Origin of the sequence: Streptomyces sp. NPDC058289, assembly GCF_042880975.1 — a bacterium.
Classification (GTDB): Bacteria; Actinomycetota; Actinomycetes; order Streptomycetales; family Streptomycetaceae; genus Streptomyces; species Streptomyces stoeckheimensis.
Genome location: NZ_JBHVYI010000048.1, coordinates 1 through 57,318 on the forward strand (window position 1 = coordinate 1; position 57,318 = coordinate 57,318).

The following is a 57,318-nucleotide window of genomic DNA, read 5'->3' on the forward strand; positions in this document are numbered from 1 at the left end:
GCCCCGCGCTACGAAGCTTCGTAGCGCGGGGCCGCTGTCATGACGGGTTGCGGGGCTCAGGCCTTGGGCGCCGCGCGCCGCCAGTGGTTGCGCTGGGTGCGCCACAGGAGTTTCTGGGCGAGCAGGGTCAGGACGCCGGCCAGCATGATCCCGAGGAGGTTCAGCAGCAGCTGATTGATGGAGCCCGACATCTGGCCGAACTCGCCGTAGCCGAGCGCCACGGCCGCGTTGGCGGCTGCCGGGACCGTGGTCACCGAGATCGCGACGCCGACCAGTGCGCCGGACTTCGCCGAGGTCAGGGAGAGCACCCCGGCCACGCCGGCGAGCAGCGCCACGACGAAGGAGAACAGGTCCGGCTGCCAGATGAAACTGGTATTGGGGCGGGGCTTGTCCAGCATTGCGTGGTGGAACAGGCCGACCGCGTCCATGACCAGGGTGAAGACGGTGGTCGCGACCATCGCGGCGGCGAAGCCCACCAGCAGGGCGATCAGCGAGCGGGCGGCCGGCTTGGGTGCGCGCTGCACCAGCGCGGTGCAGACGCCGGCGAGCGGGCCGAACTCCGGGCCGACCGCCATCGCGCCCACGATGAGGATGGCGTTGTCGAGGACCACACCGCAGGCCGCGATCATCGTGGCGACGATCATGAAGACGCTGTAGGTGACGGTGAGGGTGGACTCCTCGTGGGTCGCCTCGCTCAGCTGCTCCCACAGGACGGCGTCGGCCGCCTCGCCCGGAGCCTCCTCCTCGGCCCGGTCGGCGCGGTCCGAGAGGGAGAGGTCGATGTTCTCGACCGCGATCGACCCGTCCTTGTCGATGCCGAGCTCCCGGAGCTCGTTCAGGAGCTCGTCGCCCGCCTCGCGCGCGACGTCGCACAGCACGATGTCGCCCGCCGGGATGCGGGCGGCTCCGGGCAGCACGGCCAGATGGGTGGTGCCGACCGTCCCCTCGACGATCCGGACCACGGCGTCGGTCCGGTCCGACGGAATGATCATCCGTAGATGCAACATGGCCGCACCCTAGCTCCCGGCGGCGCTCAGAGCTTGCGCAGACTCAGCTTCTGCACCTTGTGGTCCGGGCCCTTGCGGACGACGAGGGTGGCGCGGCCGCGGGTCGGGGCCACGTTCTCCAGCAGGTTGGGCTTGTTGATGGTCCGCCACATCGTCTGCGCGTACTCCAGCGCCTCCTCCTCCGAGACCTGCGTGTACTTCCGGAAGTAGGAGAAGGGGTTCTGGAACGCCGTCTCGCGCAGCTTGCGGAACCGGTTGAGGTACCAACGCTCGATGTCCTCGGGGCGGGCGTCCACGTACACGCTGAAGTCGAAGTAGTCGGCGAGGCCGACCCGGGTGCGGCCGTCCTTGCCCGGCATGGCGGGCTGCAGGACGTTGAGCCCCTCGACGATCAGGATGTCGGGCCGGCGGACGACGAGCCGCTCGTCGGGGACGATGTCGTAGATCAGGTGGGAGTAGACCGGGGCCGTGACCTCGTCCTTGCCCGCCTTGATGTCGGCGACGAAGCGGGTCAGCGCGCGGCGGTCGTAGGACTCGGGGAAGCCCTTGCGGGCGGTCAGGCCGCGGCGCTCCAGCTCCTTCATCGGGTAGAGGAAGCCGTCGGTGGTGACCAGCTCCACGCGCGGGTGCTCCGGCCAGCGGGCGAGGAGGGCCTGGAGGAGACGGGCCACGGTGGACTTGCCCACGGCCACGGAGCCGGCGACCCCTATGACGAAGGGCGTGCCCTGCTGGGCGCCGTGGCCGTTGCCCGCGTCGCCGAGGAAGGTGTTGAGGGTGCCGCGCAGGTTGCTGGTGGCGCCGACGTACAGGTTCAGCAGGCGGGAGAGCGGCAGGTAGACGTCGCGGACCTCGTCGAGGTCGATGACGTCGCCCAGTCCGCGCAGCCGCTCGACCTCGTCGGCCGTCAGCGGGAGCGGGGTGCGCTCGCGCAGGGCGCTCCACTCGGCACGGGTGAGGTCCACGTAGGGAGAGGCCTCGTGGCCCCGGCGGCGCGTGGGGTGCGCGGCGTGCTCGGGGTGCTGGGTCTGCGTCGGTTGCTCCGATGCGTCGGGGCGCTCCGTTGCGCGGTCCGGCGTGCTTCGTGGCGGCGAAGAGATCACACGGCCATTGTCACGGGTCACGGGCCGCCGTGGGTGGTGTGGTCGGTCACGTGGAGCGGGGTCTTATGGCCCGGGGTGGGTGGGTTGTGCCGGGGCCGGTATCGATTGGGAGCCCCTGGGGTACCAGCAGGGTCACGATGCGTGCCGCGCGCAGGCAACTCCGGAGCGGTGTCGGAGGGGCCCAGTACCGTGTGGATCACCGCAGCTCCTGACGCCGCCCGTCCCGGGTCGGTCGGGCGTGCTGCCTTTCCGTAGACCTTTCCTGTGGGGGGAACACCACCATGCGCACCGCATTCGTCCGCCGTACCGTCCTGTCCGCCTCGGCCGTGTCCCTGGCGCTGCTCGCCACGGCGTGTGGCGGCTCGTCCGACACGGCCGACGGGAAGTCCGACACCAAGCCGGCCGCTTCCGCCCCGGCGGCTGCGGGCGCCAAGGCCAAGACGGCCGACGAGCTCGTCCCGCTGCTCGTGGCCCAGGCCGACCTGCCCGACCACGTCCTCAAGCCGGCGACCGAGGAGGAGGTCAAGGCGGGTGCGGACCTCGCCAGCGACAAGCCCGCGTGCCTCCCGCTGGTCCAGGCGCAGTCGATGGCCCCGGTCGGCACCGCCGCGGGAACCGCACGGATCAAGGGCGTGGCCAAGCCGAAGGCTGCGAGCCCGGACGCGAGCGAGGCGGAGAAGGCGAAGGCGGGGTTGGAGGCCCTGGGGTCGACCGTCACGGCCGTCGCCCTGTCCTCGTACGAGGGCAAGGGCGCGGAAGAGGCCTTCGCCTCCCTCAAGAGCGCCGGCACGGCCTGCGCGACCGGGTTCGGGGTCCGGATGGGCGGCGAGCCGGGCAAGATCAGCAAGGTCGCCCCCGCCGCCCCCGTGGCCGGGGGGGACGAGGCGCTCGCGTACACCATCGAGCTGGACGACGCAGAGCTGGGGGAGAAGGCCACGACGGAGCTCGTGGTCGTGCGCAAGGGCAACTCCCTCGTCACCTTCTCGGCCCTCAGCCTGGCCGGTAACGCCGAGCAGCCGACGGCCATCGTCGCGGCCCAGGTCAAGAAGCTCGGCTGACGACCCGCTCGAACACGCGTCACCCCCGCCCCGGCACATTCGCCGGGGCGGTTTTTTCGTCCGGTTCAGGTACCGGGCGCCGAGCCAACTACGGCGTACCCTGCGGCTTATGTGCGGAATCGTGGGTTACGTGGGAGCGCAGTCGGCGCTCGATGTGGTCATTGCCGGACTCAAGCGGCTCGAATACCGCGGCTACGACTCGGCGGGTGTCGCCGTGCTCGCCGACGGGGAACTCGCCGCCGTCAAGAAGGCCGGCAAGCTGGTCAATCTGGAGAAGGAGCTGGTCGGGCACCCGCTGCCGGCCGGTTCCACGGGGCTCGGACACACCCGGTGGGCCACCCATGGGGGGCCCACCGACGTCAACGCCCACCCGCACCTCGACAATTCGGGGCGCGTGGCCGTCGTACACAACGGGATCATCGAGAACTTCGCCGCGCTGCGGGCCGAGCTCGCCGAGCGCGGGCACCGGCTGGAGTCCGAGACGGACACCGAGGTCGTGGCGCACCTGCTGGCCGAGCGGTTCGAGGGCGCGGGCGGGGACCTGACGGAGGCGATGCGGCAGGTGTGCCGTCAACTCGACGGGGCCTTCACGCTGGTCGCCGTGCACGCCGACCAGCCGGACGTGGTGGTCGGCGCGCGCCGCAACTCGCCGCTGGTGGTGGGTGTCGGGGAGGGCGAGAACTTCCTCGCCTCCGACGTGGCCGCCTTCATCGCCCACACCCGCTCCGCGATCGAGCTGGGGCAGGACCAGGTCGTCGAGCTCCGCCGCGACGGGGTCACGGTGACCAACTTCGACGGTTCGGCCGCGAGCGTGCGGGCGTACCACGTGGACTGGGACGCGTCGGCGGCCGAGAAGGGGGGCTACGACTACTTCATGCTCAAGGAGATCGCCGAGCAGCCCAAGGCCGTCGCCGACACCCTCCTCGGCAGGATCGACGCGAACGGCCTGCTGACCCTCGACGAGGTGCGCATCCCCGACTCGGTGCTGCGCGAGGTCGACAAGGTCGTGATCGTGGCGTGCGGTACGGCGTACCACGCGGCCATGATCGCGAAGCTGGCCATCGAGCACTGGACGCGCATCCCCTGCGAGACGGAGCTGGCCAGCGAGTTCCGCTACCGCGACCCGATCCTGGACACGCGGACGCTGGTGATCGCGATCTCGCAGTCCGGCGAGACGATGGACACCCTGATGGCGCTGCGCCACGCCCGCGAGCAGGGCGCCAAGGTGCTGGCCGTCTGCAATACGAACGGCTCGACGATCCCGCGCGAGTCGGACGCCGTGCTGTACACGCACGCCGGACCCGAGGTGGCCGTCGCCTCGACGAAGGCCTTCCTGACGCAGCTCGTCGCCTGCTACCTGGTCGCCCTCTACCTCGGGCAGGTCCGGGGCACGAAGTGGGGCGACGAGATCCGGTCCGTGATCCGGGAGCTGTCGGACATCGCCGCGGCGGTGGACACCGTACTGGAGACCATGGAACCGGTACGGGAGCTGGCGCGGTCGCTCGCCGACAAGAACACCGTGCTGTTCCTGGGGCGGCACGTCGGCTACCCGGTGGCGCTGGAGGGCGCGCTCAAGCTCAAGGAGCTGGCGTACATGCACGCCGAGGGCTTCGCGGCGGGCGAGCTCAAGCACGGGCCGATCGCGCTCATCGAGAAGGACCTGCCGGTCGTGGTCGTCGTACCGTCGCCGCGCGGGCGTTCGGTGCTGCACGACAAGATCGTGTCGAACATCCAGGAGATCCGGGCGCGCGGGGCGCGGACCATCGTGATCGCCGAGGAGGGGGACGAGGCGGTGGTCCCGTACGCCGACCACCTCATCCGCATCCCGGCCACCCCGACGCTGCTCCAGCCGCTCGTGGCCACCGTGCCGCTGCAGGTGTTCGCGTGCGAGCTGGCGACGGCGCGCGGCAACGAGGTGGACCAGCCGCGTAACCTCGCCAAGTCGGTGACTGTGGAGTGAGCGCAGCGAACGGAGCAGGTCGCCGACAATTGAGCACAGTGGTGACCGTGCAGTAGTAGTGGCGTAGCTGGAGCTGTTGTTGTGATTATCGGCGTCGGAATCGATGTGGCGGAGATCGAGCGGTTCGGTGCCGCGCTGGAGCGCACGCCGGGCCTGGCCGGGCGGTTGTTCCTCGACGCGGAGGTGACCCTGCCGGGCGGCGAGCGGCGCGGAACCGCCTCGCTCGCCGCCCGGTTCGCCGCCAAAGAGGCGCTCGCCAAGGCGCTCGGCGCGCCCGCCGGGCTGCTGTGGACCGACGCCGAGGTGTACGTGGAGGAGACCGGACAGCCGCGGCTGCGGGTGTCGGGAACGGTGGAGGCGCGGGCACGGGCGCTGGGCGTGAAGTCCTGGCACATCTCGCTCAGCCACGACGCGGGCATCGCCTCCGCCGTGGTGATCGCCGAGGGGTAGGCAGTCTCCTCCGGATCTTGCCGGGACCGGCCGCCTTCTTCGGGCAGGCTGGTGCCATGCGTACTGCTTACAGCGTGGAGACCGTACGGGCCGCCGAGCGCGAGCTGATGGCCCGGCTGCCCGAAGGCACCCTGATGCAGCGGGCGGCGGCCGGACTGGCCGCCGTCTGCGTGCGGTTGCTGCCCCGCGTGTACGGGTCCCGCGTGGTGCTGCTGGTCGGCCCGGGGGACAACGGCGGAGACACCCTCTACGCGGGCGCGAAGCTGGCCCGGCGCGGGGCCGGGGTGACGGCCGTCGCGATGGATCCGGAGCGGGTGCACGCGGGCGGACTGGCCGCGCTGCGGGCTGCCGGCGGGCGCCTCGACGGGGCCGTGCCCGAGCGGGCCGACCTGGTGCTCGACGGGCTGGTCGGCATCGGCGGCCGGGGCGCACTGCGGCCGGCCGCGGCCGCGCTGGTGGAGCGGATCCCGGCGGGCGCGGTGGTGGTCGCGGTGGACCTGCCGAGCGGGGTGGACGCGGACACCGGGGAGGTGGCCGGAGCGGCCGTGACGGCGGCCGTGACGGTGACCTTCGGGGCGTACAAGCCGGGGCTGCTGATCGACCCGGGGGCCTCGCGGGCGGGTGCGCTGCACCTGGTGGACATCGGGCTGGACGAGGTGCTGCCGGCCCCCGAGGTGGAGGCCCTGCAGCACGCCGGCGTGGCGGGGCTGCTGCCGGAGCCGACGGCGTCGAGCGACAAGTACCGGCGCGGCGTGCTCGGGGTCGTCGCCGGGTCCGCGCGCTACCCGGGCGCGGCGGTGCTCGCAGTGGCGGGGGCGCTGCGGGGCGGCGCGGGCGCGGTGCGCTACGTGGGCCCGCGGGCGGTGGCGGAAGCCGTACTGGCCCGCTACCCGGAGACGCTGATCGGGACCGGCCGGGTCCAGGCCTGGGTGGTCGGGCCGGGGCTGGGCGACGAGGGCGGCCCGGAGGTGCGGGAGGCGCTGGCGCAGCCGGTACCGGTGCTGGTGGACGCGGACGGGCTGCGCGGGCTGGACCCCGGTCAGCTGCGGGCCCGGGCGGCCCCGACCCTGCTGACCCCGCACGCGGGGGAGGCGGCGGCGCTGCTGGGGGTCGCCCGGGAGACGGTCGAGGCGGGGCGGCTGGAGGCCGCGCGGGGGCTCGCGGAGCGGTACGGGGCGGTGACGCTGCTGAAGGGGTCGACGACCCTGATCGCCCCGGCCGGGCCCGGCCCCGTCCGGGTGAACCCGACCGGGACCCCGTGGCTGGCCACCGCCGGGAGCGGGGACGTGCTGTCCGGGCTGGCCGGGTCCCTGCTGGCGGCCGGCCTGCCGGCCGTGGACGCCGGGTCGGTGGCGGCGTACCTGCACGGCCTGGCGGCCCGCCTCACCGGCGGCCCCCTCCTGGCCCACCAGGTGGCCGAAGCCCTGCCCCGGGCATGGCGCGAGGTCGCTCGCCGCTAGGGGGTGTGCCCAGGGTGCGGCGCCGCCTGCCGCGGGCGCCGCCCCCGGACCCCCGCGCCTCAAACGGCGGCGGGGCTGGATGTGGCCTGCGGTCGGCCCGCGCGGGCGGGTGGCGTGCGTCGGGCCCCGCCTGTTCGGCCCGCCGGGTAGGGCTCTGAGAGACTGGGGGGGATGAACGAGACAGCCGCGCGCGTGTACGCCGAGATCGATCTTGACGCCGTCCGGGCGAACGTACGGGCCCTGCGCGAGCGGGCGCCCCGTTCCGCACTCATGGCCGTCGTCAAGGCGAACGCCTACGGGCACGGGGCCGTGGCCTGCGCCAAGGCCGCCCAGGAGGCCGGCGCGAGCTGGCTCGGGACCGCCACGCCCGAGGAGGCCCTCGCGCTGCGTGCCGCCGGGCTCGAAGGGCCCGTCCTGTGCTGGCTGTGGACCCCCGGCGGGCCCTGGCGGGAGGCCGTCGAGGCCGGTATCGACGTGTCCGTCAGTGCCCTGTGGGCCCTCGAGGAGGTACGGGAGGCCGCCCGCGCCGCCGGAATGACGGCCAGGATCCAGCTCAAGGCCGACACGGGCCTGGGCCGCAACGGCTGCCAGCCCGCCGACTGGGAGGCCCTGGTGACCGCGGCCGTCGCCGCGCAGTCCGAGGGGACCGTCCGGGTCACCGGCGTCTGGTCGCACTTCGCCTGCGCCGACGAGCCGGGACACCCGTCCATCCAGCTCCAGCTGACCGCCTTCCGCGACATGCTCGCGTACGCGGAGAAGGAGGGCGTCGAGCCCGAGGTCCGGCACATCGCGAACTCGCCGGCCACGCTCACCCTCCCCGAGTCCCACTTCGACCTGGTCCGCTGCGGCATCGCCGTCTACGGGGTCTCGCCCGCGCCCGAGCTCGGCACCCCCGCCCAGCTCGGACTGCGGCCCGCCATGGCGCTCAAGGCCTCCGTCGCGCTGGTCAAGAGCGTTCCGGCCGGGCACGGGGTCAGCTACGGGCACCACTACGTCACCGAGCGGGAGACCAGCCTCGCGCTGATCCCGGCGGGCTACGCCGACGGCCTCCCGCGACAGGCGTCCGGGCACGGCCCGGTGCTCGTCGGCGGCCGCATCCGTACCGTCGCCGGGCGCGTCGCCATGGACCAGTTCGTGGTCGACCTGGACGGGGACGAGGTCCGCGTCGGCGACGAGGCCGTCCTCTTCGGGGACGCCGAGCGCGGTGAACCCACCGCCGAGGACTGGGCTCGAGCGGCGCATACGATCGCCTATGAGATCGTCACCCGTATAGGGGGCCGGGTCCCCCGCGTGTACCTCAATGGCTGAGTGAGTGAGGGGTGGCGGCGTGAGTGAGAACTGGCGCAAGGCGGGCTGGGCCGGCGCCGCCATCGGCGTGATAGCCGCCGGAGCGGCGGCCGGGGTCGCGGTCGAACGGATCACCGTCGGCCGGGGCATGCGCATGAAGGCGCGCCTCGCGCTCGACGCGACCGCGGACTACGGATCCCTGCGCGGCGCCCCCGGCACCGCGCGGGCCGAGGACGGCACCGCGTTGTACTACGAGGTCGACGAGCTGCCCGAGGAGGGCAAGCGGCGCCGGCTGCGCCGCAGGACTCCGGCCCGCCCGACCGTGGTGTTCTGCCACGGCTACTGCCTTTCGCAGGACTCCTGGCACTTCCAGCGCGCCGCCCTGCGCGGCCTGGTCCGGGCCGTCTACTGGGACCAGCGCAGCCACGGCCGCAGCGCGCGCGGCCTGTCGCAGGCCGACGGCGAGCCCGTCACCTTCGAACAGCTCGGCCGCGACCTGAAGGCCGTCATCGACGCCGCCGCCCCCGAGGGCCCGCTGATCCTGGTCGGTCACTCCATGGGCGGGATGACCATCATGGGGCTGGCCCAGGAGTTCCCCGACCTGATCCGGGACCGGGTGGCCGGGGTGGCGCTGGTCGGCACCTCCAGCGGCCGGCTGGACGAGGTCACGTACGGGCTGCCCTCCCTGGGCTTCTCGACGGTACGGCGGCTGCTGCCCGGGGTGCTCAAGGCGCTCGGCTCCCAGGTGGAGCTGGTGGAGAAGGGGCGACGGGCCACCGCCGACCTGTTCGCCGGCATGGTGAGGATGTACTCCTTCGCCTCGCGCGACGTCGATTCGGCCGTCGCCCGCTTCGCAGAGCGGCTCATCGAGGCCACGCCCATCGACGTGGTCGCCGAGTTCTACCCGGCCTTCCAGGCGCACGACAAGACGGCCGCGCTCGAGCGGTTCGCGGACATCCCCGTCACCGTCATCGCCGGGGACGGCGACATGGTCACCCCGCCCGATCACAGCCAGGCGATCAAGGACGCGCTGCCCTCCGCGGAGCTGGTGGTCCTGGAGTCCGCCGGGCACCTGATGATGATGGAGCGCCCGGACACCGTGACCCGGCTGCTCACCGAGCTGCTCGCACGCACCGGGACGGTGTCCGCAGCGGCTAACGTTGGCGGGCATGGAAGAAGTACCTGACACGGAAACGCACGTCACCGTCGGCTCGCCCGACGCCATGCAGGACCTCGGGCGCCGGATCGCCGGGCTGCTGCGCCCCGGCGACCTCGTCCTGCTGACCGGGGAGCTCGGCGCCGGGAAGACCACCCTGACCCGCGGCCTCGGCGAGGGCCTGGGCGTGCGCGGGGCCGTGACCTCGCCGACCTTCGTGATCGCCCGGGTCCACCCCTCGCTGACCGGCGGTCCGGCGCTGGTGCACGTGGACGCGTACCGGCTGGGCGGCGGGCTGGACGAGATGGAGGACCTGGACCTCGACGTCTCGCTGCCCGAGTCCGTCGTCGTCGTGGAGTGGGGCGACGGCAAGGTCGAGGAGCTGTCCGACGACCGGCTGCACGTGGTGATCCGTCGGGCCGTGGGCCACGAGGAGGTCCTGGACGACGTGCGCGAGGTCATGGTCCGCGGGATCGGTACCCGCTGGTCGGCCGGGGCGGGTCTGGAGAGCCTCGCGGGCGTGCTGTCGCCGGAGTAGGCGTGGCGCGACGCGGCGAGAAACGTTCCGACAAGTCGTCGGGAAGATATTGCGCGGGCGGCGGGGCGCGTGGTCACATGGTACGGAGGGCTGGTTAGGCGTACCTAAGTACGGGCTGGCCCCGGCCAGGAGGCAGCCATGTCGGCAACAGGAGCAGCGGGCGCACCCCGCCCGTCCGCCGTGTCCATGGGGGCGCTGCTCGCCGCGGGCGTCGCCGCCAGCGCCGTGTCCACCCCGCCAGCGCGCGAGCACGCCGCGGAGCCCGATCCCGTGCGCGACGGGGCACAGGCGGTGGAGGACGGCGAAGAGGCCGCCCCGGAGTCCGAGGCGGCCTGAAACGGCCTGAAGCGCGGGTCCGTCCTGACGCCGGAGTCCCCGTACGGGTGAATTCGGCGTGTCACGGCCGGGCCGGCCAGGGTTGGGCCGGCCAGGGTTGGGCCGGCCGGCCGGTCGGGTCAGGGAACGACGACGACCTTCGAGCCGATCGTCGCGAAGGCCCACATCGCGTCCCCGTCCGCGCGCAGCATGCGGACACCGCCGGTCTTCTTGGCCGGGTCGGGCGCCGGCAGGGTGTTGTCCACGCGGGCGCTGAAGCCGACCGTGACCCCCTGCGGACTCGCGAACCGGACGACGTGCTCGATCGGCACCCCGTCCGAGCCGGTCACCGAGCCCGTGCGGCCGCCCACCGTGTAACTGCCGGGCGCCGGGTGCACCGTGCTCGGCACGACCGCGAAGGACTTCGGCTCCCCGGAGGGTCCCACCAGCCACACGCGCTTCGCGCTGAGCGAGTACACGACACGCACCCCGGTACCGGATCCGGCCGGGAGGGCCACCGGCTTCGCCGGGTCCGTCTTGGCGGGCCCGGAGTCGCTCGGAGCGGGCGCCGGGGTCTGCGCGGCGGCCTTCGGCGGGAGCGCGGGAGCGGAGGCGGAGGCCTGGTAGCCGAGGAAACCGACGACGGCGAGCGCCGCGACGGTGAGCCCGGCCACGATTCCCGAGCTGCTGCGTGCCACCTTGCTCCACCTCTCCGCATGGTCAGTCGATGCCAGTCGGATGTCGGGCGGACGATCACCACCTGACACCTGGTCCGAAGGTAGCAGCAGGGGTGCCCGCAGACCGGCCGCAAGGGCCGGGGGCCCCGGAGTCGTAGGCTGTTCGCGTGCTCTTGCTCGCTGTAGATACCGCCACGCCCGCCGTCACCGTCGCCCTGCACGACGGCGAGTCCGTCCTCGCCGAGTCGAACCAGGTCGACGCCCGCCGCCACGGGGAGCTCCTGCTGCCCTCCGTGGACAAGGTCCTCACCGAGGCGGGGGTGAAGCTCGAAGCCGTCACCGGCATCGTCGTCGGGGTCGGCCCCGGCCCCTACACCGGACTGCGCGTCGGGCTCGTGACCGCTTCCACCTTCGCCTCCGTCCTCGGCGTGCCCGTCCACGGGCTGTGCACCCTCGACGGCCTGGCCTACGCGGCCGGCGCGGCCGGGATCGAGGGCCCGTTCGTCGTGGCCACCGACGCCCGGCGCAAGGAGGTCTACTGGGCGCGCTACGAGGACCCCCGCACCCGGGCCGGCGAGCCCGCGGTGGACCGGCCGGCCGACATCGCCGAGCGCGTCGCCGGACTGCCCGCCGTCGGACAGGGAGCGCAGCTGTACCCGGAGGTGTTCACCGACGCCCGGGCCCCCGAGCACCAGAGCGCCGCCGCGCTGGCCGCCCTGGCCGCGCACCGGCTGGCCGCCGGGGAGGCGTTCGAGAACGCCGACGGCATGCCGCCGACCCCGCTCTACCTGCGCCGGCCCGACGCCGAGGTGCCGAAGAACTACAAGGTGGTCACCCCGAAGTGACGGCCACCTCAGCAGTCGTCCTGCGCGAGATGCGCTGGTGGGACATCGAGCCGGTGCTGGAGCTGGAGCACGAGCTGTTCCCCGAGGACGCCTGGTCCGCCGGGATGTTCTGGTCCGAGCTCGCCCACGCCCGCGGCCCCGGCGCCACGCGCCGGTACCTCGTGGCGGAGGAGGCGGGCCGGCTGGTCGGCTACGCCGGGCTGGCCGCCGCCGGGGACCTGGCCGACGTACAGACCATCGCCGCGGCCCGCGACCAGTGGGGCACCGGGCTCGGTGCCCGGCTGCTGACCGAGCTGCTGCGCGCAGCCACCGCCTTCGAGTGCGCCGAGGTGCTGCTGGAGGTGCGGGTCGACAACGTCCGGGCCCAGAAGCTCTACGCGCGCTTCGGCTTCGAGCCGATCGGCTTCAGACGCGGCTACTACCAGCCCGGCAACGTGGACGCCCTCGTGATGCGCCGCACCTCCGATCCGGCGGCCCCCACGGATCCCGCAGACCGCGCAGACACCGCGGACCCCGATCCCGCACTCCCCGACTCCGCACTCCCCGACTCCGCACGCTCCGTACCCCTGCAAGGTGAGACGACCCATGGCTGACGAACCGCTCGTCCTCGGCATCGAGACCTCCTGCGACGAGACCGGCGTCGGCGTCGTCCGCGGCACCACGCTGCTCGCGGACGCCATCGCGTCGAGCGTCGACGAGCACGCCCGCTTCGGCGGGGTCGTGCCCGAGGTGGCCTCCCGCGCGCACCTGGAGGCGATGGTCCCCACCATCGAGCGCGCACTGAAGGAGGCCGGGGTCAGCGCCCGCGACCTCGACGGCATCGCCGTGACCGCCGGCCCCGGCCTCGCGGGGGCCCTGCTGGTGGGCGTCTCCGCCGCGAAGGCCTACGCGTACGCGCTGGGCAAGCCGCTGTACGGCGTGAACCACCTGGCCTCGCACATCTGCGTCGACCAGCTGGAGCACGGGCCGCTGCCCGAGCCGACGATGGCACTGCTGGTCTCCGGCGGGCACTCCTCGCTGCTGCTGGCCCCCGACATCACCTCGGACGTACGGCCGCTCGGCGCGACCATCGACGACGCGGCGGGCGAGGCCTTCGACAAGATCGCGCGCGTCCTGCAGCTGGGCTTCCCCGGCGGTCCGGTCATCGACCGGCTCGCACGCGAGGGGGACCCGAAGGCGATCGCCTTCCCGCGCGGGCTGACGGGTCCGCGCGACGCCCCGTACGACTTCTCCTTCTCCGGGCTCAAGACCTCGGTCGCCCGCTGGATCGAGGCGAAGCGCAAGGCGGGCGAGGAGGTGCCGGTGCGCGACGTGGCGGCCTCCTTCCAGGAGGCCGTGGTGGACGTGCTGACGCGCAAGGCGATCCGCGCGTGCAAGGACGAGGGCGTCGATCACCTGATGATCGGCGGCGGGGTCGCGGCCAACTCCCGACTGCGCTCGCTCGCCCAGGAGCGGTGCGACGACGCGGGGATCATCCTGCGGGTGCCGCGGCCGGGGCTGTGCACGGACAACGGCGCGATGGTGGCGGCGCTGGGCGCGGAGATGGTCAAGCGGAACAGGGCCCCTTCGGACTGGGACCTGTCGGCGGACTCCTCGCTGCCGGTGACCGACCCGCATGTTCCCGGCCATTCCCACGGCCATTCTCACGGGGACGGCGACGGCGGTGGCGACGGGCACGGCCACGGCCACGGTCATGCGCACGACCACGACCACGTGCACGAGCTGAGCAAGGACAACCTGTACTCGTGAGCACCATCGCGCTGATGTGGGAGGCCCGGGCCGTGCCCGGGCGGGCCAACGAGCTGCTGGAGTGGGCCCTTTCGCGGATCCTGGCCCAAGACCCGGTGCGGCGCGAGGTGTTCAGCGCCCCGCAGGACCGGGTGCTCGTCATCACCTGGTGGGAGACCTCCGAGGGGATCGGCGCCGAACTGCCCGAACTGCCGGAGCCGGAAGCCGATTTGATCACGCGGGCGGTCCATCGCTGGCGCTTCGAATCGGTGGAGGTCGGGGAGCCGGGCGGAATCTGAGCCTCCGCCCGGCGGCTCTCGGGGTGTGGTGGCGTGCGGATATGGTCATGAGCATGCCCCGCCGTGACCTGCCGCCGCCGCCCCCGCCCGCGCACCTGCGCGCCTGGCTCGACGCGAATGCCGTACGGGCCGACCGCGCCCGTTTCCTGGGGGAGCTCGGGCGGCGCAGTCTGGGCTTCGGCCGGCTCCTGCTCCTCTGGGCGGTCTCGGCGGTCTTCGCCCTGGGCTGGTCCTTCGTCGGTATGGCCCTGATGGCCATCGAGACGCACGACCCGTTCGCGTACCTCTTCGGCCTGATCTTCGCCGTGCTCGGCGTGGGCGTGTTGATACCGGCCGGTTTCTGGTTCGCCTGGGGCGCCAAGCGGGACCGGCAGGTCCGCCGGCTGCTGTGTGCCTGGGCGGAGCTGGACCGGGACCCGCCCGTGGACGCCGCCGTACGCGCGCCCGGGCGCAGCCTCATCTGGCTGCTGGCCTCCTTCGCCCTGGGCGGTCTCGGACTCTGGGTGACCTTCGGATCGGCGGCTTCCGCCCGGCCCGGAGCCGACACCTACGGCGAGGTCGCCTACACCATGGGCCTCGGCATGATCCTGTGGATCACCGCCCTGCTGGGCCTCGGCAAGGCGGGCGCGCACTACCGGTGGGCACTGCGGGCCTTCGGGGGTGCGGGCGCGGGCCCGGGTGGGGCCCCGGGGTCCGGCGGACCGTCAGGGCCTGCCGGTCGGTGAGCCGATCAGCATCGAGGGGGCCCCGGCGACCCGGGTCAGGAACACCGTGGCGGAGTTCGGCCCCTGCGGCTTCACCTTCTTGCGCAGCTCCTCCGGCTCGATCGCGGAGCCGCGCTTCTTCACCGTGAGGATGCCGACCCCGCGCTCGCGCAGCAGCGCCTTGAGCTTCTTCAGCCCGAACGGCAGCACGTCGGTGATCTCGTACGAGGTCGCGTACGGGGTCTCGCGCAGCTCGTCGGCGGTGATGTACGCGATGGTCGGGTCGATCAGCCGGCCGCCCAGCTGCTCGGCCACCTCGGCGACGAGGTGGGCCCGGATCACGGCGCCGTCGGGCTCGTAGAGGTAGCGGCCGACGGGGCCGGCCTCGGGATCGGGCAGCGGATCGGCGGTCGCCAGCGCGCGCGGGCCGGGCAGCAGGGTGGCGCGGATCTCGCCCGGGGCCGTCCCGAACCACAGGACGGCCTCCTTCACGTCCCCCTGGTCGGAGATCCACTCGGCCTGCGCCTCGGCGGGCACCGCCTCGTGCGGGATCCCGGGGGCGATCTTGATGGCGGCGACCTTCGCGGCCCGGGCGGTGGCGATAGCCCAGGACAGCGGCGGCGAGTAGGACTCCGGGTCGAAGATCCGGCCGCGCCCGCCCCGCCGGGCCGGGTCGATGAAGACGGCGTCGTAGCCCGCGGTGTCGACCTCCGTCACATCGGCCTCCCGGACCTCGATCAGGTCCGCCAGCCCGAGCGCCTCGGCATTGGCGCGCGCCACGGCGACGGTCAGCGGATCGTGGTCCACCGCCAGGACGCGGATGCCTAGCCGGGCCAGGGCGAGGGCGTCGCCGCCGATCCCGCAGCAGAGGTCCGCGAGGCTCCGTACGCCCAGGGCGGCGAGTCGCTCGGCGCGGTACGAGGCCACCGAGGCGCGGGTGGCCATCTCCCCGCCGCCGGGGGTGAAGTACATCCGGTGGGCGTCCTCGGCCCCGAACTTGGCGACCGCGCGCTGGCGCAGCCGGGCCTGTCCGAGGGCCGCGGAGACCAGTGCGGCGGGGTGTTCGCGGCGCAGCCGGGTGGCGACGGCGATCTCCCGGGCGGGGTCGTAGTCCCGGAGCGAGTCGAGGAGGGCGTGGCCCTCGGGGGCGAGGAGCGCGGCGAAGTCTTCGGGGGTCACGGATCCATTGTCGGCCACGGTGGGCCACTCGGAGGAAGGTCGGATTCCCCTCGCGGTGTCGCCCGTGACGCGTGCGTGAAGGGTGTAAAGATCCCCAACTATGCAGCTAGTCCGACAAAACGAACATAAGACGCTACACGGTCACCGGATCGCGGCAGTCGCGCGCGGCCGGTTGGGTACGGCCGCGATGGCCGCACTGCTCGTCGCCGCACTCGGCACGGGTTGCGGGGCCGGCGGGTCCGAGACGCCGGACAAGGCCGCGAAGGCGAAGGCCGCCGCGGGCGCCGCGGGCGAGCAGGCCGGCGCGGCCGGCGCGCTCGGCACCTACGCCGAGAAGCTGAAGGCCCTCCAGCAGGCGAGGATCGTCGCCGCGAAGAAGTGGGGGCTGGCCAAGCCGCCGCTCGTCGCTCCGCAAGCGCCCAAGCAGAAGCCGGAGATCGCCACCCGCGACGGCTTCGAGGTCGAGGGCCAGGACGAGCTGCCCCCGGTCTTCACGACCGTCCCCACGGAGGAGAAGGTCGTCTTCCTGACGATCGACGACGGGGCCGAGAAGGACCCCGAGTTCCTGAAGATGATGCAGGAGCTGAAGCTCCCGTACACCGCCTTCCTGAGCGACTACCTGGTCCGGGACAACTACCCGTACTTCAAGGAGATGCAGGCGGCGGGCGTCACGCTGAACAACCACACGCTCAACCACCGCTACATGCCGGCGCTCTCGTACGAGAAGCAGCGCCAGGAGATCTGCGGACAGCAGGACACGATCGAGAAGACGTTCGGCAAGCGTCCGACGCTCTTCCGGCCGCCGTACGGGAACTACAACGAGGACACGCTGCGCGCGGCCAAGTCCTGCGGGGTCAAGGCCGTTCCGCTGTGGAACGAAGAGGCCTTCCCGAACCGGATGGACTGGCGGGAGTGGGACAAGGACCTGCACCCCGGAGACATCATCCTCACCCACTTCCGGGGCAAGGATGACTGGAAGGGCAGCATGACTGACATGATCCGTCACGTCATGAAGACCGTCACGGACAAGGGTTATGCCGTGGCTCGCTTGGAGGATTACTTGTGAAGCACGCGCGCCGGTTCGTAGCCGGAACGCTGACGGCCGGCGCGCTCGCGCTGTCCCTGACGGGGTGCGGGGACAGCGTGGATCCCATCGAGCGGATGGGGCGCAAGGCCACGGAGACGAGGGCGACTCCGGCGCCCTCGGGGGTGGCCTCCCCCTCGGCCGCGGACAGCGGATCGGTGGCCGCGGCGGACGAGGCCTACAAGAAGTGGGGCCTGACCGGCCCCCTCCAGTACGCGCCCAAGCCGGCCGTCAAACCCCAGATCCCGCAGGCCAAGGCGGGGCGGGTCCAGGTCGTCGACCGAATACCCGTCCCGGCGGACGACAAGGTCGTCTTCCTGACGTTCGACGACGGCGCGGAGAAGAACCCCGAGTTCCTGAAGATGGCCGCCGATCTGAAGCTGCCGATCAGCATGTTCCTGACGGACAACATCGCCTCGTCGGACTACGGCCACTTCGAAAAGCTCCGCGACAACGGCTCCGACAGCACGATAAACAACCACACGCTGACGCACCCGAATCTCCGGACCCTGTCCTTCGAGGCGCAGAAGAAGGAGATATGCGGGCAGCAGGAACGCCTGGAGAAGCGCTTCGGCAAGCGGCCGACGCTCTTCCGCCCGCCGTACGGCAATCACAACGACGACACCCTCAGGGCCGCGCACGAGTGCGGGATATCCCAGATCCTGCTGTGGCGCGTGTCGATGCAGATCAACAATTTCCAGTACGCCGAGGGCTCGGCCCTGAAACCGGGTGACATCATCCTGGCCCACTTCCGCGGCCCCGCCGAGCTGAAGGGCACGACGGAGACCGAGATGACGACCCGGATGCTCCAGCGGATACAGGAGCAGGGCTACCGGATCGGCCGGCTGGAGGACTACCTGTAAGGCGCGGCGGCGTGGGGCTCGGACCCGGCCACCGGCGTGATCGTCGTCTCCGCCGGGCCCCGGGCGTCCGCCTCGCGTTGTCGCTCGGTGCTGTCGGAGATGCGCAGCAGCAGGGCGATCATGATCCAGTTGGCCAGGAGGGACGAGCCGCCCGCGGCCAGGAAGGGCAGGGCCTTGCCCGTCAGGGGGATCAGACCCGTGACGCCGCCCGCCACGATGAAGACCTGGAGGGCGAGGGCCGACGACAGGCCGACCGCCAGCAGCTTGCCGAAGGGGTCGCGGGCCCCCAGCGCCATCCGCAGCCCGCGCTGCACGAGGAGCGCGTAGAGGATCAGGACGGCCATGACCCCGGCCAGGCCGAGCTCCTCGCCCACCGTCGTCAGGATGAAGTCGCTGCGGCCCGCGAACTTGATCAGTTCGGGATGGCCCATGCCGAGACCCGTGCCGGAGATGCCCCCCGTGCCGAAGCTGAACAGCGCTTGCGCCGACTGGTCCGAGACGACGCCCGGCGGCCGGTCCTTCCAGTAGTACGACAGGGGGTTCAGCCAGGCGGCCACACGTGCCTTGACGTGCGGCTCCGTCGTGCCCACGACGAAGGCGCCCGCCGAGGCCAGGACCAGACCGCAGACGATCCAGCTCGTGCGCTCGGTGGCCACGTAGAGCATGACCACGAAGACGCCGAAGAAGAGCAGCGAGGTGCCGAGGTCGCGCTCGAAGACCAGCACGAGCAGCGAGATGATCCACACCGTGATGAGGGGGCCGAGCTGGCGCATCGGCGGCAGCCGCATGCCCAGGAACTTGCGGCCCGATAGGGCCAGCGCGTCGCGGTGGATCACCAGGTAGCCCGCGAAGAACACCGCGATCATGATCTTCACGAACTCGCCGGGCTGCACCGAGAGCCCGCCGAGCTTGATCCAGCGCTTCGCCCCGTAGGTGTCGGCGCCGAAGAAGGCGGGTGCGATCAGCGCCACCAGCGCCAGGACCATCGTGATGTAGATGAACCGCTGGAGCAGCCGGTGGTCGCGCAGGAGTGCCAGCACCGCGATGCAGGCCGCGACGCCGACCACCGTCCACATCAGCTGGCCGGGAGCCGTCGCCGGGGAGTTGTACCGCTCGAGGTACCCCTGGTCGAGGCGGTGCAGCAGCACCAGCCCCAGCCCGGTCAGCAGCAGGGCCAGCGGGAAGATCAGCGGATCCGCGTACGCCGCGAACCGGCGCACGGCCAGGTGCCCCACCAGCGCGAGCAGCGTCATGCTGACCACGAAGCCGGTGAGGCCGGGCGGCAGCTCGTCGTTCATCGCGAGGCCGGTGGCGATGTGGCCGGAAATGGTCACGCCGAGGACGAGGACGAGGAGCAGTGCTTCCGTGCGGCGGCGCGCGCCCGCCGAGGTCAGGGGTTTCAGTCCACGCACGGGATGCCGCCGCCGTCGATGGCGGGGGTTCCGCTGCTGCTCTGGGACGGTCCGGGCGCGGGGGCCGGCGCGGAGCCCCGGGGTGAGCTCGGGGTGGGGCCCTGTGGGGCGGGCGTGCCCGGTGAGGAGGGAGCGGCGCCAGGCGCGCTCGGGCTCGCAGAGGCCCCGGGCCCGATCCGCTCGGCTATGAACCGCTTTATCTTCATATCATCTACGACGTTTATCTCGGCGCCGTGGTTCCGGTCGAAGCCCTCGATGGGAAGCGTCACAAACTCCACGTTGCCCCCGGACAGGTTCTTCGCCTGCTTCACGAACGACAGCAGGTCCCATCCCCGGTCGGTGACGACGTCCTGCTTCGCCGAGTCGATCAGCTTCATCAGCTTCACGGGATCGGTGAAGGTCCCGGCCTGGTTCAGCTTGTAGGTCGCCCCCGCCAGGAACGCCTGCTGCCGCTTCGTCCGGTCCAGGTCGCCCATGGTCAGACCCATCCGCTGGCGGACGAAGGCCAGCGACTCCTGACCGTTGAGGGTGTGCCGCCCCGCCGAGAAGTCGGCCCCGGAGTTCTTGTCCTTCACCGCGTGGTTCAGACACACCGGTACGCCGCCCAGCGCGTCCGCTAGGTGGTAGAAACCGGCCAGGTTCAGCTCGGCGAAGTGGTCGATCGGCACCCCCAGGAAGGTGCGCACCGTCTCGATCTCCGCCTTGCGCCCCGCCTCGCGCCCCTCGTGCTCCAGCTGCCGCCGGTCCTTGACCCCCTTGGCGGCGAGCTGCTCCTCGACCGTGGCCTTCGCCCGCCCGTACGCCTCCTTGATCTTGGCCTTGCCGGTGAACCCGGGCACCCCGTGCACGTCGACGAAGTCGTCGCGCGGCACCGAGAAGGCCTTCGCCTTGCTGCCGTCGCCGGGGACGTGCAGCAGGATCAGCGTGTTGGTGTTGTAGCCGCCGACGTCGGAGCTCGCGCCCGCGTGCAGCTTTTCGAGGATCGCCGGTGGGAGGTCCTCGCCGTTCTGGTCCCGGCGGCTGTCCAGACCCATCAGCAGGATGTTCGTATCGCCGAACTTCGACTTCTCGGCGCCCTCCAGGGCCTTGGAGCTGCCGATGCTGGAGGCGAGGTCGTCGTACAGGTACCAGGCGGTCGCCCCCGCGAGCACCACCAGGGCGCAGCCGGACGCCAGCAGGGCACGGGTGAGCCGGGCGCGGCGGGAGCGCCGGCGGCCACGGGGTGCGGGGGCCTTGGGCTGCGGTTCCTGGGGCTTCCTGCGGTGGGCACTCATGCTTCCCGATGCTGGGGGAGCGGTGCTGAAGGAATCCTGAGGGTCCTGAAACCGCCTTCAGGGTCGGCCGCGCCACGCCCCTCAGGAACCCGGGCGCCCCGGCACGCGCAGCACCAGCCGGGCGCCCCCGGCGGGCGCGGGGAGCGCGTGGACCTCGCCGCCGTGCGCCCGGGCGATCTCCCGGGCGATGGCCAGCCCCAGGCCGGTGCCGCCGCCGGCCCGGCTCCGGTCCGTGTCCAGGCGCACGAACCGCTCGAAGACCTGGTCCCGGTCGGCCTCCGGGATGCCCGGCCCGTCGTCCGTGACCTCCAGCACCGCCCAGCCGTCCTCGGCCGCGGCCCGGACCACGACCCCGGTACGGGCGTACCGCAGGGCGTTGTCCACCAGGTTGGCCAGCGCCCGCTCCAGCCGCGCCGGATCCCCGGCGGCCGGTACGGGAGCCCGCGCGTCCAGCCGTAGCGCGACCCGGGGCTCCGGGCGCCGCGCCGCGTCCTCGGCGGCCAGCAGCGCGAGGTCCACCGGCTCGGTGCGCGGCGCCGGCCCGCCGTCCAGCCGGGCCAGCAGGAGCAGATCGGCCGCGATGCCCTGCAGCCGCTCGGTATCCGCCAGCGCGGCGGCCACCGACTCCCGGTCGGGGTCCCGCAGCGCCACTTCCAGCCGGGACCGGACCGCCGCGAGGGGGTTGCGCAGCTCGTGCGAGGCATCGGCCGTGAACTGCCGCTGGCGGGCGTCGCTGCGCTCCAGCCGGTCGAGCGTCGCGTTGACCGTCCGGGCCAACTGCGCGATCTCGTCGGCGCCGCCCGGGTCCGGGACCCGCCGGTCCAGCTCGCTCCCGGTGACCGCCGCCAGCCCGGTGCGGATCGCGTTGACCGGGCGCAGCGCATGGCCCGTCACCCACCAGGCCAGGGCCGCCGAGAAGGCGATCAGCGGGGGCGCACCGGCCAGCAGGCCGAGCGCGACGGCCCGGTTGGCGTCGTCGACGTCGCCGAGCGCGGTCGCGGCGTAGACGGTGTGCGGGTCGTGCGCCCCCGGCGGCCCGGGCGCGTCCACGGCGACCACCACGCGCCGCTGTGCGCCGGGGCGCGCGGGCGGCAGGACGGCCGACCGCATGTCCCGGCCGGGCGCGGGGCTCAGCTCCGTGAGCTCCGGGGTGTCCTTCAGGTCCCCGCTGGTGGCCACGACCATGCCGGCCGCGTTCCGTACGAGGACCAGGTCGACCCCGCCCTCGGGCGCGGACAGCCGGCCCGGGATCGGGAGGCTCCCGGTGTCGTACTGGGCGGCCACCTTGCGCGCGGCGAGCTCGGCGCGGCCGGTGGTGTTCTCGATGAGGTTGGCGCGCAGCAGCGTGTAGAGCCACAGCCCGCCGGTGGCCAGGACGGCGGCCATCGCGAGGGCGGCGGCCGCGGCGGCGCGTGCGCGGAGGCTGCCGAGGCGGCGGGGCCGGCGCGGTGTGGGCCCCGGCGCGGGCCCCGGTCCGGGCTCAGCCACCGTCCGGGGCCATCCGGTAGCCGGTGCCGTGCACGGTGAGGATCGAGCGGCGGCCGAAGGGGGCGTCGATCTTCCGGCGGAGCGAGGAGACGTAGACCTCGACGATGTTCGGGTCGATGCCGTGCGGGCTGTCCCAGACCTCGTCGAGGATGTCCTGTTTGGCGACGGCCCGGCCCGGCTGCTCCATCAGGCAGCCCAGGACGCCGAGCTCACGGGCGGTCAGCTCGATCTCGTGCGTGCCCCGGCGGCAGCGGCGGCCCTCGGTGTCGAGGACGAGGTCGCCGGCCTGGAGGACGGCGGGCCGGGCGGCGCCGGCGGTGGCGGTGCGGCGGGTGAGCGCGCGGAGGCGGGCGGCGAGGACGACGAAGGAGAACGGTTTCGTCAGGTAGTCGTCCGCGCCCGAGTCCAGGCCCTCGGCCTCGTCGTACTCGCCGTCCTTGGCGGTCAGCATCAGCACGGGGGTGGCGACGTCGTGGGACCGCATCCGGGTGCAGATCTCGTAGCCCGAGAGGCCCGGGAGCATCAGGTCGAGGAGGACCACGTCGTACGGGCCTCCGGTGAGGGCCAGATCCAGGCCGCGGTGGCCGTCGTGGGCGAGGTCGACCCAGTGGCCGTCGGCGGAGAGGCCGCGCCGCAGTGAATCGGCGAGGCTGACTTCGTCTTCGACGACCAGGATCCGCATGCCCCAAGCCTCACATACCGGGCACCCGGCCTCTTTGACGCGGAGCTCGCCCCGCTGCGCCGGACTTCGTCTGGCGGTGGCGTGTCGGCGTGCCGCCACGGCCGCCTGGTGCGGGGGCCGGTGGGCGGGTGCGGCTGGGTCGGCCCTGCGGGGCGAGGTCCCCTACCCGCCCTTCGCCCGTTCCCGGGCTCTGCCCGGACCCCGGTCCTCAAGCGCCGGACGGCTGAAAAGACCCCGCGCGGTGCGGGCCGGCGCCGGTGAAAATTCAGCCCCGCCGGCGTTTGAGGCGCAGGGGTTCGGGGACTGGTCCCCGGCGGCGCTGCCGCGCGTTTCGGGGCCTCTGGGGTGCCCCGAGGGTGCGGGATCCGGGGTGCACACAGGCGGCCCCGGCTGCGAAACCAGCGGCGCGTTCTGGCACTCCGCTTGACCGAGTGCTAATCCCCGGAATAGTCTCGCGTCTGGCACTCGCCCCTGGTGAGTGCCAACACGGCGACAGGCGGATCCGGCACCCGCGACGACGGATCGACCCGGTCGCCACCTCAGACAATTAACCCCGGATCTCCGAAGCGGAAGGTCAGATCGTGACGACCACCAGCTCCAAGGTTGCCATCAAGCCGCTCGAGGACCGCATTGTGGTCCAGCCGCTCGACGCCGAGCAGACCACGGCCTCTGGCCTGGTCATCCCGGACACCGCGAAGGAGAAGCCCCAGGAGGGCGTCGTCCTCGCCGTGGGTCCGGGTCGCTTCGAGGACGGCCAGCGTCTCCCGCTGGACGTCACCGTCGGCGACGTCGTCCTGTACTCCAAGTACGGCGGCACCGAAGTGAAGTACAACGGCGAGGAGTACCTCGTCCTCTCGGCCCGCGACGTGCTCGCGATCGTCGAGAAGTAATCACTTCTCCAGTTTTGCTTTGAGCTACGCCCCTGGTCACCCCTGCTGATGCCGGGCGGCGAGGGGCGTAGTTCGTGTCTGACAGGCGGTCGCGGTGAGCGGCCGGGGATAGCAACGAGAGGGCTGAACCGCTCCCATGCCGAAGATTCTCAAGTTTGACGAGGACGCCCGTCGCGCCCTTGAGCGTGGCGTCAACAAGCTTGCCGACACCGTCAAGGTGACGATCGGTCCCAAGGGCCGCAACGTCGTCATCGACAAGAAGTTCGGCGCTCCCACCATCACGAACGACGGTGTCACCATCGCGCGTGAGGTCGAGCTCGACGACCCGTACGAGAACCTTGGCGCGCAGCTCGTCAAGGAGGTCGCGACCAAGACCAACGACGTCGCGGGTGACGGCACCACCACCGCCACCGTCCTGGCGCAGGCGCTGGTCCGCGAGGGTCTGCGCAACGTCGCCGCGGGTGCTTCCCCGGCCGCCCTGAAGAAGGGCATCGACGCCGCGGTCAAGGCCGTCTCCGACGAGCTCCTCGCGACCGCCCGTCCGATCGAGGACAAGTCCGACATCGCCGCCGTGGCCGCGCTCTCCGCGCAGGACCAGCAGGTCGGTGACCTCATCGCCGAGGCGATGGACAAGGTCGGCAAGGACGGTGTCATCACCGTCGAGGAGTCCAACGCCTTCGGCCTGGAGCTCGAGTTCACCGAGGGCATGGCCTTCGACAAGGGCTACCTGTCCCCGTACATGGTCTCCGACCAGGAGCGTATGGAGGCCATCCTCGATGACCCGTACATCCTGATCAACCAGGGCAAGATCTCCTCCATCCAGGACCTCCTGCCGCTGCTCGAGAAGGTCATCCAGGCCGGCGCCTCCAAGCCGCTCCTGATCATCGCCGAGGACGTCGAGGGCGAGGCGCTCTCCACCCTCGTCGTCAACAAGATCCGTGGCACCTTCAACGCCGTCGCCGTCAAGGCGCCCGGCTTCGGTGACCGCCGCAAGGCGATGCTCCAGGACATGGCCACCCTCACCGGTGCCACCGTCATCGCCGAGGAGGTCGGCCTCAAGCTCGACCAGGCCGGTCTGGACGTACTGGGCTCCGCCCGCCGCGTCACGATCTCCAAGGACAGCACCACCATCGTCGACGGTGGCGGCTCGTCCGAAGAGGTCCTCGGCCGCGTCAACCAGATCAAGGCCGAGATCGAGTCCACCGACTCGGACTGGGACCGCGAGAAGCTGCAGGAGCGCCTGGCGAAGCTCGCCGGCGGCGTCTGCGTCATCAAGGTCGGCGCCGCCACCGAGGTGGAGCTCAAGGAGAAGAAGCACCGTCTCGAGGACGCCATCTCGGCGACCCGCGCCGCGGTCGAGGAGGGCATCGTCTCCGGCGGTGGCTCCGCTCTCGTCCACGCCGTGAAGGTGCTGGAAGGCAACCTCGGCCTGACGGGCGACGAGGCCACCGGTGTCGCGGTCGTGCGCCGCGCCGCCGTCGAGCCGCTGCGCTGGATCGCCGAGAACGCCGGCCTCGAGGGCTACGTCATCACCTCGAAGGTCGCCGAGCTCGAGAAGGGCCAGGGCTTCAACGCCGCCACCGGCGAGTACGGCGACCTGGTCAAGGCCGGCGTCATCGACCCGGTCAAGGTCACCCGCTCCGCGCTGGAGAACGCCGCTTCCATCGCGTCCCTGCTGCTCACGACCGAGACCCTGGTCGTCGAGAAGCCGGCCGACGACGAGGGCGACGCCGGTCACGGCCACGGTGGCCACGGCCACAGCCACTGACCTCGTCAGTAAGCACGGGTAAGCACGGCAAAGCCCCGGTCACCGCTGCCAAGCGGTGGTGACCGGGGCTTTCCCGTGTGCCGCCGGCCCCGGGTGGAGCGTCAGCCGGGCATCATGCCCATCTGGCGCATCAGGCCCGGTGCGTCGTAGTACCACCAGTCCTCGGCGATCTGGCCGTTCTCGATCCGGCAGGTCGTACAGCCCGACATGGTGAATGCCTTGCCGGTCGGCGCGACCCCCATGAACTCGCCCGTGTGGGTGCCCTTCCAGTCCCACAGGGTGGTCACGCAGTCGCCTTCGGCGATCTGGCGCGTCATGTCGAAGGTCATGTCGAAGGCGCCCCGCCACATGCCGACGGTCTTGCGGATGCCCTCGCGGCCGTTGCCCTCGCCGGTGCTCTCCATGATGTCGTGGGTGACGTAGTCGGCCGCGATGCACTCTTCGACGACGTCGAAGTTGCCCTTGCCCACGACCTCTTCGAGGAAGCGGTTCACGACGAGCTTGTTGAGGTACTCGTCGCGGACCACGTCGAGGTTCATGAACTTCGGCATTCCGTCGCAGAGCGCCACCATCTCCTGGAACATCCGGTCGGTTTCCGGGAGCGATGAGTTCCTCATGGCCTCTTCATACGAGGGGAATTCGACGAGGTCCACGTAGTGGGTCTTGGAGTCGCGGTCCCTGCCGATGAGGGTGTGGGTGACCGTGCGCTTACCGGCGCTCTGCTCGGCATAGCGGTCGATGAGACTGTTCATCTCGTCGAAGCGCTTGGTCTCGTAGTCGATCACTTGTACGAATGTCATCGCGTCGCCTCCCGCGCTGGATGGGACACATCCAGTCTAGGGAGATTTCACCCATATGCCGCGTTTACCGACAGGTCTCCACCGGTCCGGTCACTGAGGTCCGTACTTGCGCCCCGTACGCGAGGACACCCCGCCCAGCAACCCCCGCGGGGCCACCTTCACCAGGCCCATCAGCGCCTTGTACCGCGGGTCCGGGATCGAGACCGTCTTGCCCCGCGCCAGATCGGCCAGGGCCGCCGCCACCAGCTTGTCGGCGTCGAGCCACATCCAGCCGGGGATGTTGTCCGTGCCCATGCCGGCCCGCTCGTGGAACTCGGTGCGCACGAAGCCCGGGCACAGCGCCATCAGCCGTACGCCCGAGCCTGCCAGGTCCTTGGCCGCGCCCTGGGTGAACTGCACGACCCAGGCCTTGCTCGCCCCGTAGGTGCCGCGCGGCAGGAAGGCGGCCACCGAGGCCACGTTGATCACGCCGCCGCGCCCGCGCGAGCGCATCGGCTCCACGGCCGCCGAGGTCAGCCGCAGCACGGCCTCGATGTGGACCTTCAGCATGGTCAGCTCGTCGGCCATGGAGACTTCGAGGTAGCGGCCCTTGTTGCCGAAGCCCGCGTTGTTCACCAGCAGGTCCACCGGGTGCTTGCGGTCGGCGAGGCGTTCCTCGACGGCCGTGATGCCCTCCTCGGTGGAGAGGTCGGCGGCCAGCACCTCGGCCTCGATCCCGTGCCGGTCGTGCAGCTCGGTGGCCTGCTCACCCAGCCGCTTGGTGTCCCGGGCCACCAGGACCAGGTTGTGGCCCTCGGCGGCGAGCCGCCGGGCGAAGGCGGCGCCGATGCCCGCCGTGGATCCCGTAATCAACGCAGTCGTCATAGGCGCAACCTAGTCGCCCTGCTTCCCGTACTTCTCCACATGGGACAGCGCCTTGTCCCGAGCCTCCGGCTCCAGGGCGTCGCCCGCCGCGAGCGTGCGCGGCAGCAGCTCCCGCTCGGTGGTGAAGGCGCGGAACCAGAACTCCACCGTCACCTCGTGGTCCGGGCGGTGCACGACCTCGATGGTGTCGCCGGGGGAGACCGAACCCTCCCGCAGGACCCGCAGGTAGGCGCCGGGCCGGGCTTCCCGGGTGAACCGCTTGACCCACGCCTTCTCGCCGAGCATCCCCTGGAAGGTCCGGCACGGAATGCGGGCCGAGGCCACCTCCAGGAGCAGGTCGGGGCCGACCCGCCAGCGTTCGCCGAGCAGGGCGCCGTTCACGTCGAGGCCGGAGGTGGTGAAGTTCTCGCCGAAGATCCCGCCGGGCAGTTCGCGGCCGAGCTCGCGCTCCCACCACTCCAGGTCCTCGCGGGCGTACGCGTACTGGTGGTCCCCGCCGTGATGGCGCAGGTGGCAGACCTCGTCCCCCTCGACGCCGCTCGCGCCGACGCCCTTGGGGCCCGGCGCGAAGACCCGTACGGGGCCCGGCGCGGGGATCTTGCCGTGACCGGTCAGCCCGTTCGGGGCGTCGGTGTGGTCGACGGCCGTCGCGCGGCCGAGGTTCACGGAGATCAGATGCATGGCCCCACGCTAGCGGAATCACCTCAAAGGCGGCCGGGGATTATTCGCGTCGACATCAAAGCACCCCTTATGCTCGAAGGGTGATCGAGGCACGCCATCTCCGAGTTCTGCGCGCTGTCGCCGGAACCGGGTCCTTCTCCGCCGCCGCCCGCGAGCTCGGCTGCACCCAGCCGGCCGTCTCCCAGCAGATGAAGGCGCTGGAGCAGTCCGCCGGCACCCCGCTGCTGATCCGCACCGGGCGCGAAATGCGACTCACCCAGGCCGGTGAAGCGCTGGTCCGGCATGCCGCCGGGATCCTCGCCGGGCTGACGGCGGCCGAGGAGGAGGTCGCGGCCATCGCCGGGCTGCGTGCCGGCCGGGTCCGGCTGGTCTCCTTCCCCAGCGGCAGTTCCACGCTGGTGCCGACCGCGCTCGCGGCGATGCGCGCCGAGCATCCCGGGACCCGGATCTCGCTGGTCGAGGCGGAGCCGCCGCGCTCGGTGGAGATGCTGCGCGAGGGGGACTGCGATCTCGCGCTGGCCTTCCGCTACGGCGGCGCCTCCGGATCGGCGGCCGAGTGGGAGGACCTCGTGGTCCGGCCGCTGCTGACCGACCGGCTCGTCGGACTGGTTCCCGAGGGGCACCGGCTGGCGGGCGCGGAGCGGGTGGGCATGGCCGAGCTGGCCGACGAGCCCTGGATCGCGGGCTGCCCGCGCTGCCGCCGCCATCTGGTGGAGGTGTGCGAGGCCGCCGGCTTCACCCCGCGCATCGACTTCGCCACCGACGACTACCCGGCCGTGGTCGGCCTGGTCGGGGCCGGGCTCGGGGTCGCGGTGCTGCCGGAGCTCGCGGTGGAGTCCGTACGGGCCAAGGGCGTGAGCACCCTCGCCGTGGAGCCGGCCGTCGAGCGGGAGGTCGTCGCGCTGACCCTGCCCGACCTGGCGCGGGTCCCGGCCGTGGCCGCGACCCTGGCCCAGCTGGAGCGGGCCGCCCGGCGCTGACGGTCCGGCGCCGGTGGTCCGGCGCTGACGATCCCCGGCGATGGCGGCCCGGTGCCGGAGGTCCGGCCACCCGGCCCATCTGCCCATCGGCACCGGAGCATCCGCGCCGGACGGGGCGCCACGCGAAGGACCGTACGGCGGTACGGCCGATCGGGTGGCAGCCCGGTCCGGGACGCGGCACGCGCGGGTGCTGTGCCTGTCGAAAATCGAGGAAACGTTCCTTCGGTCGTTTCGTGTGGAGCCCGCTCAGTGCGGAGCGATCGGCGTGCTCGGTCCGATCGCGGTCGTCGCCGGGATCAGGCGATGGCGGGCGCGGCCCATCAGTTCTTCGCGTTCGTCCTCGGTGAGGCCGCCCCACACCCCGTAGGGCTCGCGGACGGCGAGTGCGTGCGCGGCGCATTCAGAACGCACCGGGCATCGCATGCAGACCTCTTTAGCCGAGGTCTCGCGCGCGCTCCTGGCCGCGCCCCGCTCGCCTTCCGGGTGGAAGAAGAGGGAGCTGTCGACCCCGCGGCAGGCAGCCAGCAGCTGCCAGTCCCAGAGGTCGGCGTTCGGTCCGGGGAGGCGGGAGAAATCTGCCATTGGTAGTCCTCTTGGTGCCGGTACTGAGGCGGATACGGTCCATGTCTCCACACCTACTGTCGTAGTAGATGTAAATATGACTCATTGGGAATCTAGCCTCAGACATGCGCCAAACGGAAGGAAAGCCGCCAAATAGGGCATACCGTCATCTGGAGGACACGCGGTGGGTGCTTCCTGCCTTGTGTTCGCTCCCTCACGTAGAGTGCCGAAGGTGTCCGTCCGACCCGTAACTCTTTCGAGTGACCATCGTTGAGAGTGCGAAGGCGGTTGAACCAAGAAGTTCTCGGACATGTGTCCGGGAGCATCGACCGCACAGGTGACGATACGTACCAGCCTGGAGGCTCAAGGTGACGCGCATCAGCAGCTGCGGAGGGCGGTCATGACATCCGTCCTCGTCTGCGACGACTCCCCGCTTGCCCGAGAGGCGCTCCGTCGCGCGGTTGCCACCGTGCCCGGCGTCGAGCGAGTGACGACGGCTGCCAACGGCGAGGAAGTCCTCCGCCGCTGGGGTGCCGACCGTTCCGACCTGATTCTGATGGATGTCCGGATGCCCGGGCTCGGCGGTGTGGAGACGGTTCGCCGGCTGCTCTCGGCCGACCCCGGCGCCCGCATCATCATGCTGACGGTCGCCGAGGACCTGGACGGCGTGGCCCTCGCGGTCGCCGCCGGCGCCCGGGGCTATCTGCACAAGGACGCCTCGCGCGCCGAACTGCGGGCCACGGTCACCCAGGCCCTTGCCGACCCGACCTGGAGGCTGGCCCCGCGCCGGCTCCGCTCGGCCGAGATGGGCGCCGCGCCCACGCTCACCGCGCGCGAGATCCAGGTGCTGGAGGGCATGAGCCACGGCCGGTCCAATGCGGAGATCGGGCGCGAGCTCTTCCTCTCCGAGGACACGGTCAAGACGCACGCCCGCCGGCTGTTCAAGAAGCTGGGTGCATCCGACCGGGCGCACGCCGTGGCGCTCGGGTTCCGCTGGGGCCTGGTCCGCTGACCGCGCGACCGCCGGCCCTCACCGGCCGGCGGTGCCGGGGGCGGGCCGGCCCGCCCGGATCCCGCGGCCCCGGCCGCCCTCCGGAATCTCCCGCGGTCCGATCCGCCGCACCCCGGTGCGCACCGGGGATTGACGGTGCACAATCCGGGGGACGTGTCGCTTCGGGCGCGATGCCGCATGCTTGAGGGTGTGGCGCATCCTGGAGATGTCGCCGCGGGGACGATTCGGCCGAGCGGGAGGGGAGGGGCCAGAGCATGAGTTCCGGTGCACCCACCCCGCACAACCCGTCGACGCATAACGCTTCGACGTACAACACGAGCCGCAGTGCCGCGAATGCTCCGGCGCCAAGGCACCATGGATTGATGCGCCAGGACTGCGAAGACCCAGCCCCGGGGTCACCCGCGACCACAGGCGGCAGCGGCGCCTCCCGAAACAGCGGCGACGGCACCGTCAGCGCGCTCGTACGCCGTGCGGTGGAAGGCGACGAGCAGGCCACCCACGATCTGCTCGCCTTCGTGCACCCCCTCGCGATCCGCTACTGCCGCTCCCGCCTGTCGCGACTTCCGGGTGACGCTCGTCACTTCGTGGAGGACCTGGCGCAGGAGGTCTGCGTCGCCGTCCTGATGGCCCTGCCGCGCTACCGCGACACCGGGCGCCCCTTCGAGGCCTTCGTCTTCGCCATCGCCGCGCACAAGGTCGCCGATCTCCAGCGGGCCGCCATGCGCCATCCGGGCAGTACGGCCGTGCCCTCCGACGAGATGCCGGAGCGGCCCGACGACTCCCTGGGTCCCGAGGAGCGCGCACTGCTGAGCAGTGACGCCGCCTGGGCCAAGAAGCTGCTCGCCAACCTTCCGGAGAACCAGCGCGAGCTCCTCGTGCTGCGCGTGGCCGTCGGGCTGACCGCCGAAGAGACCGGGCAGATGCTCGGAATGTCCCCCGGGGCGGTGCGCGTCGCCCAGCACCGGGCGCTGAGCCGGCTCCGTGCGCTCGCCGAGCAGTAGGCCGTACGGGGTTTTTCCCGTAGGAAGCTACGAACCTTGGCCTTGATCTTGGTCGTGGAATGAGACGCGTCGGGATCCCGTTAGCATGGACATCCGCGCTGAGCAAGACCATCTTGGAAGGTGTCATGACTGTGAACGCCGACGGAGTGCCCGACAAATTCGCCACGCTCGGCCTCACTTATGACGATGTGCTGCTGCTTCCCGGGTCGTCGGACATGTCCCCGGACGCCATCGACACGTCCTCGCTCATCTCCCGCAACGTCCGTGTGAACGTCCCGCTGCTCTCCGCCGCCATGGACAAGGTCACCGAGGCCCGGATGGCCATCGCGATGGCCCGCCAGGGCGGCGTCGGCGTGCTGCACCGCAACCTCTCCATCGCCGACCAGGCCAACCAGGTCGACCTGGTCAAGCGCTCCGAGTCCGGCATGGTCACCGACCCGATCACGGTGCACCCCGACGCGACCCTGCGCGAGGCCGACGAGCTCTGCGCCAAGTTCCGCATCTCCGGCGTCCCGGTCACCGACCCGGCGGGCAAGCTGCTCGGCATCGTCACCAACCGCGACATGGCCTTCGAGTCGGACCGCAGCCGCCAGGTGCGCGAGGTCATGACCCCGATGCCGCTGGTCACGGGCAAGGTCGGCATCTCCGGCGTGGACGCCATGGAGCTGCTGCGCCGCCACAAGATCGAGAAGCTGCCGCTCGTCGACGAGGCCGGCCTCCTCAAGGGCCTCATCACGGTCAAGGACTTCGTCAAGGCCGAGAAGTACCCGAACGCCGCCAAGGACAAGGACGGCCGGCTGCTCGTCGGCGCCGCCGTCGGCGTCGCGGGCGACGCGTACGAGCGGGCCCAGGCACTGATCGAGGCGGGCGCCGACTTCATCGTCGTCGACACCGCCCACGGCCACTCCCGTCTCGTCGGCGACATGGTCTCCAAGATCAAGTCGAACTCGACGGTCGACGTCATCGGCGGCAACATCGCCACCCGCGACGGCGCCCAGGCCCTCATCGACGCCGGCTGCGACGGCATCAAGGTCGGCGTCGGCCCCGGCTCCATCTGCACCACCCGCGTCGTCGCCGGCATCGGCGTCCCGCAGGTCACCGCGATCTACGAGGCCTCGCTCGCCGCCAAGGCGGCCGGTGTGCCCGTCATCGGCGACGGTGGCCTGCAGTACTCCGGCGACATCGCGAAGGCGCTCGTCGCCGGCGCCGACACGGTGATGCTCGGCTCGCTGCTCGCGGGCTGCGAGGAGTCCCCGGGTGAGCTGCTGTTCATCAACGGCAAGCAGTTCAAGTCGTACCGCGGCATGGGCTCGCTCGGCGCGATGCAGTCGCGCGGCGACCGCAAGTCCTTCTCCAAGGACCGCTACTTCCAGGAGGGCGTGGGCGGCGACGACAAGCTCATCCCCGAGGGCATCGAGGGCCAGGTCCCGTACCGCGGCCCGCTCTCCGCGGTCGTGCACCAGCTCGTCGGCGGCCTGCGCCAGTCGATGTTCTACGTCGGCGGCCGCACGGTGCCGGAGCTTCAGGACCGGGGCCGGTTCGTCCGGATCACCTCGGCGGGGCTCAAGGAGAGCCACCCGCACGACATCCAGATGACGGTCGAGGCGCCGAACTACAGCCGCAAGGGCTGAGCGCAGCAGCACCTGACCAGCACCTGAGCAGTACCGGAGGGGCGGGCCCGCACGGGTCCGCCCCTCCGGCGTGCCCGGTGGGTGCGTCCGTACAGCGGTCACCGGAACGCGGCGCGCCGGGGTTCGGGGATACTGGACGGGCAGACCCACAGGAAAGGCCACCACACGTGACTGAGATCGAGATCGGGCGCGGCAAGCGCGGCCGCCGGGCGTACGCGTTCGATGACATCGCCATCGTCCCCAGCCGCCGTACCCGGGACCCGAAGGAGGTCTCGATCGCCTGGCAGATCGATGCCTACCGCTTCGAGCTCCCGTTCCTGGCCGCCCCCATGGACTCGGTCGTCTCCCCGCAGACCGCCATCCGCATCGGCGAGCTCGGCGGCCTCGGCGTGCTGAACCTCGAAGGCCTGTGGACCCGGTACGAGGACCCGCAGCCGCTGCTCGACGAGATCGCGGAGCTGGACGAGGAGTCCGCCACCCGCCGTCTCCAGGAGATCTACTCCGCGCCGATCCAGGCGGACCTGATCCGTCAGCGGATCAAGGAGGTGCGCGACTCGGGCGTCGTCACCGCCGCCGCGCTCTCCCCGCAGCGCACGGCCGAGTTCTCCAAGGCCGTCGTCGACGCGGGCGTGGACATCTTCGTGATCCGCGGCACCACCGTGTCGGCGGAGCACGTCTCCGGCGCCGCCGAGCCGCTGAACCTCAAGCAGTTCATCTACGAGCTCGACGTCCCGGTCATCGTGGGCGGCTGCGCCACCTACACCGCGGCCCTGCACCTGATGCGCACCGGCGCTGCCGGTGTCCTGGTCGGGTTCGGCGGCGGCGCCGCGCACACCACGCGCAACGTGCTGGGCATCCAGGTCCCGATGGCCACCGCCGTCGCCGACGTGGCCGCGGCCCGCCGCGACTACATGGACGAGTCCGGCGGCCGCTACGTGCACGTCATCGCCGACGGCGGCGTGGGCTGGTCCGGCGACATCCCCAAGGCCGTCGCCTGCGGCGCGGACGCCGTGATGATGGGCTCCCCGCTGGCCCGTGCCACCGACGCGCCCGGCAAGGGCAACCACTGGGGCATGGAGGCCGTCCACGAGGACGTGCCGCGCGGCAGGAAGGTCAACCTGGGCGTGGTGGGCACCACCGAGGAGATCCTCACCGGCCCGTCGCACACCATGGACGGCTCGATGAACATCTTCGGCGCCCTGCGCCGCTCGATGGCCACCACCGGCTACAGCGAGCTCAAGGAGTTCCAGCGGGTCGAGGTCACGATCGCAGACTCGCAGCACAGCCGCTGACGCCCGTCCCGGCACCTTCCGAGGCCCGGCTCCCCTTCGGGGGAGCCGGGCCTCGGGCGTACGGGGGTGCGACCGGCCGGGGCGCCGGTCAGTTCTTGCCCTTGGTCCGGCGGTTCACGCAGATGGCCCAGGGGACGAGGAAAGCCGCCGCGAGGAGCAGCCAGGGCACCAGGGAGTACGCGTCGTCCCGGGAGAGCTGGCCGTGCCGGTCGCCCAGGGCCGTGCCGACCAGGACCACCCCCACGAGGGTGAGCATCCCCGGGAGGCCGAGCACCCACAGCAGGACGGTGAACCAGGCGGCGGGTTTGGTGTTCGGGAGGTCCGAGGTGTTCGGGAGGTTCGGGGTGATCGGGAGGTTCGAGGACACGCGCGGATCATAGGGCCGGGGGCCTTGCGGAAGACAGGTTTCCGGCTGCACGTGATCATGGGCCTGCCTGCTCGGAGCCGTGGCGGCCGGGTACGAGGACGGCCCCGGAGTCCTGTGCGGAGTCCGGGGCCGGGCCTTGTGGAACCGAGGGTCAGGCAGCCTTGCGGGCCGACTGGAAGGCGGTGTAGCCGCCGAGGGCGAGGAACAGGTACGTCATCGGGCCCGACGTCTCCGTCCAGGCGTCGACGAGCAGGGAGGTCCCGAGGTCGAGCACGTCGAGGGTGCTCACGCCGAGCTCGTCCGCACCGATCATGGCGAGGCCGAAGATCTGGCCTGCGAAGACGGCGGCCAGCGAGAGCACGGCGCTGAGCACCGGCAGGAGCGGGTTGCCCCCGCCGAGCTTGCCGGCGGCGAAGCCGACAGCGGCGCCGACGCCGACGGCCGCGAAGCCGACCTGGTACCCGGTCAGGCCGATGATCGCGCCGTAGACGGCGGCGGTGACCAGGGCGGCGCCCACGGCCGCGCCGATCCCGAGGCCCACGTTGGCGGGGCGCGCCGGGGCCGGGGCCTGGGCCTGGAGGAAGTCGGCGCCGGACGGGCCGGGGTAGCCGGCCGGGGTGGCGGCGGCTTCGGGTGCGGGCGTCGCGGGCGTGCCGGCATCGGGCGCGGGCGACGGGAACTGCTGGCTCATGGAGAAATCCCCCCCAGGGATTTTGGGGCACACGGGACCCGCACGGCTGACGTGGGGGTGTATGCGCGAGATAAGTCGCCGCAGGCTAGCAGCCGCCTGTGACATCCGTGGAGGGGTTTCGGGTGGAGGGATCGTGCGTGCGGGGCGCGGCCTAGAGGCGGTGCGCGGCGCCCGCCGGGCTGGCACCGCGGGTGTCCAGGAGCAACTGGGCCTTCACAGCCAGGCCTTGTAGATCGTAGGTGCGGTGGTGCTGGAGCAGGATCGTCAGATCGGCGTTGGCGGCGGCCTCGTACAACGATTCGGCACGGGGGACGGGCTGGTCCCTGACGCGCCATCCGGCGATGTACGGGTCGTGGTAGCTGATCAGGGCGCCGAGGTCGAGGAGACGGCTGGCGATCTCGCGGGCCGGGGAGCCCTCCTGGTCGGCGAGGTCCGGCTTGTAGGTGACGCCCAGGAGCAGGACGCGGGCGCCGCGCGCGGACTTGCCGTGCTCGTTGAGCAGGGTGGCGCTGCGCTGGATGACGTACTGCGGCATCCGGTCGTTGATCTCCTGCGCCAGACCGACCATGCGCAACGGGTGGCCGGGGGTGCGGGTGGTGTGGGGGAGGTAGTTGGGGTCGAGGGGGACTCCGTGGCCGCCGACTCCGGGGCCGGGGCGGAAGGCCTGGAACCCGTACGGCTTGGTCTCGGCGCACCGGATGACGTCCCACAGGTCCACGCCGAGGTCGTGGCAGAGCACGGCCATCTCGTTCATGAGGGCGATGTTGACGTGCCGGTAGTTGGTTTCCAGGAGCTGGACCGTTTCGGCCTCGCGCAGGCCGCGGGCGCGGACCACCTTGTCGGTGAGGCGGGCGTAGAAGGCGTGCGCGGACTCGGTGCAGGCGGGGGTGAGGCCGCCGATGACCCTGGGGGTGTTGGAGATGCCGTGCGTGCGGTTGCCGGGGTCGAGGCGGCTGGGGGAGTAGGCCAGGTGGAAGTCCCGGCCGGCGCGCAGGCGGGAGCCCGATTCGAGGATCGGGCGCAGGTAGTCCTCGGTGACGCCGGGGTGGGCCGCCGATTCGAGGATGACGGTGGTGTGCGGGCGCAGCCGGGCGGCGAGCGTGCGGCCCGCCTCGCCGACCGCGGACAGGTCGAGTGCACGGTCGGCGCCGAGCTGGGTGGGGGCGCAGATGACGGCCGTGCGGACCCGGCCCAGTTCGGCGGGGTTGGTGGTGACCCGGAAGCCGGCCGCCGACATGCGGCGGATCTCTGCGGCGGTGAGGGTGGAGTCCGTCGCCGGACCGCTGTCGTAGCCGACCGTCTCGATCCCGGCGGCAACGGCTGCCTGGGCGAGCGGGAGGCCGAGATGGCCGAGTCCGATGACGGCGAGATCTGCGGGCATGGGGGTGCCGTCCCTTCCCTTCCCTGACATGCATGAGGGGGCGGAGCGCGCAACTCCTGTGGAGGAGGAAAGCTGGCGCAATGTCAGACTAGGCGTATATATGACAGATATGTCGTATTCAGAGGTCCTGGCCGCCGCCGTGTTATCCACAGGCGGTGGCTGATGTGGGTGCGGCCGGTGAGAATCATGAACGGGCGATGTGAGCGGGATCACCCACAACGGGTGGGATGACCGCACAGGGCGGACGGGGCGACCCGCGTCAACGGGAGGCAGGCAGCCGTGAGGACTGGGACAGGGGCAGGGACGGGCGCAGCGGCAGGTACGGGGACGGGGACGGGCATGGGGATGGGTGCGGGGATGGGGGGAGGCGGTGGGCGGGCCTCGCTGGGGCCCGTGCAGCGGGCCGAGGCGCTCGCCGGGATGGCCGAGCGGGAGCTGGACGTGCTGGTGGTCGGGGCCGGTGTGGTGGGCGCCGGTACCGCCCTCGACGCCGTGACCAGGGGCCTGGCGACCGGGCTGGTGGAGGCGAGGGACTGGGCTTCGGGCACCTCCAGCCGTTCCAGCAAGCTCATCCACGGAGGGCTCAGATACCTGGAGATGCTCGACTTCGCCCTGGTGCGGGAGGCGCTCAAGGAGCGCGGCCTGCTGCTGGGGCGGCTCGCCCCGCACCTGGTGAAGCCGGTGCCGTTCCTCTACCCGTTGCAGCACAAGGGGTGGGAGCGGTTCTATGCCGGTTCGGGCGTCGCGCTGTACGACGCCATGTCGCTCTCCAGCGGCCACGGGCGCGGGCTGCCCACGCACCGCCACCTCTCGCGCAAGCGCGCCCTGCGGATCGCGCCGGCGCTGCGCAAGGACGCGCTGGTGGGCGCCCTGCAGTACTACGACGCCCAGATGGACGATGCGCGTTACGTGGCGACCTTGGTCCGGACGGCCGCCGCGTACGGGGCGCAGTGCGCCAACCGGGCGAGGGTCGTCGGCTTCCTGAGGGAAGGCGAGCGGGTCGTCGGCGCGCGCGTGCAGGACGTGGAGGGCGGCGGGGAGTACGAGATCCGGGCGAAGCAGATCGTGAACGCCACGGGGGTGTGGACGGACGACACCCAGGCGCTGATCGGAGAGCGCGGCCAGTTCCACGTCCGGGCCTCGAAGGGCATCCACCTCGTCGTTCCCAAGGACCGGATCCACTCCTCGACCGGGCTGATCCTGCGGACCGAGAAGTCGGTGCTCTTCGTCATCCCGTGGGGCCGGCACTGGATCGTGGGCACCACGGACACCGACTGGGACCTGGACAAGGCGCACCCGGCGGCGTCGAGCGCGGACATCGACTACCTGCTGGAGCACGTGAACTCGGTGCTGGCGGTCCCGCTCACCCGGGACGACGTCCAAGGGGTCTACGCCGGCCTGCGGCCGCTGCTGGCCGGGGAGTCGGACGCGACGAGCAAGCTCTCGCGCGAGCACACGGTGGCGCACCCGGTGCCGGGGCTGGTGGTGGTCGCCGGCGGCAAGTACACGACGTACCGGGTGATGGCCAAGGACGCGGTGGACGAGGCGGTGCACGGCCTCGACCAGCGGGTCGCGCCGTGCGTGACTGAGGACGTGCCGCTGGTCGGGGCCGAGGGGTACCGGGCCCTGTGGAACGGCCGGGCGCGGATCGCCGCGCGGACGGGGCTCCATGTGGTGCGGGTGGAGCACCTCTTGAACCGGTACGGCTCGCTGACGGAGGAACTGCTGGCGCTGATCGCGGAAGACGCCTCGCTCGGGGAGCCGCTGACGGGCGCCGACGACTACCTGCGCGCCGAGGTGGTCTACGCGGCCTCGCACGAGGGGGCGCGGCACTTGGACGACGTGCTGACCCGGCGGACGCGGATCTCGATCGAGACTTTTGACCGGGGGACGCGATCGGCGCGCGAGTGTGCGGAGTTGATGGCTCCGGTCCTGGGCTGGGACGAGCAGCAGATCGAGAAGGAAGTGGAACACTACGAGAAGAGAGTGCAGGCGGAACGGGAGTCGCAGCGCCAGCCGGACGATCAGACGGCGGACGCGGCCAGGCTGGGGGCGCCGGATATCGTCCCGTTGTAACTCCGTCACTTCGCGGGCGGAACCGCGGACCCGGGGCTCCCGTCCGTTGCGGAGTAAGGGACAATGAGGGTTCTGCCGGGGCGGGTTACCGGGCACCCCGGCCGCTGCCAGGGCAACCGGAGCAGGCGGCACGAACGCAGAGGGGACGCATGTCGAAGCCGGAGCACACCGAGTCGCCGGAGCCGTCTGTCGGGACGGGATCGCCGGTGCCTCCGGCGACACCCCCGACGGACCCGAAGTCTCCCGCGGAGCCGCCTGCGGCGGGAGCCGCGAAGCGCGCTGCCGCCGCGAAGCCGGCTGCGAAGCCCGCCACCACGGGGGCCGCGAAGGCCGCTGCGGCCGCTGTGCCCCCGGCCGCCCCCGAAGCCACCGGGGCGGCCGAACCGGAGGACGCGAAGCCGGGCGCTTCCGCGGCGGAGCCGGAGCCTCGGAAGCCGGAGCTGCGGAAGTCCGAGCCGCGGAAGCCGGAGCCGCGGAAGCCGGCTGCGACGAAGGCTGCCCGTGGGGCTGAGCCCGAGGACGCGAAGCCTGTTGGCGCGAAGGCCGAGCCCGAGGATGCGAAGCCTGCCGAGCCTGAGGACGCGAAGCCTGTCCTGGCGAAGGCTGAGCCTGTGGATGCGAAGCCGGCCGCGGCTGTGGGTGCGAAGCCTGTCCTGGGGAAGGCCGAGCCTGCGGGTGCGAAGCCTGTTCTGGCGAAGGCTGAGCCTGTGGATGCGAAGCCGGCCGAGGCCGCGGGTGCGAAGCCTGTTCAGGCGAAGGCTGAGCCTGTGGACGCGAAGCCGGCCGAGGCCGCGGGTGTGAAGCCTGTTCAGGTGAAGGCCGAGCCTGTGGACGCGAAGGCTGTTCGTGGGAAGGGCGCGTCCGAGGGGGCGAAGGCTGCTGAGGCTGCGGATGCCAAGCCCGTTGCGGTGAGCAAGGCCGACGAGGTGGCCGCCGCCGTCAAGGCCGCCGCGGCCAAGGCGGGAGAGGGCGCTCACGACGAGGGCCGGCTGCTCGCGGGCCGGTACCGGCTCGGGGGCGTCCTCGGCAAGGGCGGCATGGGCACCGTCTGGCGCGCCGAGGACGAGACCCTCGGCCGCACCGTCGCCGTCAAGGAACTCCGCTTCGGCAGCGGCGTCGACGAGGACGAGAAGCGCCGCCTGATCACCCGCACCCTCCGCGAGGCGAAGGCCATCGCCCGGATCCGCAGCGGTGGCGCGGTGACCGTCTACGACGTCGTCGACGAAGACGGCCGGCCGTGGATCGTCATGGAGCTCATCGAGGGCCCCTCGCTCGCGGAGTTCATCCGCGAGAGCGGCCCGCTGACCCCCCGCCGTGCCGCGGAAGTCGGCCTCGCCGTGCTCGACGTACTCCGTGCCGCCCACCGCCAGGGCATCCTGCACCGGGACGTGAAGCCCTCCAACGTGCTCCTCGCCGACCACGGCAACGGCCGCGTGGTCCTCACCGACTTCGGCATCGCCCAGGTCGAGGGCGACCCCTCCGTCACCTCCACCGGCATGCTCGTCGGCGCGCCCTCGTACATCTCGCCCGAGCGGGCCCGCGGCCAGCGCCCCGGCCCGCCGGCGGACATGTGGTCGCTCGGTGGCCTGCTGTACGCCGCCGTCGAGGGGGTTCCCCCGTACGACAAGGGGTCGGCCCTCGCGACGCTCACCGCGGTGATGACCGAGCCCGTCGAACCGCCCAAGAACGCCGGCCCGCTGACCGAGGTCATCTACGGCCTCCTCGTCAAGGACCCCGCCCACCGGCTCGACGACGACCGCGCGCGGGCGCTGCTCACCGCCGTGATCGATGCGCCCGAGCCGCCGGCTCCCACGCTCGCCCCGCACGTCGAGGAGACCCGGCAGATATCGCTCGCCGAGGCCCGGGACGCCGCCGAGAAGGCGGCCGCCGACAAGGAGGCCAAGGCCGCCGAGAAGGCGGAGAAGAAGGAACGCGAACGCCGTGAGCGCGAGCAGCGCGAGCGCGCCCGCGCGGCGCTGAAGTCGGCCCGCAAGGCGGCGGCCGCCGCCAGTGCCGCTGCCGCCGCCACGGCAACGGCCGCGACCGCAGCCGAGTCCCCGTCGCCGCGCCCGTCGCCCGTCGCCGCCCCGCTCACCGACGTCGTGCCGCGCCGCACCATCGCGCTCGCGATAGCCGGCGTGGTCATGGCGCTCGCCGTCATCGGCTCGATCGTCGCGTACGCCTTCAGCGGCGACGACGAGAAGGGCGGTACCCCGAAGGACGGCAAGGGCGGCAGCAAGGCCGCCGCGTCGAGCCCGGCGCCCGGTTCCTCGACCCCGCCCCCGGCTTCGCCCTCGCCCTCCCCCTCGCTGAAGACCGGCGAGGCGTCCGGTGGAGGGGCCGCGTCGCCGGACCCGGGCCAGTCGCCGGGCTCGGGCACCAACCCCGGCCAGGGCCAGGGCGCCACGCCCGGCGGCGCCCTGCCCGGGCTCCCGCCCGGGTACGCCCAGGTCAACGACCCCGGGTTCCATTTCGCGATGGGCCTGCCCGAGGGCTTCAAGCAGACCGGCGTGATAGGCAAGAACGACGGCGTCATATACAGCCGCGACGGCGGTTTCCCGCGCGTCCAGATCGACTTCAACAGCTCGCCGAGGGAGGACGCCCGCGCCGCCTGGGCGGAACTGGCGCCGAGCGTGGCGGGCAGCAGCAGCAACTACAAGCTGCTGCGCCTCGAGAAGGTCGAGTACCGCGGGTACCCGACCGTCGCGGACTGGGAGTTCGAGCGGGACCAGAAGGGTTCGCGGGTCCGGGTGCTCGACCGCGGCTTCAGGATGGACGCGAAGCACGGCTACGCCATCATGATCACCTGCCTCGCCGACCAGTGGGACGCGGCGGAGTGCACGCAGCTGCGCACCACGGCGTTCGACACCTTCCAGCCGCTGGGCTGACGCGGGTTCCGCGCGAGCTCGGGTCAGCCTCGCCAGGGCCGGGACGCGGGCGCCCTGGGCGTCGTATCGTGTCAGCGGGGCCTGGGGGACGGGCCCGCAGCTCTCGGGGGAGGCGATGTGGAGGACTACGCGGGCCGGATCCTGGCCGAGCGCTACCGTCTGCCGTTGCCGCCGTCCGACGCCTACGAACTGATCGAGACCCGGGCCTTCGATACGCGCAGCGGCCAGGAAGTCCTCGTACGGCAGGTGCCGTTGCCGGAGGTCGTCGACGCGGAGCTGCTGGACGGCACGCGGGGCGGCCCGCCGGCCGCCGGGGGCCGGCGGCTCCCGCACGGTGAACTGCCCGCCGTGCGGAGGGCGATCGAGGCCGCGCAGGCGGCGGCGTCCGTGCCGGACCATCCGCGGCTGGACCAGGTCTTCGACGTGTTCGCGGAGGGCGGGTCGCTCTGGATCGTGAGCGAACTCGTCCCGGCCAGACCGCTGGCGGCGCTGATCGCCGACGAACCGCTGAGCCCGTACCGGGCGGCGGAGGTGGCGGCGGACGTGCTGACCGCTCTGCGGGTGCTGCACGCGCATGGGTGGACGCACCGGAACATCACCATGCGGACGGTGCTGATCTGCGAGGACGGGCGGGTCGTCCTGACGGGTCTGGCGGCGGGGGCGGCGGAGGACGCCCTGTGTGGGTACGACCCGGTTCCCCCGGGGGACGGTACGGACCACTCCGCGGCGCCCTGGCCCTGGCCGGGCGGTGAGCCGGGTGGTGGCGTGGGGATCGCGGCGGGTCGGCCGGAGAGCGGCGCCGGGTACGCAGACGGGTACGGCCGTGCCGCTTTGGCCGGGCCGGGGGCGGGCGCAGGGTACGGCGGAGGCTCCCCGGGAGTGCATGAGGCCGGCGCGGGGTACGGCGGCTCCTGGGGCGGGCCGGCGGCGGATGCCGGTTCCGGGCAGGGGGCCGGGCCCGGGGCGGGGTCGGTCGGCGGGCAGCAGGGCGGGGAGCCCGGAGGACGGTACGACGACCGGTACGACGACCGGTACGGGGGCGGGCCCGCGGAGCGGTCCGGGCGAGACGGCGGGGCCGGCGCGGGTACGGCCGTCCCGGCGGGCGGGAACACGGCGGAGTACGCGCCGCTCGTGGCTCCGGGGTACGACACCGGGCCGCGCTACCGGGACCACATAAGCCCCGGGACCGCGAACGGTCCTGATGCATCGGGTGCTTCCGGCGCCCCCGGCGCCCTGACGACTTCGGGTACTCCCGGTGCCCCTGGCATCCCCGGCGCCCTTGCGGCTTCCGGTGCGCCTGGTGCGTCCGGTGTTCACGGCGCCTCCGGCGCCCCTGCCCCTTCCGGTGCTCCCGGTACCCAGGGTGCCGCCGGGGAGCGGCCCGATCTGAAGGCCGCTGCGCGGGCCGGGGCCATCGCGGCGTACCGGGCCGGGGCCCAGGCCGCCGCGCGGATCACCGAGCAGCGCAGGGCCGGTTCGGAGGCCGCGCCGGAGCAGGAAGCGGAGCCGAGGCCCCAGGGGTCGAAGCTGCCGCAGGGGTACTCGTACCCGTACGGCGGCCCGGACAGCGGCGCGACCTGGCACGGCGCCACCCCGCGCCGCCAGGCCCTGCCCCCGGCCGAAGCGGAGCCGCCGGCCCGTGCCGCGCTGCCGGCGCAACTCGCCCTTCCCCAGGGCTACCAGCAGGCGGACACCCCCGACGGCCGGGCCGACGGCGACGGCCAGAGCCCCGGGCAGCCTTCGCCGGGACCGGGCCGCCCGGAGCAGGATCAGGCGGGCTTCGGCCGGCCGGTCGCGCGGGACGACACCGGATACGGCGGGCAGCCCCAGCTCGGTCCGGGCCGCCCGGATCCGGCGGGTGCCGGGCAGGGCGGTTCGCAGGCCGGTCCTGAGGCCGGACCGCAGAGCGCCGCCGGATACGCGGCGGCGGCCGGGGCCGGTGGGTACGGGCAGGCCGGCCCGCAGGGCAGCGCCGGGTACGCGGCGATTCCCGCGACCCGGGAGGACGGACAGGGCGCTCGGCAGACCGGTCCACAAGGCGCAGCCGGGTACGCGGAGGCTTCCGGGGCCCGCGGCCCCGGCCAGACGGGCCCGCAGACGGGCCCGCAGACCGGCCCGCAGAGCGGTCGGCAGGGCGGTGCCGGGTACCAGGCGGCCCCGAGGGCCGACGGTTACGGTCAGACCGGCCCGCAGACCCGCCCGCAGGGCAGTGCCGGGTATCCGGCGGCTCCCGGGGCCGAAGGTTACGGCCAGGCCGGTCCGCCGAGTGCCGCTCAGTACCCGGCAGCCGCCGGGGACGGTGGGCGCGGGGCGGTGCGTGCCGGTGGTGGGGGCGACGGGTGGGGGAGCGGGCCGCGGAGCGGGCTCGATGCGGAGCGGGCCCGGCAGACGCGGATGGCCGTGGTCGGGGCCGTCACCGAGCGGTGGGCTCCCGAGCAGGCGCAGGCCGTGCACGGGCCGTGGCAGTTGGCCGCGCCGGTCGGGCCGGCCACCGACCTCTGGGGGCTCGGCGCGCTCCTGTACCGCGCCGTACAGGGCCATGCCCCGTACCCCGAGGACAGCGTCGCCGAGCTCGTGGAGATGGTCTGTGCCGAGCCCCCCGCCTTCGCCGAGGAGTGCGGCCCGCTGCGCCCGGTCGTGGAGTCCCTGCTGCGCCAGGACCCGACCGAGCGCCCGGACTTCGAGGAGCTGCGCGGCTGGCTGCGTTCCCTCGTGCGGTCCGCTCCGGAGCCCGACGGCGGCTTCGCGATGCTGCCCCCGGTGGTGGAGGATCCGGCCAGGCTGCCCGTCGTACGGCGGCGAGCCGACCTGCACGGCCGGCACCGCAGTGCCGAACACCCCCGCAAGCCGCGCTCGCTGGGGCGTTCCCTGTTACTCGGGATCCTCGTCCTGCTCTCGGGAGCCGTGGCCTACGCGCTGTTCTTCATGCCCCGCTCCGCCGATCCGCAGGGCGGGCAGAAGGCCGCCGGTATGAAGCAGCCCGCCGCGACCCAGTCGCAGAGCCCGGGCCAGAGCGCGAAGCCGAGCGCGAAGCCGAGCGGGTCCGGCCAGGCTCCGAGCCCCTCCGCGAACCCGCCCGAGTCCAAGTCGGCTCCGCAGCCCCAAGCCCCCGCTCCGGCCGGGTACACGGCCCAGCAGGACGCCGAGCACTTCTCGATCAACGTTCCGAACGGCTGGGAGCGCCGCGGAATGAACGAGTCCGGTCAGGTCCGGTACACGGAGGGGGACTTCGTCCTGACCGTCGTCCCCGGCCGGGACAAGGTCGAGGGCAACCCCGACCCGGCCACCTACCAGAAGGACAAGGAGCCCGAGCTGGCTCCGTACCGCTCCTCCACCTGGTCGAGCGTCAGCGACATCAAGTCCACCAAGGTCGGCAACCAGCTCCGGGTCACCGGCCGGTACACCTGGATCGACGGCAACGGCCGCTCCGTCGTGGCCCGCAACTTCGTCGTCGCGCTCGGAGGTTCCTACCACGTGGTCATGGTCACCGGCCCGCAGGACCAGGAGGGCAAGGTCACCGAAACCTTCGAGCAGGCGACGGCCAGCTACAAGAGCGGCGGCTGACGTGGTATCAGTACGGCGATTGCGTCACAGTGCGGCCCAACCACCGCCGAGTGGTTCCGCCGTCGGCCGGGATCTCCGTAGTCTGACCGGAAGTGCACAGAGCGGCGGCGGGGATTCGTGGAACAGCAGACAGGTGCGGGTGCGGTGCTCGCGGGCCGGTACCGGCTCGTGGAGCCCATCGGCAGGGGCGGCATGGGCAAGGTGTGGCGCGCACACGATGAGCTGCTGCACAGGACGGTCGCGGTCAAGGAACTGACGGCGGGCCTGTACGTCGCCCAGGCCGACCGGGACGTCCTGCACGCCCGGACGCAGAAGGAGGCCCGGGCCGCGGCCCGGATCCAGCATCCGGCGGTCGTCACGGTCCACGACGTACTGGAACACGACGACCGGCCCTGGATCGTCATGGAGTACATCGACGGCCCCTCCCTCGCGGACGCGGCGAAGACGGCCGGCCGGATCGAACCCCGTGAGGCGGCCCGCATCGGGCTGCACGTGCTCGGTGCGCTGCGCGCCGCGCACGCGGTCGGCGTCCTGCACCGGGACGTGAAACCGGGCAACGTGATGCTCGCCAAGGACGGGCGGGTGATGCTCGCCGACTTCGGCATCGCCGCGATCGAGGGCGATTCCTCCATCACGCGCACCGGCGAACTCATCGGCTCCATCGACTACCTGGCCCCCGAGCGGGTCACCGGCGGGTCCCCCGACCCGGCCTCCGACCTGTGGTCGCTCGGCGCGACGCTGTACACGGCCGTCGAGGCCCGCTCGCCCTTCCGCCGCACCTCGCCGATCTCCAGCCTCCAGGCCGTGGTGAACGAGGAGCCGCCCGCCCCGACCCACGCGGGCGCGCTGGCCCCGGTCATCACGGCGCTGCTGCGCAAGGACCCGGCGAAGCGGCCGTCGGCCGACGAGGCCGAGCAGATGCTGCTGCAGGCGATGGAGGGCCGCGAGCCGAGGGCGGCGCAGGCGTACGTACCCACGCGCGCGATGGGCTCCGAGGAGCTGGGCGCCGCCCGGAACGACCCGGCGGACACGACCCGGCTGCCCGGTGAAGGGGAGCAGGGCCAGGGGCCGGAGCAGGGCCGGGCCCCGGAGACGGGGCCGGATCCCGTGCTCGTCGCGCGGTCCGAGGCCGGACCGGCAGGGCCGGGCCGCGGGGACACCGGGGCCCCCGGCCGGATCAGGCGTGCGGCGGTCGTCGCCGTCGTGGCGGCGCTGCTCGGCGGCGGCGGGGTGTTCGGGATCCTGAAGTACACCAGCGATTCCCCCACGGACGGCGGTATTCCGGGCCGGACGGCCGGTTCGCCGGACGCGTCGGCGGGTGCCTCGTCCGGCACCGGGGATGCCAAGGGGCAGGCGGAGAAGACTCCGCCGGCGGGCTGGTCGAAGGTGGTCGACAAGGAGGGCTTCGCCCTCTTCGTCCCGGACGGCTGGAAGCGCCGGGAGGACGGGTCGCAGATCGACTACACCCGGGACGGCGGCAAGCACTTCATCCGGATCGCGATGGACCGCAAGCCGACGTTCAAGGACCCGTTCGCACACCTGCTGGACCTGGAGAAGCAGGTCCAGAAGCGCTCCGACTACCAACGCCTGACCCTGCACCCGAACACCTTCCGCGGGCAGGTCAAGGCCGCCCTGTGGGAGTTCGTCTGGACGGAGAAGACCGGGGCCTTCACCGGGCCGCGCAAGGCCATCGAGCAGATGTACTACGCGCCGGACGGCACCGAGTACGCGGTGTACATGTCGGGTCCGGTCGCGGACTGGGACACGACCCGGGAGCAGTTCGACATCGTGCTCAGCGGCTGGCAGCCGGCCCCGGCCGCCTGAGGGGTGTCTTGACGGGTGCCCCGGTGCCCCGGTGCCCGGATTCCGCCATCCTGCCAGCGATCACTGGCGGAAATGGCAAAATCCGGTTACCGGCGGGTACCCAAAGCACCCCCGGGCGCAATACGCTCACGGCCATGACGGACACGCAGGCCCCGGCCCCCCTCCGCAGCGCCCCGCAGCCCACCAACCCGGTCGCCCCCGCCCCGGCCGGCGCCCGGAGCGCCGCCGACGTGGTGACCCCCGAACTGGTCGCCCGGCTGACCCGCGGAGTGGCCGGCTCCGGCCGCACCGCCAACCACAGCCCCTTCACCGGGGACCGCCTCGCGGAGCTCCCCGAAGCCACCCCCGAGGACGTGGCGGCGGCCTTCGCCGCGGCCCGCGCCGCGCAGCCCGCCTGGGCCGCCGTGCCCGTCCGCGCCCGGGCCGCCGTACTACTGCGCTTCCACGACCTGGTCCTCTCCCGGCAGGCCGAGGTGCTCGACCTGATCCAGCTGGAGACCGGCAAGGCCCGCCTGCACGCCCACGAGGAGGTCCAGGCCGTCTCGATCGCGGCCCGGCACTACGGCCGCAAGGCGCCCTCGTACCTGCGCCCCAAGGGCCACACGGGCGCCATGCCCACCCTCACCAAGGTCACCGAGCTGCGCCAGCCGCGCGGGGTCATCGGCCAGATCGCCCCGTGGAACTACCCCCTCGAGCTCTCCATCGGCGACGCCCTGCCCGCCTTCGTGGCGGGCAACGCCGTCGTGATGAAGCCCGACACCGAGACCGCGCTCACCGCGCTGTGGGCCCGCGACCTGATGATCGAGGCGGGCCTGCCGGCCGAGGTGTTCCAGATCGTCCTCGGCGAGGGCCCGGTCGTCGGCCCCGAGGTGGTCCGGCACGCCGACTACGTTTCGTTCACCGGCTCCACGCGTACCGGCCGCGAGGTCGCCCAGGGTGCGGCCGCCCGCCTGGTCGGGGTCTCCCTCGAGCTCGGCGGCAAGAACGCCATGCTCGTCCTGCGCGACGCCGACGTGGAGAAGGCCGCCGCGGGCGCCGTCCGTGCCTGCTTCTCCTCCGCGGGCCAGCTCTGCATCTCCATCGAGCGGCTGTACGTCCACGCCTCGATCGCCGACGAGTTCGTCGCCCGGTTCGCCGCCCGGACGAAGGCCATGCGCCTCGGTTCCTCCCTCGCCTACGGCGCGGACATGGGCTCCCTGGCCGGCGAACGCCAGCTGGCCGCCGTACAGCGGCACGTGGACGACGCCGTGGCCAAGGGCGCCACCCTCGTCACCGGCGGCGTCGCCCGCCCCGACATCGGCCCGCTCTTCTACGAGCCGACCATCCTCGACGGCGTGGAGACCGCGATGGCGGTGTGCGGGGAGGAGACCTTCGGTCCGGTCGTCTCCATCTACCGCTTCACCGACGAGGACGAGGTCATCGAAGAGGCCAACGGCACCTCCTACGGCCTGAACTCCAGCGTGTGGACGAAGGACGCCCGCCGCGGCCACGCCGTCTCGGCCCGCCTGCGCACCGGCACCGTCAACATCAACGAGGGCTACGCCCCGGCCTACGGCTCCGCCCAGGCGCCCATGGGCGGCATGAAGGAATCCGGCCTCGGCCGCCGCCACGGCTCCGAGGGCATCCTCAAGTACACCGAGGCCCAGACCGTCGCCCACCAGCGGCTGCTGCCGATGGCGCCCTCGTTCGGGATGGACGACGAGAAGTACGCGGCGTTCATGACCCGCAGCCTCCAGGTCATGAAGGCGTTCCGACTCCGCTAGTCCGTTCCGCTTGGGAGGCACCGCAGTGTCGTACGACTACGACGTCATCGTCATCGGATCGGGTTTCGGAGGGTCGGTTTCGGCGCTGCGGCTCTCCGAGAAGGGGTACCGGGTCGGCGTCCTCGAGGCAGGGCGCCGGTTCACCCGCGAGAGCCTGCCGAAGAACAGCTGGGACCTGCGCAACTACCTGTGGGCACCCGCCCTCGGCCTGTACGGGATCCAGCGCATCCACCTCCTCGGCAACGTGATGGTCCTCGCGGGCGCCGGGGTCGGCGGCGGCTCCCTCAACTACGCCAACACCCTCTACGTGCCCCCCACCGCCTTCTTCGAGGACCGGCAGTGGGCGTCCATCACGGACTGGCAGGACGAGCTCGCCCCCTACTACGACCAGGCCAAGCGGATGCTGGGGGTCCGGCTCAACCCGACGACGACCCCCTCCGACGTCCACCTCAAGGCGGCCGCCGCCAAGATGGGCGTCGCGGACTCCTTCCACATGGCCCCGGTCGGCGTCTTCTTCGGGGACGGCGACGATGCCGAGGGCCAGGGCAAGGTCCGCCCCGGTGACGAGGTCGCCGACCCGTACTTCGGCGGCGCCGGCCCCGCCCGCAAGGCCTGCACCGAGTGCGGGGAGTGCATGACCGGCTGCCGGCACGGCGCGAAGAACACCCTCAACGAGAACTACCTGCACCTCGCGGAGCGGGCCGGCGCCGTCATCCACCCCATGACCACGGTCACCGCCCTCTCCGACCACCCCGACGGCGGCTACCGGGTCCGCACCGTCCCCACCGAGGGCCGCCGCCGCGCCGAGCCCAAGGTGCTGCGCGCCCGCCACGTGGTCGTCGCGGCGGGCACGTACGGCACCCAGACCCTCCTGCACACGATGAAGGACCTCGGCGAGCTGCCCCGCCTCTCGGACCGGCTCGGCGATCTGACCCGGACCAACTCCGAAGGCCTCGTAGGCGCGCAGACCGATGACCGCCGCTACCGCAAGCGGCACGGCAAGGACAAGCGGGCCGACTTCACGCGGGGCGTGGCCATCACCTCCTCGGTGCACCCCAACGCCGACACGCACATCGAGCCGGTGCGCTACGGCAAGGGCTCCAACGCGATGGGGTTCATGACCATCCTCCAGGTGCCCTACTCCACCCACCGGGTCCGCGCCTGGTTCGGGCGCACCGTCCGGCACCCCGTGCAGCTGCTGCGCTCGCTGTCCAACCGGCGCTGGTCGGAGCGGACCATCATCGGCCTGGTCATGCAGTCCCTGGACAACTCCCTGACCACCTACCGCAAGCCCGGCGGCATAGGGAAGGGCCTGCTCACCGCCCGGCAGGGCCACGGAGCGCCCAACCCCGTGCAGATCGCCGAGGCCACGCGGGCGGCGACGCTGCTGGCCGAGGAGATCAACGGATTCCCGGGCAGCAACGTCGGCGAGCTGATGGGCACCCCGCTGACGGCGCACTTCCTCGGCGGCTGCCCCATCGGCGCCTCGCCCGAGGAGGGCGTGATCGACCCGTACCACCGGCTCTACGGGCACCCGGGCATCTCGGTGGTGGACGGTTCGGCGGTCTCCGCGAACCTCGGGGTCAACCCGTCGCTGACGATCACCGCGCAGGCGGAACGGGCGATGTCCTACTGGCCGAACAACGGCGAGCGCGACCCGCGCCCGGAGCAGGGGGCGGCCTACACCCGCCTGACGGCCGTGGAACCGGTCCGACCGGCGGTGCCGAAGGAGGCCTTCGGGGCGCTGCGCCTGCCGTTCCTGGCGATACCGGAGGTTCCGCCGCGCTCGGCGTCCCCCGCCGAGTAGCCGCCGACCGGCCACCGAACGTCCGCCGACACCGCGGTGCCCGCCGAATGACTTCGGCGGGCACCGCACTCCCCCTCCGAGCGCGGTACCCGCCGAACTACATGCAAGACATCTGCGCGGCCCGGATGGTTGTAGGGGAATCCCGCTACGGAGGTGTGGCGTCCGTCACAGGGTGAAGGGGGCAACCGTGGAGGGCCTTTATCGGTCAACACCGGCATGAGAAAGCGCATCTCCCTGCTGGCGGCAGCCGGCCTGGTGGCCGTCGGACTGGCCGCCACCCCTGCGAACGCCGCGGACCCGGTGTTCACGCTCACCAGCCCGGCGGAGATCGGCCTGTTCCCGCACCCGGGGCAGGAGGGCAAGCCGCAGAAGGCCACGGTCGACTTCCGGGTCGAGAACGGGACCGTGAACGAGTTCCAGCGTCCGCCCACCTACACGGTCGACCTCGGCCCGCTCAAGGGCGTTGCGGACGTCTCGCTCACCGAGGGGCAGTCCAGCCGCTGCACCCTCACGGCGACGGCGGTCACGTGCACCAACCACTGGGGCATCTCGGACGGCGAGGACTGGGTGGGGGCCCTGGACCTCACCGCCGCCAAGGGCAGCAAGCCCGGTGCGGTCGCCGACCTGACGATGACCGGATCGGCGGAGGGCGCAACTTTCAAGTCCACCACGACGAAGGTCAGGATCGGCGGCCCCGACCTGGTGATGGAGAAGTCCAAGCTCAAGGCCAAGGTGACCCCGGGCGAGACGCAGCCGCTGCCGATCGCCTTCGGCAACACGGGCACCGAGTCGGCCAAGGGCGTGGCGCTGGAGCTGAAGACCACGCACGGGATGGACCTGGTCGAGGAGTACGACAACTGCGCCTACAGCCAGGACGACACCCAGGGCCGGCCCTGGGACAAGGGCTGGGGCACGACGGTCTGCACCTTCGACAACGAGGTCCAGCCGGGCGAGTTCTACGAGATCTCCGGTCCGCTGACCCTCAAGGCCGCCCCGCACGCCTTCCTCGAGAGCCTGATCTACGCGGTGCACGAGGTCGGCGATCAGCCGAAGACCGCGCAGAAGCTGGTCAAGCCGAGCACGGGCAAGAAGCTGGAGTTCAGGAAGCGTGCGGCCAAGAGCGCGCCCCGCTCGGCGGACCTGGACCCGTGGAACAACTGGCACGACTTCGACTTCTCGGCGAAGAACACCGCCGACCTGGCCGCGACCGGCACCTCGGTCAAGGGCAAGGCGGGCGAGACCGTCAAGGTCGACCTCGGCTTCCAGAACGACGGCCCGGCGTGGATCGCCTACTTCCGTTCGGGTGAGGACGTGGCCATGGCGGACATCGTGATCCCGGCCGGCGCGAAGGTCACCAAGGTGCCCGAGGCCTGCTCTCCCCGTACCGCCACCGGCGATCACCTCGAGGAGGAGCTGGGCGCCCCGCGCTACTACTGCTCGACGTCCCACGTCGTCGGGGAGAAGCAGAAGTTCTCGTACCCGTTCGAGCTGAAGATCGAGAAGGTGGTGGCGGCCGCCACCGGGTCCGTCTCGGTCGGCCAGTGGTCCGACAAGGGCACCACCCCGCAGGCCTGGGACCCGAACCACGCCAACAACAAGGCCGCCTTCGTGATCAACGGCAAGGACACCACTCCCACGCCGACCCCGGCTCCGACCACCGCGAGCCCGACACCGACGGCTCCCACGAGCCCGGCGGCCACGCCGGGTACGAGCACCACTCCGAGCCCGGGCGCCAGTACCGGCGGCAAGTCGCCGAACGGCGGCCTCGCCGAGACCGGCTCCACCGCCGGGCCGCTCCTGATCGCCGGTGCGGCCCTCGTGGCCGCCGGTGGCGCGGTGTTCCTGGCGTTCCGCCGCCGGGTCACCGGCCGCGCGTAACGGGGGAAACGCGCGTCACGGGGGAAACAGAAGAACGGCCGGTCCGGGGCGTCCCCCGGGCCGGCCGTCCTTCGTGTGGTGACCGGGCTGCTGTCCCCTGCCGTCCGGTCACAAGAAGGAGCGAGGTCCCACGACGCACGCCCCGCAGGGGGTGCGTCTCATCGCTCCAGCGGAGCCACGCGTGGTGCTGCGGTCCGCACCTGGCTGGCACGGTCACCCGCATCAACGAAGGGCCGTGGGGGCGGTCACGGTCCGGACGGGTGACGAACAGGCGTCACGGGCGCCCCCGCGGGCCTCAGACCCGGCCGCGGCACAGCTCCAGCAAGGTCATCGCGAGCGTGGTGCCGGGCTTGCCGAGGGCGTCGCTCCAGTGACTCAGGACCTCCATCTCCCGCGACAGGTGCACCCGGCGCCCGCCCGAGCCGATCCGGGCCTCCTGGATGACGGTCGAGACGGCCATCCGTTCTTGGATCAGGCCGATGATCCGGTCGTCGATGGCGTCGATCCGCTCGCGGGAGCCGGCGATCAGCTGCTCGGGGGTGATGGTGGCGGCGGCGGACGCGGCGGACGCGGCGGTGATCGTGGTCGTGCTCATGGTCGGTCTCCTGTCGGTGGGGTCCGACCGGAGCGGGAACGCCAGAGCGCCCCGGTCCTGTCGGACCGGGGCGCTCTGGGAAGTCAGTGGCTCAAGCGAGCATCACGATGACCCATGGCGACCGGACCGGCCGGTGCCATAGGTAAAGAGGAAGCTCAGCTGCTTGCGCATGGAGGGATTATGGCCCTCTGTCCCGCTCCGTGCCAAGCCGGTTCGGACGGTGAGACGAAGAGGGGTATCCGTCCCCCGTTAGAATCGACAAAACAACCCCCTCTTTCCGCCGGAAGGCCTGCCCCGTGCCAGAAGCCACCTTCGCCACCCACGACAGCGCCCCGGACACGGTTCTCGTCGTCGACTTCGGCGCCCAGTACGCGCAGCTGATCGCCCGCCGCGTCCGCGAGGCACGGGTCTACTCCGAGGTCGTGCCCAGCACGATGCCCGTGGCCGAGATGCTCGCCAAGAACCCGAAGGCGATCATCCTGTCCGGCGGCCCGTCCTCCGTCTACGAGGAGGGCGCCCCCCAGCTCGACGGCGCGATCTTCGAGGCCGGCGTCCCCGTCTTCGGCATGTGCTACGGCTTCCAGCTCATGGCGGTCACCCTCGGCGGCACCGTCGACAACACCGGCTCGCGCGAGTACGGCCGCACCCCGCTGGCCGTCTCCAAGGCCGGATCCACCCTCTTCGAGGGCACCCCCGAGAACCAGTCGGTGTGGATGTCCCACGGCGACGCCTGCTCCGCCGCTCCCGAGGGCTTCACCGTCACCGCGTCGACCGACGTCGTCCCGGTCGCGGCCTTCGAGAACGACGAGAAGAAGCTCTACGGCGTGCAGTACCACCCCGAGGTGATGCACTCCACGCACGGCCAGCAGATCCTGGAGCACTTCCTCTACCGCGGTGCGGGCCTGCAGCCCACCTGGACCCCCGGCAACATCGTCGAGGAGCAGGTCGCCCTCATCCGCGAGCAGGTCGGCGACAAGCGCGCCATCTGCGGCCTGTCCGGCGGCGTGGACTCCGCGGTCGCCGCGGCCCTCGTACAGAAGGCCATCGGCTCGCAGCTCACCTGCGTGTACGTGGACCACGGTCTGATGCGCAAGGGCGAGACCGAGCAGGTCGAGAAGGACTTCGTCGCCGCCACCGGCGTGCAGCTGAAGGTCGTCGACGCGCAGGAGCGCTTCCTGAACGCGCTGGCCGGCGTCTCCGACCCGGAGACCAAGCGCAAGATCATCGGCCGCGAGTTCATCCGCGTCTTCGAGCAGGCCCAGCTGGAGATCCTCCAGGAGGACGGCCCGGCGGTGGCCTTCCTGGTCCAGGGCACCCTGTACCCGGACGTCGTCGAGTCCGGCGGCGGCACCGGCACCGCCAACATCAAGTCCCACCACAACGTGGGCGGGCTCCCCGAGGACATCGAGTTCGAGCTCGTCGAGCCGCTGCGCCAGCTGTTCAAGGACGAGGTCCGGATGGTCGGCCAGGAGCTCGGCCTGCCCGCCGAGATCGTCCAGCGCCAGCCGTTCCCCGGCCCCGGCCTCGGCATCCGCATCGTCGGCGAGGTCACCAAGGAGCGCCTGGACCTGCTCCGCGAGGCCGACGCCATCGCCCGCCACGAGCTCACGGCAGCCGGCCTGGACCGCGAGATCTGGCAGTGCCCGGTCGTCCTGCTGGCCGATGTCCGCAGCGTCGGCGTCCAGGGTGACGGCCGTACGTACGGCCACCCGATCGTGCTGCGCCCCGTCTCCTCCGAGGACGCGATGACCGCGGACTGGACGCGCATGCCGTACGAGGTGCTCGCGCGGATCTCCACCCGCATCACCAACGAGGTGCCGGACGTCAACCGCGTCGTCCTGGACTGCACGAGCAAGCCCCCGGGCACCATCGAGTGGGAGTAGTCCCACCCGCCCGGCCGTAGGTGACGAGGCCGCCGCTCCCGCGCAGGGAGCGGCGGCCTCGCCGCGTGTATGGCCTCTTCGGCCGGTCGCCGGTACTTTGCGCCGCGACCTTGAAGGAGGGGCCATGACCGAGCGACTCGCACCCGCATCCGCACCCGCACCCGTGCCCGTCGAGCGGCTGGGCTTCGAGATGCCGCCGGTGTTCGCCACCCCCGGGGAGGAGCGCGCGCACCGCAAGGAGCGGCTCGCCGGGGTGCTGCGGCTGCTGGGGAGGCTCGGGTACGAGGACGGGGTGGGCGGGCACGTCAGCGCCCGGGACCCGGAGTTCGAGGACTGCTACTGGGTGAACCCCTTCGGCCGGGCCTTCGGCGCGATCGGCCCCGACGATCTGCTGCTGGTCGACGGCGAAGGGCGGGTCCGCCAGGGGGAGCGCAGGGTCAACCAGCTGGCCTTCGCCGTGCACGCGGCCGTCCACCGGGCCCGGCCCGCCGTGGTGGCCGTCGTCCGCACGCAGGCCCCGTACGGCAGGGCGCTCGCCGCGCTCGGCGAACTGCTCGCCCCCGTCACCCAGGAGGCCTGCGCCTTCTACGAGGACCACGCGCTGCTCGACGAGTTTTTGGGCGGCGGGGCCTTGGGCGGCGGGGCTGCGGGCTCCGGGGACGCCGAGCGGATCGCGGGTGCGCTCGGCCCCTACAAGGCGCTGGTGCTGCGGAACCTCGGGCTGCTGACGGTCGGCGACTCGGTGGAGGCCGCCGCGTGGTGGTTCATCGCGGCGGAGCGGGCCGCACAGGTGCAGTTGATCGCACGGGCGGCCGGAAAAGCGGTGCTCATCAGCCACCACAGTGCGATCGCGACCCGGGAACGGTTCGGGTCGGACCTGGCGGCCTGGGCCAACTGCCAGCCGCTGCTGGAGACCGCTGGAGCGGGTCCGTCAACATCATGAACGGTTAATCACCTGCTCTGACATCGTGCGCAATCCGGAACACTGCCGCAGTGGTGCACAATTCGCTGGCATTGCACCGTAGTTCAGAGAGGCGGCACGTTCGTGGCTGTCCAAGAGATGTCCAGAAGCACCCATACCGCAGCCTGTGCCTGCGAGGACTGCACACGAGAGGGGCACCGCCGCGCGGTCGCAGCGTTCCTGGCGAAGCGCGACGAGTTCGCCTCCGGGCAGGGGGTTCCGGCCGCCGTGGCCCACTCCCTCGGGGCCTCCCGCCAGTGGGTCTCCGACGAGCTGACCCTGTCGGCCCGGACGGTCGCCGACCGGGGCCGGGAGGCGGGCAATTCCTGGCTCTACCTGTTCTCCCGGCGGGCCGTCCTCGCCGTGTGGATCGCCGCGGGGGTGCTGCTCCTGGTCCAGGTCGGCACCGCGCTCGGCACCGGCTGGTCCACGGCGCGCACCGCCGGGCTGCTGGCCGCCCTCGTGCTGGCCGCCCTGCTGACGGTGGCGGCCCGCGCGCAGACGTTCCGGGGCGGTCTGCTGGCCCCGCTGGTCGGTGAGGACAACCGGCTGTCCACCTCGAAGGCGGTGCCGAGCGCCTGGCTGGTGCTCACCGCCTTCGCGACGCTGCTGCCCGCGCTGCGGCTGGCCGCCTCCTCACCGGGACCCGAGCGCCAGGCGCTGTACGAGGGTTTCGCGCTCGACCGGGCGCTGCCGCTACTGGCGGTGCTCGGGCTGACCTCGGGGGTCGCGGTGCTGGTGCGCCGGGTGGTCTCCGTACGGATCATGGGGCAGCGGTTGCAGAAGCTGCCGGCTGACCGCCCGTCCGGGGCGGACCTGCTGACGGACGACGCGGGCCGGGGCTCCTTCCCGGACGCCCAGTACGTGCTGGTCTCCGCGGTGGTGCTGGGCTTCGCGGGGGTCTCGCTGGCCCGGTTCCCGGACCGGCTGCCGGCCCTGCCGTGGGCGCTGGCTCTGCTGGTGGCGCTGTCGGCGGCCGTGTACCTGGCGGCGAAGTACGCCGAGGGCAGCCGCCCTCTCGTCCTGTCGGTGGTGCGCAGACGCGAGCCCGGGGATCTGGACGCGGCGATCCGCCCCGGGGACGACATCGAGATCCGCGGAGTGGGCTTCGTCCCGCCGGGGGCGCAGACGCCGGAGATGCTGGCCCAGCTGGTGGTCCGAGTGGGCGCGGTCCATGTGCACGTACCGCTGGTCCCGGTGGCGGGCGGCTTCACCAATCCGTCCGACGCCGTGCTGACCGTGCCGGTCCCGGCGGAAGTGGAGCCGGGGCGGATCGAGATCCAGGTCGTCACCGCCGCGGGGGTGGAATCCAACCGGTGCACCATCGACGTGGCGGAGTGAAGCGGGTACACATAGCGCGTGACCCGAACTGACGTCCCCCCCGGCGCCCCTGACGCATCCACCGGACCGAGCGGCCTGCGCGAGCTCGCCGCCCGCCACGCGCTCCTGCCCCTGCGGATCTTCCTCGGCGTGACCTTCGTCTACGCAGGCCTGGACAAGCTGACCGACTCGGCGTTCCTGTCCGCCACCGGCAGCGGCTCCATCGGCGAGCTGATGAACGGGGTGCGCGACACCTCGGCGATCCCGGCCATGG

The 57,318-nt window shown here is 72.3% G+C and carries 49 protein-coding genes (1 of these 49 only partly in view); 33 read left to right on the forward strand and 16 right to left on the reverse strand.

Features of this window, described 5'->3' with window-relative positions; genetic code table 11:
* Positions 1-56: 56 nt before the first annotated feature.
* Together ACFVX6_RS23675 and coaA are read right to left on the reverse strand one after the other, a co-directional pair.
* Positions 57-1,007: a DUF389 domain-containing protein gene (locus tag ACFVX6_RS23675; RefSeq protein ID WP_389694485.1), complete on the reverse strand. Its 951-nt coding sequence runs from the start codon at positions 1,005-1,007 to the stop codon at positions 57-59.
* A gap of 26 nt (positions 1,008-1,033) precedes the next feature.
* Positions 1,034-1,969 carry a type I pantothenate kinase gene (coaA, locus tag ACFVX6_RS23680; protein WP_274551790.1) on the reverse strand — a complete coding sequence of 312 codons (936 nt, stop codon included), beginning with the start codon at positions 1,967-1,969 and terminating at the stop codon, positions 1,034-1,036.
* 419 nt (positions 1,970-2,388) lie between these two features.
* Between coaA and ACFVX6_RS23685 the strand changes: the two genes are divergently transcribed.
* The 8 genes from ACFVX6_RS23685 (at position 2,389) to ACFVX6_RS23720 (ending at position 10,352) form a co-directional block, all read left to right on the forward strand.
* The gene (locus ACFVX6_RS23685; RefSeq protein ID WP_389694487.1) at positions 2,389-3,165 is read left to right on the forward strand and encodes a hypothetical protein; all 777 of its coding nucleotides are present in this window, start codon (positions 2,389-2,391) and stop codon (positions 3,163-3,165) included.
* Positions 3,166-3,274: 109 nt separating this feature from the next.
* Entirely contained in the window at positions 3,275-5,125 is a 1,851-nt protein-coding gene (gene glmS, locus ACFVX6_RS23690; protein ID WP_389694489.1) for a glutamine--fructose-6-phosphate transaminase (isomerizing), read from the forward strand.
* Positions 5,126-5,206: 81 nt separating this feature from the next.
* A complete protein-coding gene (locus tag ACFVX6_RS23695; protein ID WP_389694491.1) occupies positions 5,207-5,575 on the forward strand; it encodes a holo-ACP synthase in 369 nt (122 codons plus the stop codon).
* 56 nt (positions 5,576-5,631) lie between these two features.
* Positions 5,632-7,035, forward strand: a complete 1,404-nt coding sequence (locus ACFVX6_RS23700; protein WP_389694493.1) for an NAD(P)H-hydrate dehydratase — start codon at positions 5,632-5,634, stop codon at positions 7,033-7,035.
* 171 nt (positions 7,036-7,206) lie between these two features.
* Positions 7,207-8,343, forward strand: coding sequence for an alanine racemase (alr, locus tag ACFVX6_RS23705; protein WP_389694495.1), 1,137 nt, complete (start codon positions 7,207-7,209; stop codon positions 8,341-8,343).
* Positions 8,344-8,362: 19 nt separating this feature from the next.
* Positions 8,363-9,508, forward strand: a complete 1,146-nt coding sequence (locus ACFVX6_RS23710; protein ID WP_389694497.1) for an alpha/beta fold hydrolase — start codon at positions 8,363-8,365, stop codon at positions 9,506-9,508.
* Complete coding sequence (tsaE, locus tag ACFVX6_RS23715; RefSeq protein ID WP_389694499.1) at positions 9,492-10,016, forward strand: tRNA (adenosine(37)-N6)-threonylcarbamoyltransferase complex ATPase subunit type 1 TsaE; 525 nt, start codon at positions 9,492-9,494, stop codon at positions 10,014-10,016. The genes ACFVX6_RS23710 and tsaE overlap by 17 nt, the downstream gene beginning before the upstream one ends.
* Before the next feature lie 138 nt (positions 10,017-10,154).
* Positions 10,155-10,352, forward strand: coding sequence for a hypothetical protein (locus tag ACFVX6_RS23720; protein WP_389694501.1), 198 nt, complete (start codon positions 10,155-10,157; stop codon positions 10,350-10,352).
* Positions 10,353-10,471: 119 nt separating this feature from the next.
* Here ACFVX6_RS23720 and ACFVX6_RS23725 read toward each other — a convergent pair whose 3' ends face one another.
* Positions 10,472-11,029: a hypothetical protein gene (locus tag ACFVX6_RS23725; RefSeq protein ID WP_389694503.1), complete on the reverse strand. Its 558-nt coding sequence runs from the start codon at positions 11,027-11,029 to the stop codon at positions 10,472-10,474.
* Positions 11,030-11,175: 146 nt separating this feature from the next.
* Here ACFVX6_RS23725 and tsaB point away from each other — a divergent pair, with 146 nt between their 5' ends.
* The 5 genes from tsaB to ACFVX6_RS23750 are packed head-to-tail and all read left to right on the forward strand — an operon-like array spanning position 11,176 to position 14,605.
* Positions 11,176-11,853, forward strand: coding sequence for a tRNA (adenosine(37)-N6)-threonylcarbamoyltransferase complex dimerization subunit type 1 TsaB (gene tsaB, locus ACFVX6_RS23730; RefSeq protein WP_389694505.1), 678 nt, complete (start codon positions 11,176-11,178; stop codon positions 11,851-11,853).
* A 29-nt stretch (positions 11,854-11,882) separates the two neighbouring features.
* On the forward strand, positions 11,883-12,446 hold the full coding sequence (gene rimI / locus ACFVX6_RS23735; RefSeq protein ID WP_389694585.1) for a ribosomal protein S18-alanine N-acetyltransferase: 564 nt from the start codon (positions 11,883-11,885) through the stop codon (positions 12,444-12,446).
* A complete protein-coding gene (tsaD, locus tag ACFVX6_RS23740) occupies positions 12,439-13,602 on the forward strand; it encodes a tRNA (adenosine(37)-N6)-threonylcarbamoyltransferase complex transferase subunit TsaD (protein ID WP_389694507.1) in 1,164 nt (387 codons plus the stop codon). The genes rimI and tsaD overlap by 8 nt, the downstream gene beginning before the upstream one ends.
* Positions 13,599-13,880, forward strand: coding sequence for a hypothetical protein (locus ACFVX6_RS23745; protein WP_389694509.1), 282 nt, complete (start codon positions 13,599-13,601; stop codon positions 13,878-13,880). Before tsaD ends, ACFVX6_RS23745 begins: the two co-directional genes overlap by 4 nt.
* A gap of 53 nt (positions 13,881-13,933) precedes the next feature.
* The gene (locus ACFVX6_RS23750; RefSeq protein ID WP_389694511.1) at positions 13,934-14,605 is read left to right on the forward strand and encodes a hypothetical protein; all 672 of its coding nucleotides are present in this window, start codon (positions 13,934-13,936) and stop codon (positions 14,603-14,605) included.
* Here ACFVX6_RS23750 and ACFVX6_RS23755 read toward each other — a convergent pair.
* Positions 14,585-15,763 (reverse strand): methyltransferase domain-containing protein, encoded by a 1,179-nt coding sequence (locus ACFVX6_RS23755; protein ID WP_389694513.1) that lies wholly within the window; start codon positions 15,761-15,763, stop codon positions 14,585-14,587. The two genes, ACFVX6_RS23750 and ACFVX6_RS23755, sit on opposite strands and share 21 nt — an antisense overlap.
* Positions 15,764-15,863: 100 nt before the next feature.
* On the opposite strand from ACFVX6_RS23755, the gene ACFVX6_RS23760 reads away from it, so the two are divergent.
* Positions 15,864-16,829: a polysaccharide deacetylase family protein gene (locus ACFVX6_RS23760; RefSeq protein WP_389694515.1), complete on the forward strand. Its 966-nt coding sequence runs from the start codon at positions 15,864-15,866 to the stop codon at positions 16,827-16,829.
* Positions 16,826-17,710 (forward strand): polysaccharide deacetylase family protein, encoded by an 885-nt coding sequence (locus ACFVX6_RS23765; RefSeq protein WP_389694517.1) that lies wholly within the window; start codon positions 16,826-16,828, stop codon positions 17,708-17,710. Before ACFVX6_RS23760 ends, ACFVX6_RS23765 begins: the two co-directional genes overlap by 4 nt.
* Here the strand turns inward: ACFVX6_RS23765 and ACFVX6_RS23770 are convergent.
* From ACFVX6_RS23770 to ACFVX6_RS23785, 4 genes are all read right to left on the reverse strand, one after another.
* On the reverse strand, positions 17,701-19,122 hold the full coding sequence (locus ACFVX6_RS23770; protein WP_389694519.1) for an FtsW/RodA/SpoVE family cell cycle protein: 1,422 nt from the start codon (positions 19,120-19,122) through the stop codon (positions 17,701-17,703). The two genes, ACFVX6_RS23765 and ACFVX6_RS23770, sit on opposite strands and share 10 nt — an antisense overlap.
* Positions 19,110-20,396: an LCP family protein gene (locus ACFVX6_RS23775; RefSeq protein ID WP_389694521.1), complete on the reverse strand. Its 1,287-nt coding sequence runs from the start codon at positions 20,394-20,396 to the stop codon at positions 19,110-19,112. The genes ACFVX6_RS23770 and ACFVX6_RS23775 overlap by 13 nt, the downstream gene beginning before the upstream one ends.
* Before the next feature lie 81 nt (positions 20,397-20,477).
* Positions 20,478-21,884 carry a sensor histidine kinase gene (locus tag ACFVX6_RS23780; RefSeq protein WP_389694523.1) on the reverse strand — a complete coding sequence of 469 codons (1,407 nt, stop codon included), beginning with the start codon at positions 21,882-21,884 and terminating at the stop codon, positions 20,478-20,480.
* Positions 21,877-22,566 (reverse strand): response regulator transcription factor, encoded by a 690-nt coding sequence (locus ACFVX6_RS23785; protein WP_389694525.1) that lies wholly within the window; start codon positions 22,564-22,566, stop codon positions 21,877-21,879. The genes ACFVX6_RS23780 and ACFVX6_RS23785 overlap by 8 nt, the downstream gene beginning before the upstream one ends.
* A gap of 581 nt (positions 22,567-23,147) precedes the next feature.
* Here ACFVX6_RS23785 and groES point away from each other — a divergent pair.
* Together groES and groL are read left to right on the forward strand one after the other, a co-directional pair.
* Positions 23,148-23,456: a co-chaperone GroES gene (groES, locus tag ACFVX6_RS23790; protein ID WP_008739621.1), complete on the forward strand. Its 309-nt coding sequence runs from the start codon at positions 23,148-23,150 to the stop codon at positions 23,454-23,456.
* A gap of 136 nt (positions 23,457-23,592) precedes the next feature.
* The gene (groL, locus tag ACFVX6_RS23795; protein WP_389694527.1) at positions 23,593-25,224 is read left to right on the forward strand and encodes a chaperonin GroEL; all 1,632 of its coding nucleotides are present in this window, start codon (positions 23,593-23,595) and stop codon (positions 25,222-25,224) included.
* Positions 25,225-25,325: 101 nt separating this feature from the next.
* Here the strand turns inward: groL and ACFVX6_RS23800 are convergent, their stop codons facing one another.
* From ACFVX6_RS23800 to ACFVX6_RS23810, 3 genes are all read right to left on the reverse strand, one after another.
* Positions 25,326-26,024: an ester cyclase gene (locus ACFVX6_RS23800; protein ID WP_389694529.1), complete on the reverse strand. Its 699-nt coding sequence runs from the start codon at positions 26,022-26,024 to the stop codon at positions 25,326-25,328.
* Between the two features lie 90 nt (positions 26,025-26,114).
* Positions 26,115-26,888: an SDR family NAD(P)-dependent oxidoreductase gene (locus tag ACFVX6_RS23805; protein WP_389694531.1), complete on the reverse strand. Its 774-nt coding sequence runs from the start codon at positions 26,886-26,888 to the stop codon at positions 26,115-26,117.
* 9 nt (positions 26,889-26,897) lie between these two features.
* Positions 26,898-27,569: an MOSC domain-containing protein gene (locus ACFVX6_RS23810; protein ID WP_389694533.1), complete on the reverse strand. Its 672-nt coding sequence runs from the start codon at positions 27,567-27,569 to the stop codon at positions 26,898-26,900.
* 80 nt (positions 27,570-27,649) lie between these two features.
* Here ACFVX6_RS23810 and ACFVX6_RS23815 point away from each other — a divergent pair, with 80 nt between their 5' ends.
* A complete protein-coding gene (locus ACFVX6_RS23815; RefSeq protein ID WP_389694535.1) occupies positions 27,650-28,549 on the forward strand; it encodes a LysR family transcriptional regulator in 900 nt (299 codons plus the stop codon).
* A 246-nt stretch (positions 28,550-28,795) separates the two neighbouring features.
* Here the strand turns inward: ACFVX6_RS23815 and ACFVX6_RS23820 are convergent, their stop codons facing one another.
* Positions 28,796-29,131 (reverse strand): WhiB family transcriptional regulator, encoded by a 336-nt coding sequence (locus ACFVX6_RS23820; protein ID WP_250744119.1) that lies wholly within the window; start codon positions 29,129-29,131, stop codon positions 28,796-28,798.
* A 379-nt stretch (positions 29,132-29,510) separates the two neighbouring features.
* Between ACFVX6_RS23820 and ACFVX6_RS23825 the strand changes: the two genes are divergently transcribed.
* The 4 genes from ACFVX6_RS23825 to ACFVX6_RS23840 all read left to right on the forward strand — a co-directional run bounded on the left by ACFVX6_RS23825 (position 29,511) and on the right by ACFVX6_RS23840 (position 34,046).
* Positions 29,511-30,122 (forward strand): response regulator transcription factor, encoded by a 612-nt coding sequence (locus tag ACFVX6_RS23825; protein WP_003948568.1) that lies wholly within the window; start codon positions 29,511-29,513, stop codon positions 30,120-30,122.
* A 362-nt stretch (positions 30,123-30,484) separates the two neighbouring features.
* The gene (locus ACFVX6_RS23830; protein ID WP_389694537.1) at positions 30,485-31,123 is read left to right on the forward strand and encodes a sigma-70 family RNA polymerase sigma factor; all 639 of its coding nucleotides are present in this window, start codon (positions 30,485-30,487) and stop codon (positions 31,121-31,123) included.
* A gap of 125 nt (positions 31,124-31,248) precedes the next feature.
* Positions 31,249-32,754: an IMP dehydrogenase gene (gene guaB / locus ACFVX6_RS23835; protein WP_250744118.1), complete on the forward strand. Its 1,506-nt coding sequence runs from the start codon at positions 31,249-31,251 to the stop codon at positions 32,752-32,754.
* A gap of 167 nt (positions 32,755-32,921) precedes the next feature.
* Positions 32,922-34,046: a GuaB3 family IMP dehydrogenase-related protein gene (locus ACFVX6_RS23840; RefSeq protein WP_389694539.1), complete on the forward strand. Its 1,125-nt coding sequence runs from the start codon at positions 32,922-32,924 to the stop codon at positions 34,044-34,046.
* Between the two features lie 88 nt (positions 34,047-34,134).
* Here ACFVX6_RS23840 and ACFVX6_RS23845 read toward each other — a convergent pair whose 3' ends face one another.
* The 3 genes from ACFVX6_RS23845 to ACFVX6_RS23855 form a co-directional block, all read right to left on the reverse strand.
* Positions 34,135-34,413 carry a hypothetical protein gene (locus tag ACFVX6_RS23845; RefSeq protein ID WP_389694541.1) on the reverse strand — a complete coding sequence of 93 codons (279 nt, stop codon included), beginning with the start codon at positions 34,411-34,413 and terminating at the stop codon, positions 34,135-34,137.
* 151 nt (positions 34,414-34,564) lie between these two features.
* Positions 34,565-35,104, reverse strand: coding sequence for a hypothetical protein (locus tag ACFVX6_RS23850; RefSeq protein ID WP_389694543.1), 540 nt, complete (start codon positions 35,102-35,104; stop codon positions 34,565-34,567).
* A gap of 151 nt (positions 35,105-35,255) precedes the next feature.
* A complete protein-coding gene (locus tag ACFVX6_RS23855) occupies positions 35,256-36,485 on the reverse strand; it encodes a nucleotide sugar dehydrogenase (RefSeq protein ID WP_327254523.1) in 1,230 nt (409 codons plus the stop codon).
* A 357-nt stretch (positions 36,486-36,842) separates the two neighbouring features.
* Between ACFVX6_RS23855 and ACFVX6_RS23860 the strand changes: the two genes are divergently transcribed.
* The 7 genes from ACFVX6_RS23860 to ACFVX6_RS23890 all read left to right on the forward strand — a co-directional run bounded on the left by ACFVX6_RS23860 (position 36,843) and on the right by ACFVX6_RS23890 (position 52,285).
* Positions 36,843-38,561 carry a glycerol-3-phosphate dehydrogenase/oxidase gene (locus tag ACFVX6_RS23860; protein WP_389694545.1) on the forward strand — a complete coding sequence of 573 codons (1,719 nt, stop codon included), beginning with the start codon at positions 36,843-36,845 and terminating at the stop codon, positions 38,559-38,561.
* A gap of 908 nt (positions 38,562-39,469) precedes the next feature.
* Positions 39,470-41,449 (forward strand): serine/threonine-protein kinase, encoded by a 1,980-nt coding sequence (locus tag ACFVX6_RS23865; RefSeq protein WP_389694547.1) that lies wholly within the window; start codon positions 39,470-39,472, stop codon positions 41,447-41,449.
* Positions 41,450-41,566: 117 nt separating this feature from the next.
* Positions 41,567-45,013, forward strand: coding sequence for a hypothetical protein (locus ACFVX6_RS23870; protein WP_389694549.1), 3,447 nt, complete (start codon positions 41,567-41,569; stop codon positions 45,011-45,013).
* A gap of 117 nt (positions 45,014-45,130) precedes the next feature.
* The gene (locus ACFVX6_RS23875; protein WP_389694551.1) at positions 45,131-46,837 is read left to right on the forward strand and encodes a serine/threonine-protein kinase; all 1,707 of its coding nucleotides are present in this window, start codon (positions 45,131-45,133) and stop codon (positions 46,835-46,837) included.
* 134 nt (positions 46,838-46,971) lie between these two features.
* Complete coding sequence (locus ACFVX6_RS23880; protein ID WP_389694553.1) at positions 46,972-48,600, forward strand: succinic semialdehyde dehydrogenase; 1,629 nt, start codon at positions 46,972-46,974, stop codon at positions 48,598-48,600.
* Between the two features lie 10 nt (positions 48,601-48,610).
* Complete coding sequence (locus ACFVX6_RS23885; RefSeq protein WP_389694555.1) at positions 48,611-50,407, forward strand: GMC oxidoreductase; 1,797 nt, start codon at positions 48,611-48,613, stop codon at positions 50,405-50,407.
* Positions 50,408-50,623: 216 nt separating this feature from the next.
* Positions 50,624-52,285: an LPXTG cell wall anchor domain-containing protein gene (locus ACFVX6_RS23890; RefSeq protein WP_389694557.1), complete on the forward strand. Its 1,662-nt coding sequence runs from the start codon at positions 50,624-50,626 to the stop codon at positions 52,283-52,285.
* Between the two features lie 295 nt (positions 52,286-52,580).
* Here ACFVX6_RS23890 and ACFVX6_RS23895 read toward each other — a convergent pair whose 3' ends face one another.
* Complete coding sequence (locus ACFVX6_RS23895) at positions 52,581-52,880, reverse strand: chorismate mutase (RefSeq protein WP_389694559.1); 300 nt, start codon at positions 52,878-52,880, stop codon at positions 52,581-52,583.
* Positions 52,881-53,176: 296 nt separating this feature from the next.
* On the opposite strand from ACFVX6_RS23895, the gene guaA reads away from it, so the two are divergent.
* The 4 genes from guaA to ACFVX6_RS23915 form a co-directional block, all read left to right on the forward strand.
* Entirely contained in the window at positions 53,177-54,763 is a 1,587-nt protein-coding gene (gene guaA / locus ACFVX6_RS23900) for a glutamine-hydrolyzing GMP synthase (RefSeq protein ID WP_250744099.1), read from the forward strand.
* Between the two features lie 124 nt (positions 54,764-54,887).
* The gene (locus ACFVX6_RS23905) at positions 54,888-55,706 is read left to right on the forward strand and encodes a class II aldolase/adducin family protein (RefSeq protein WP_389694561.1); all 819 of its coding nucleotides are present in this window, start codon (positions 54,888-54,890) and stop codon (positions 55,704-55,706) included.
* 102 nt (positions 55,707-55,808) lie between these two features.
* A complete protein-coding gene (locus tag ACFVX6_RS23910; protein WP_389694563.1) occupies positions 55,809-57,065 on the forward strand; it encodes a hypothetical protein in 1,257 nt (418 codons plus the stop codon).
* A gap of 18 nt (positions 57,066-57,083) precedes the next feature.
* Positions 57,084-57,318 carry the beginning of a DoxX family protein gene (locus ACFVX6_RS23915; protein WP_389694565.1) on the forward strand. Its footprint extends 287 nt past the window's final position, so only the first 235 of its 522 coding nucleotides appear in the window; its start codon is at positions 57,084-57,086; its stop codon lies beyond the right edge, outside the window.

What these genes read in the sequence shown, in the direction of transcription:
- tsaE (WP_389694499.1), top strand. Translation starts at nt 9,492, where the DNA reads ATGGAAGAAGTACCTGACACGGAAACGCACGTCACCGTCGGCTCGCCC.
- alr (WP_389694495.1), top strand. Translation starts at nt 7,207, where the DNA reads ATGAACGAGACAGCCGCGCGCGTGTACGCCGAGATCGATCTTGACGCC.
- ACFVX6_RS23720 (WP_389694501.1), top strand. Translation starts at nt 10,155, where the DNA reads ATGTCGGCAACAGGAGCAGCGGGCGCACCCCGCCCGTCCGCCGTGTCC.
- ACFVX6_RS23825 (WP_003948568.1), top strand. Translation starts at nt 29,511, where the DNA reads ATGACATCCGTCCTCGTCTGCGACGACTCCCCGCTTGCCCGAGAGGCG.
- groL (WP_389694527.1), top strand. Translation starts at nt 23,593, where the DNA reads ATGCCGAAGATTCTCAAGTTTGACGAGGACGCCCGTCGCGCCCTTGAG.
- ACFVX6_RS23890 (WP_389694557.1), top strand. Translation starts at nt 50,624, where the DNA reads ATGAGAAAGCGCATCTCCCTGCTGGCGGCAGCCGGCCTGGTGGCCGTC.
- ACFVX6_RS23895 (WP_389694559.1), bottom strand. Translation starts at nt 52,880, where the DNA reads ATGAGCACGACCACGATCACCGCCGCGTCCGCCGCGTCCGCCGCCGCC.
- ACFVX6_RS23700 (WP_389694493.1), top strand. Translation starts at nt 5,632, where the DNA reads ATGCGTACTGCTTACAGCGTGGAGACCGTACGGGCCGCCGAGCGCGAG.
- guaB (WP_250744118.1), top strand. Translation starts at nt 31,249, where the DNA reads ATGACTGTGAACGCCGACGGAGTGCCCGACAAATTCGCCACGCTCGGC.
- ACFVX6_RS23800 (WP_389694529.1), bottom strand. Translation starts at nt 26,024, where the DNA reads ATGACATTCGTACAAGTGATCGACTACGAGACCAAGCGCTTCGACGAG.
- ACFVX6_RS23855 (WP_327254523.1), bottom strand. Translation starts at nt 36,485, where the DNA reads ATGCCCGCAGATCTCGCCGTCATCGGACTCGGCCATCTCGGCCTCCCG.
- ACFVX6_RS23820 (WP_250744119.1), bottom strand. Translation starts at nt 29,131, where the DNA reads ATGGCAGATTTCTCCCGCCTCCCCGGACCGAACGCCGACCTCTGGGAC.
- ACFVX6_RS23775 (WP_389694521.1), bottom strand. Translation starts at nt 20,396, where the DNA reads ATGAGTGCCCACCGCAGGAAGCCCCAGGAACCGCAGCCCAAGGCCCCC.
- ACFVX6_RS23810 (WP_389694533.1), bottom strand. Translation starts at nt 27,569, where the DNA reads ATGCATCTGATCTCCGTGAACCTCGGCCGCGCGACGGCCGTCGACCAC.
- ACFVX6_RS23675 (WP_389694485.1), bottom strand. Translation starts at nt 1,007, where the DNA reads ATGTTGCATCTACGGATGATCATTCCGTCGGACCGGACCGACGCCGTG.
- ACFVX6_RS23850 (WP_389694543.1), bottom strand. Translation starts at nt 35,104, where the DNA reads ATGAGCCAGCAGTTCCCGTCGCCCGCGCCCGATGCCGGCACGCCCGCG.
- rimI (WP_389694585.1), top strand. Translation starts at nt 11,883, where the DNA reads ATGCGCTGGTGGGACATCGAGCCGGTGCTGGAGCTGGAGCACGAGCTG.
- glmS (WP_389694489.1), top strand. Translation starts at nt 3,275, where the DNA reads ATGTGCGGAATCGTGGGTTACGTGGGAGCGCAGTCGGCGCTCGATGTG.
- ACFVX6_RS23905 (WP_389694561.1), top strand. Translation starts at nt 54,888, where the DNA reads ATGACCGAGCGACTCGCACCCGCATCCGCACCCGCACCCGTGCCCGTC.
- ACFVX6_RS23785 (WP_389694525.1), bottom strand. Translation starts at nt 22,566, where the DNA reads ATGCGGATCCTGGTCGTCGAAGACGAAGTCAGCCTCGCCGATTCACTG.
- ACFVX6_RS23685 (WP_389694487.1), top strand. Translation starts at nt 2,389, where the DNA reads ATGCGCACCGCATTCGTCCGCCGTACCGTCCTGTCCGCCTCGGCCGTG.
- ACFVX6_RS23750 (WP_389694511.1), top strand. Translation starts at nt 13,934, where the DNA reads ATGCCCCGCCGTGACCTGCCGCCGCCGCCCCCGCCCGCGCACCTGCGC.
- ACFVX6_RS23880 (WP_389694553.1), top strand. Translation starts at nt 46,972, where the DNA reads ATGACGGACACGCAGGCCCCGGCCCCCCTCCGCAGCGCCCCGCAGCCC.
- ACFVX6_RS23860 (WP_389694545.1), top strand. Translation starts at nt 36,843, where the DNA reads ATGGGGGGAGGCGGTGGGCGGGCCTCGCTGGGGCCCGTGCAGCGGGCC.
- tsaD (WP_389694507.1), top strand. Translation starts at nt 12,439, where the DNA reads ATGGCTGACGAACCGCTCGTCCTCGGCATCGAGACCTCCTGCGACGAG.
- ACFVX6_RS23830 (WP_389694537.1), top strand. Translation starts at nt 30,485, where the DNA reads ATGCGCCAGGACTGCGAAGACCCAGCCCCGGGGTCACCCGCGACCACA.
- ACFVX6_RS23805 (WP_389694531.1), bottom strand. Translation starts at nt 26,888, where the DNA reads ATGACGACTGCGTTGATTACGGGATCCACGGCGGGCATCGGCGCCGCC.
- ACFVX6_RS23760 (WP_389694515.1), top strand. Translation starts at nt 15,864, where the DNA reads ATGCAGCTAGTCCGACAAAACGAACATAAGACGCTACACGGTCACCGG.